This is a genomic window from Collinsella sp. CLA-ER-H7 (assembly GCF_040092345.1).
GTDB lineage: Bacteria > Actinomycetota > Coriobacteriia > Coriobacteriales > Coriobacteriaceae > Collinsella.
The window spans coordinates 173,015-215,887 of sequence record NZ_JBBNLT010000003.1; the positions used below are offsets into that span (position 1 = coordinate 173,015).

The following is a 42,873-nucleotide window of genomic DNA, read 5'->3' on the forward strand; positions in this document are numbered from 1 at the left end:
CGCGGGTCGCAGCCGCGCTCGCAAGGGCGGCGACCTGTCGCTGACCGTTGATGTGACGGCCGAGGACGCGTTTCGCGGCGTGACGCACAAGGTCACTTACCGTATTCCCTCGACGGGCGAGCAGCAGACCATTACGGTCTCGGTCCCCGCGGGCGCGGTCGACGGCGGCAAGCTGCGCTACAAGCGTCGCGGCGAGTATGGCGTTGCCGGCGGCGAGCGCGGCGACCTGGTCGTGACCACGCACGTGGAGGAGCATCCGCTGTTTAAGCGTAAAGGTGCCGACGTGACCATGGAGGTACCGGTCTCGGTCTATGAGGCGGCGCTCGGCTGCACGGTGGACGTGCCGACGCCCGGCGGTGCGACGGTTCGTCTGAAGGTGCCCGCGGGTACCCAGACGGGCAAAAAGTTCCGCTTTAAGGAAATGGGGGCGCCCGACGTTAAGCACCGTGGCCGCACAGGCGCGCTGCTCGTCGAGATCAAGGTGCAGGTCCCCACGAACCTATCCGATGACGAGCGCGATGCCATGACCAAGCTGCGCGAGACCGACACGCGCGACTATCGCGAGAAGGTCAACCGTTACAAGGCGACGTACTAGGGCGGTCGTGGCGCACGCCCGCGCCCGCGGGCTTATGATGGACGATAACGAGACGGAAAGGGGTCAGGTAGCATGGCCGAGGACAATAGGAACAAACCGCTGTACATGATCAGCGTGGCGGCCGAGCTGACCGGCATGCATCCGCAGACTCTGCGCGTCTACGAGTCCAAGGGACTGGTGAACCCCCAGCGCTCGGGCGGTAACACGCGTCTGTATTCGCGTGCCGATATCGAGCGCCTGGAACTCATCAACCAGCTGACCGACGAGGGCATCAACCTTGCCGGCGTGGTGCGCATCCTCGATATGAAGGAGCGTGCCGAGGAGCGCGAACGCGAGAACGAGAAGCTCCGCGCCCGCGTACGCCAGCTCGAGGACGAGCTGCACGAGTACAAGATGCAAAAGAAGATCACCGCCCTGGCCCCGCGCGACGGCTCGGTTAACCCCGAACAGGTCATGCGCAAGCTGCTGGGTGCCGGTGGGGATTTGTAGTTACGCGGGTTTACCAACCCGCGTAACCAGTTGACGCTGCAAGCCCGTCAGAGCGGCAATCTGCCTTTCAACTTCGGCGGCATGATCAAAAGATCAATGCCGCCTTGTTTCAAGGCACCTTGCTCGCTCTGGCGGGCTTTCGCTGTCCGTCCTCTATCTGCGGCGTTGCCTTGCTCCGGATGCGGTAGTCATGGGGGACGTTCTTAAATGACTAGTCGAAGGGACACTCTTACACCAAATCTGCCGGCCCTCGCCGGGCTCGTCCTTTGCTTTACCGAGATAAAGTGAACGTGTAGATTCGTAACCCACTCGCAACCGTTCTATGGCACGATATTGAACGAATGTATGCTATGCGCCCAAATCTTTTGGGCAGAGTGGGAGACAGTATGGTCAAGCTGTACGAGGACGGCATCTACCTGCGTAACGGCAGCGAGGTTGTGCCTGTGGCCGAGGCTGCCGAGCGCGGTATTACGCAGACGCCCGAGGATGCCAAGCGCGGCACCATCGCGTATTCGATTCTCCAGGCACACAATACGTCCGGCAATCCCGAGGCGCTCAAGATTCGCTTCGACGCCATGGCGAGCCACGACATCACCTTTGTCGGCATCATCCAGACGGCGCGTGCCTCGGGTATGGAGCAGTTCCCGCTGCCTTACGTGCTTACCAACTGCCATAACTCGCTGTGTGCCGTGGGCGGCACCATCAACGAGGACGACCACGTCTTTGGCCTCTCGGCTGCTAAGAAGTACGGCGGCATTTTCGTCCCGCCGCACATTGCCGTCATTCACTCCTTTATGCGCGAGAATTTCGCCGGCTGTGGCAAGATGATCCTGGGCTCCGACTCGCACACCCGCTATGGTGCCCTGGGCACCATGGCCGTGGGCGAGGGCGGTGGCGAGCTGGCAAAGCAGCTGCTGCGCGACACCTACGATGTCGCCTATCCCGGCGTCGTTGCCATCTACCTCACGGGCGCCCCGCGCCCCGGCGTTGGCCCGCACGACGTGGCGCTCGCCATCATCCGTGCCGTCTTTGCCAAGGGTTACGTTAAGAACAAGGTTATGGAGTTCGTGGGCCCCGGTATCGCGAGCATGACGACCGACTACCGCAACGGCGTCGACGTCATGACTACCGAGACCACCTGCCTGTCGAGCATCTGGGCCACCGACGAGGACACGCACGCGTTTTTGACCATGCACGGTCGCGGCGAGGACTACCGCGAGCTCAAGCCCGCCGATGTTGCCTACTACGACGGCTGCGTCGAAGTCGATCTGTCGAGTATCAAGCCCATGATCGCGCTGCCGTTCCATCCTTCTAACGGCTTTGAGATCGACGAGCTCAACGAGAACCTCGAGGACATCCTGCATGAGGTGGAGCTCGAGGCCGCCAAGATCGGCGAGGGCAAGACGCACTTTAGCCTGCTCGACAAGATCGTCGACGGCAAGCTGCACGTGCAGCAGGGCGTTATCGCCGGCTGCTCGGGCGGCAACTACGACTCCGTGGTCCAGGCTGCTCGCGTGCTCAAGGGCGCTAACACCGGCTGCGGCGAGTTCTCGCTGTCGGTCTATCCCACGAGCCAGCCCGTGGCACTCGAGCTTACACGCCGCGGCTACATCTACGACCTTATGGAGGCCGGCGCGATTGTGCGCACGGCATTCTGCGGCCCGTGCTTCGGCGCCGGCGACACGCCTGCCAACAACGGCCTTTCGATCCGCCACACCACGCGCAACTTCCCCAATCGCGAGGGTTCCAAGCCGGGCAACGGTCAGCTGAGCGCCGTGGCCCTGATGGACGCCCGCTCCATTGCGGCGACGGCTGCCAACGGCGGCGTCCTGACGCCGGCGACCGACCTGCCCGAGGAGACTTGGGACGAGGCCTGCGAGTACACCTTTGACGACGCGCCGTACAAGAAGCGCGTGTACTGGGGCTTTGGCAAGGCTGAGCCGGCCGACGAGCTGGTCGAGGGCCCCAACATCAAGCCGTGGCCCGCGATGGAGCCTCTCGGCGACGACATCCTGCTCAAGGTGTGCTCCAAGATCATGGACCCGGTCACTACGACCGACGAGCTCATTCCCTCGGGCGAGACGAGCTCCTTCCGCTCCAACCCGCTGGGTCTGGCCGAGTTTACGCTCAGCCGTCGCGACCCCGCCTACGTGGGCCGCTCCAAGGAGGTCGACGCGGTGGAAAAGCGCCGCGTTGCCGGCGAGGCAGCGGGCGACCTGGCGGCACTCGATGCCGAGCTTGCCAGCGTGTTTGAGGCGCTGACCGGCGCGGGTGTCGCGGCCGATGCCAAGGCGACTGAGTACGGCTCCATGCTCTATGCCAAGAAGCCCGGTGACGGTTCTGCCCGCGAGCAGGCCGCGAGCTGCCAGCGCGTAATTGGCGGCCTGGCCAACATCGTCCACGAGTACGCCACCAAGCGCTATCGCTCCAACGTGATGAACTGGGGTATGGTGCCCTTCCAGATGGAGGCCGAGCCCAGCTTTGAGGTGGGCGACTACGTCTTTGTGCCGGGTATCCGCGCCGCGCTCGACGGCGACCTGAAGGACATCGCCGCTTACGTGGTTCGCGCCGATGGTGCGGTCGAGCAGATTGAGCTCTACATTGCCGATATGACGGCAGAGGAGCGTGCCATCGTCAAGGCTGGCTGCCTGATCAACTACAACAAGTTCAAGGCCGCTGCCGAGTAACTCTGCTGTACGCCCCTGCCACACCTTTCCCTCGTGCTCACGCGCTTCGCGAGGGTCGCCCGAGGGAAAGGTGTGGCAGGGGCTACCGCGACGTTCTCGTTGGGTCTTGAGGGGCGCTAATAATTGACTGGGACCACCACAAAGGTGCCTGCCCGGCGGGACCTTATTTCGATGGGGTCCAGGTTATTTCATCGTCAAATAGCCAAGTGCGTGCCGAGCCACTGTTGCGCGCTGTCTGCGGATCGGGCTCGCAAGTTTGTTCGTAGGCATCCTCGGTACACCGATCCATAAAATCGACGACTGCCGTCTGGTCGCCTTCCATGACGTAGATCACGTTGCCATCCGAGATATAGACTCCCGGCCCTTCGTTGTCCACGTAGCCGGGGTCGTATGAAACGTTGCACAGTCTGCTCCCGTTTGCCGCATCGAGTTCAAGGGTCGAATAATACCCGCCATTCATTTGGCCTATCTTGGCTCGATATATTGCGGCGCCGTACCATCGCTTAAACGTCTTGCCTTTGAGTAAACTGGTTGCCTTGCCGATAAGCTGCTCATCTTGGGTATAGCGCGTGGCTCCAAGTTCGATTCGGGGATAGTTACTGACCCCAAGCGCTGCGGGCGTACCGTCGAAATCGACGGTGATTGAATCGGGTTTGACGATATCGGTGAGGATTTCGATGGGGTAGCTTACGGTTTCAACCGCCGCCTGCGTTGCCGAGGCAGGGAGAAATGCGAGATAGATAATGCCCACGCCGACTGCGGTAATTGCAAACGCTAAGACGAGCAGGCCGATATAGGTGGAGCGTTTTACGGTGGGGCACCTCTCATGCAATATGCAATCATTAAGATAAATGATACAAGCTTACGACAATATTCAAAAGAAAGCGACCGCCCGGAATGAGAGGGCTAAAAGGCCCTATTGGGCTTCGATTTGACCTCTAATAGAAATATTTGCCCCACTCATTCTGGGCGTGAGGTCAATAATTGAGTCCACGAGTTTTGAGCGATACTCTTCTCACTAAACTCACTATTTTCACTATAAGCACTATAAATACGATAGGGGGACGACGAGAACAATGTGACGTGCGATAGCTAAGCCGTTTAAGCCGGACTCTGACCTTGAATCTCTGCCTCTATCTGTGCGAACGGGCTATTGTCGGTTCTCGATTCCATCGCTGCGTTTTCGTTGGGTCTTGAGGGACGCTAAGAAATGGACTTGCTTGATGCCGCCTCTGTTATCGGGGCGGCTTCTTTTTGTCGAAAACCGCCACAAAGGGGACAGGCGCCTTTGTGGCGGCTCGATTTGTCTTAATCTGTAACATCTTGGCCGCTAAAAGTGGGCTTGGTGTTACAGATTTAGATTTTCGATTCGGGCGTCTTCTGTTCGTCTCGATTTGTAACAGATGGAGCTCTATTTGCCGAGTAGATGTTACAGATTGAGACAAACGGGCGCCGTTGGCCATTTCATCTTGATTTGTAACATCTGGAGCCATAAACAGTTGCTAGATGTTACAGATTGAGATAGTAAGGGGACGAGGCCGCAGCGGGCGAGCGTGCCTACTCCCTATCTCTCAATCACTCAGAAAATCTTATATATAGAGACTTAGATTTGTGTATAAGATCGTACAAAGCTGGCAACAATACTTCTCGAACAACGTGAAGCCGCCCCGTAGGGCGGCCGCCCCAAGAGAGGTGATTCCATGAGAATCGATAAGCTAGCAATGACGTCGCGCGAGGCGTTGCAGACCGCCATGAGCACGGCTGCCGACGCGCAGGCTGGCGCGGTGGAGCCGATTCACCTGCTGTCCGCCTTACTCGGTGCCGGCGAGCGCAATATCTCCGTGATCATCGAGCGCATCGGTGCCGACCCGGCCCAGCTCGCGCGTTCCACGCAGGATGCCATCGACCACGCGCCCAAGGTTTCGGGCGAGGGTCAGCAGATGGGCCTGTCCAATGAGCTCGTCCGCGTCATCGAAAAGGCCGAGAAGAAGGCCACCAAGATGGGCGATAGCTTTGTGGTGACCGAGCATCTGCTGATGGCACTTGCCGAGGACAAGGGCGAGGCCGGCCGCGTGTTGCGCGACGCCGGCGTGACCAAGGAGCGCATCGAGCAGGTCTACGAGGAGCTGCGTGGCGATGACCGCGTGACGTCTGCCGAGGACAAGACCCAGTTTGAGGCGCTGGAGCAGTACGGACGCAACATCTGCGACCTTGCCCGCGCCGGCAAGCTCGACCCTGTCATCGGCCGTACCGACGAGATCCGCCGTACCATCCAGGTCCTGTCCCGCCGGACCAAGAACAACCCCGTGCTCATTGGCGAGCCGGGCGTCGGCAAGACGGCCATCGTCGAGGGCATCGCCCAGCGTATCGTGGCCGGCGACGTACCGAGCACCCTGCGCGACCGCGACCTCATCGAGCTCGACATGAGCGCGCTGGTCGCCGGCGCCAAGTACCGCGGCGAGTTTGAGGACCGCTTGAAGGCCGTGCTCAAGGAAGTGCAAAAATCGGAAGGCAAGGTCATCCTGTTCATTGATGAGCTCCACACCATCGTGGGCGCGGGTGCCACCGAGGGCTCCATGGACGCCGGCAACATCCTCAAGCCGGCGCTCGCCCGTGGCGACCTGCACGCGATCGGCGCGACCACGCTCGACGAATACCGCAAGTACATCGAGAAGGACGCGGCGCTCGCCCGTCGTTTCCAGACCGTTATGGTGAGCGAGCCTACCGTCGAGGACACCATTTCGATCCTGCGTGGTCTGAAGGAGAAGTACGAGATCTTCCACGGTGTGCATATCACCGATAGCGCGCTCGTGGCAGCTGCCGACCTCTCCGATCGCTACATCGCCGACCGCTTCCTGCCCGACAAGGCCATCGATTTGGTCGATGAGGCGGCAAGCCGCCTGCGCATGGAACTCGACAGCATGCCGGTCGAGATCGACGCCACCACGCGTCAGCTCACTCAGCTGCAGATCGAGGAACAGGCGCTCATGAAAGAGACCGATGACGCCTCCAAGGAGCGTCTGGAGGCCCTGCGCCAGGAGATTGCCGAGGTCCAGGAAAAACTCAACGTGCAAAAGGCCGGCTGGCTCAACCAGAAGAACGCCATCGACCACGTGCAAGAGCTCAAGGGACAGCTCGACGAGGCCAAGAGCGAAGAGGAGCGCGCGACGCGCAATGGCGACCTGGGCCGTGCGTCCGAGCTGCGCTACTCCGTGATTCCGGGCCTGCAGCAGCAGATTCAGGATTCCGAGGCTGCGCTCGAGGCACAAAAGCAGCAGGACGGCGAGGGCCTCAACGAACAGGTGACCTCTGATGAGATCGCCGAGGTCGTGAGTGCCTGGACCGGCGTGCCCGTGTCCAAGATGATGCAGGGCGAGCTCGACAAGCTGAAGGGCTTGGAGGGCGAGCTGCATAAGCGCGTCATCGGTCAGGATGAGGCCGTCTCCGCCGTTGCCGCGGCCGTGCGCCGCAGCCGTGCGGGTCTCTCCGATCCGGACAAGCCCATCGGCAGCTTCTTCTTCCTGGGCCCCACCGGCGTGGGCAAGACCGAGCTCGCCAAGGCGCTGGCCGAGTGCCTGTTCGATGACGAGCGCGCGCTCGTGCGTATCGACATGTCCGAGTATATGGAGAAGTTCAGCGTCCAGCGTCTGATTGGTGCGCCCCCGGGATACGTGGGCTACGACGAGGGCGGTCAGCTCACCGAGGCCGTGCGCCGTCGTCCGTACTCTGTGATCTTGCTCGACGAGATGGAGAAGGCTCATCCGGATGTCTTTAACGTGCTGTTGCAGGTGCTTGATGACGGTCGTCTGACCGATGGCCAGGGTCGCCAGGTGTCCTTCAAGAACACGATTATCATCATGACGTCCAACGTGGGCTCCAAGGCCATCGCCGATCTGTCCGGTAAGGACGAGGAGGAGATGCGCCATCAGGTCGACGCTGCCATGGCTCAAACCTTCCGCCCCGAGTTCCTCAACCGTATCGACGATATCGTGGTGTTCCATCCGCTCGGTATGGCGCAGATCGAGAAGATCGTCGACATCCAGCTCGCCGACGTCCGCGCGCGTCTGGCCAAGGAGCGCATGACGCTTGCCATCACCCCGGCGGCCAAGCAGATGCTCGCCGTGGGCGGCCTGGACCCGGTCTTTGGCGCCCGTCCGCTCAAGCGTCTGGTTCAGCGCGAGGTCGTGGATGCCATCGCCGTCGCTATCATCGACGGCACGGTGCGCGAGGGCGATCAGGTGACGGTCGATGCCGACAAGGACGGCGGCTTTACCGTCGTGTGCGACAACACGCCGGCGGCCACCTACGAGGTCCCCGACGCCGAGTAGATTTATGGGACATGCCTTAAAATCTGCCAGCCGTCTCTAAACGCCAAGGGCGGCGGATCCAATTGGGTCCGCCGCCCTTTTTCGTGCGACAATCGATAATGTTGAACGGATGCGATGCAAGGAGCTATGCAGATGAAAGACGAAATCAAGACAAGTGCGCCGGCGACCGATGCCGCACCCGCCGCACCCAAGCCTGTGCCTAAGCCGGCACCCAAGCCGCGCGACCCCTACATCCGTGCCGAGAACGAGGACGACGACGGCTACGATCCCTACAGCGATCGCCGCCCCGAGCGCGAGCCGCTGTTCGAAGCCGATCCGTGGCGCTGAGTGCCACCCAAAAGGCCACCAATAAGTTGCGGTGAAATAGGGATTGTTTTGCGGTTTGACCAGCAAAAACAGTCCCTATTTCACCGCAACTGCGTTAGGGATGGGGTGTTGGGCGGCTGTCTTCGGGCCAGCTAGTCCTGGGCTTTGATGCTCGGCAGGAGAATCTGGGCGAGGTAGTCGGTCTCGAGTTTGGTCGCGGCGTCGGCCTTGCCGTCTTTACCGACCAGGTCGTTTTTGATCTGGCTGTATGTGTAGCGGTTGCCGGTCGTGAGCTCGACAAGCTCAATCGCCGTATCCATGGGGTAGGTCGACACGGGGTTCTGCGTGTGCCCATTAACGGTTTGCGGAATCACGTACGGATAGACAGGGCCGCTGGCGTAGACGGTGTAGCCGTTGCCTAGGCTGACCGTGCCCAAAACCGTATCGCCGTCGTCGGGCGTAAAGGTCTCGCCATCGCGCACCGCGACGAGCGTCACGAGCGGTGTGTTGGTGTCGCCGTCCAGATAAATGCACAGCGTGTTGCCGTTCTGCCAGGTTGCGACCTTGCCATACCACTCAACCGGAATATCGAGCTGATACAGGTTCGTCGCCTTGTGCCGAGCGTCGGCATCGCGGGCGGACTGAGCCTCGCTTGCGCTTACGGCGTTGGCGGCGGCATCGCGGCGCGTAATTGCCGCCTGCTGGAGTATCTTTGCCGCGGCGGCAGAGCTCGCGCCGCCTTCTTCGGCGTACTTGGCGGCGGCATCGATCTGGTCGTCGGTCACCGTGTCGGCTGAGGGCACCTTAAGCTTAAAGGTGGCTTGAGCGCGCAGATCCTGCCCGTCATTCTTGACCGTAACCTGGGCCTTGGTGGTCGGGACGGTGTAGATGGTGCCGTCGGCCGCGATGGGGGAGGCGGCGATGGAGAACGTGTAATCGCCGGGCAGCAGCTTAATGCCGCGACCGTGCTCGTCAACGTAGAGCGTTTCGCTCACGGAAGAACCGTCGGAATCCTGACCGCTCACCTGCACGGGAATCTTGGAGCCAGTTGAGCAGTCGAGCCCCGCGGCATGTACGCCAATTTGCACCGACATCATGGTATGGGCGTTTGCGGCAACCACGGCGGCCTGCTCTTGCCGGTATCCATTCCAAGCGGCATAGCCTGCGCCGCCGGCGACAAGCGCGACGGCTACGACGCCTGCCACCATCAGGTTGCGGCGCTTGGGCGACATCTTACGGTGACGAACCTCGGCTTCGCGTGCCGAAGGAACGGACGGTAGGGGAATATCGCCCATGGCGATGGTCTCGTCCACGGCAGGCGCAGAGCCTAAGCCAGGGAGCTCGCGGGTCAGCGAATCTTCGGCCGGCAAGTTGTCGAGCAAGATGGTTTCCTCGCTCGTGTCGGATCCGGGCTGGTCGTCGGCCTCGCTTTCGGTGTCTTCGTGATCTGCCTCATCCTCGGCAGGCTCAACGTCGCCTGTATCCTGATCATCGGGCTGCGCCTCGATTTCCGGCTCATCCTGCACATCAACGCTCGAATCGTCAAACGCAACATCATCAAGTGAAATCCGGTCTAGGCTCTCCAGGGCCTCGGCACACGCTTCTGCATCTTGGGCCGCATCCTCTTGGCCCATCGTCTCATCTTTCATATATCCCCCAAGCTCAATATCGGGACAACACTGTACCCAAAAACGGGACCCCATAGAGCCGCCGCATGATTTGAAATCCGATTTTATATATGCGTATGTTTTTGAATAGATGAATAGAGACGCAACGACAAAAGCCCCCGAAAAGCGAGCGAAACGCTTTCCGGGGGCTCTGCGAGACATTGGATGAAAATCCTGACGGGCGGGCCTATGCCCAACTGCCAACAGCGACCAACACGTTACTCGGCGTGCGCGTAATCCACCTTGGCGCGGCGAGCGGTAGCCTTCTCCCAATCGCTGGTGCCCTCAAAGACATCCTGCTTGTAGGGATTGCGGCCGAGCTTCTTGGCACGGTAGGCGATGTAGATGATCGCGGCGACGTTGGCGACCAGTGCGGCGATCGAGACCGCGGTAGCGGCGCCGGGGTCGAGCGTGGAGTGGGTCACAAAGATGGACTCCTCCTGGAAGTACGGGAACACTTGGGCAAACATGCACCAAATGGCCAGCGTAAAGGCGCGGTTCTGGATCCAGCCGCCCTTGTTCCAGATAAAGGCGGCGACGGTGGGCGCCAGCAGCAGCGCAAAGCCGCAGAACCAGGAGTGGGTGGGCAGGCAGTTGTAGGTGTAGCAGAAGTTCCAGATATCGTAGGCGATGATGTAGACCCAGGTCATGTCGGGCCACAGCATGTCGGTCTGATCCTCGGAGGCGTAGACGCTCCACCAACCGGTCATGCAGAAGATGTTGATGATACCGGCGATGCCGTTGAACACGTTGTTCCAGCCGGCCAGCTGCGTAGCACCTTCGGAGGTGACCCAGGTGGACTCGCCCAGGACAAAGAAGTGATAGGCGCTCTCGAAGTCGGATACGACGGCGATCATGATGTTGATGGCGACGATCACAAACGGCCATGCGCGGAACCAATGCGCCTTGCCGATCTTTCCCCACTGGTACTTAATGGCAATGAAGCCCCAGCAACCGGCGAGCGCCGCGTATACCTTGGCGTAGTGGAACCAGCTGTTCTGGTACACATGGGTGGGGTTGGTGAGCGCCCACTCGGCGCCCTGCGAAACGCCCACGGCGATGGCGACGCAGTAGATGGTCATGGCCAGCGGAGCCACGCCAAAGATGATTGCCGCGCCCAGCTTGGTGCGGCGGCCGACTTCGTTGAGCACGATCAGGCCAATAAAGACCATGGCCCAGCCAGCCCAGTGGATAAGGGTATCGCTACCCCAAACGTCGAACAGCATGCTGCTCTCCTTTCACACGCCCGCGGCCCCTCTTCTGATCGCGGGCAGTTTGGCCAAATGTCGTCAGTTCTGGGGCTTGCGCTCCGGATACTTGGCGGTATAGCCCTCGATGTGGAGTGTCGAGGCGATGATTTCCTTGACCGTTTCGTCGGGCACATCGGGGTGCGTGCGGATATACATCAAAAGGCCCATGATGAGGGTGTAGAACGTCTCGTAGACATGGTCGATGCGTAGCTCATGATGGGCGACAAAATCCACTACGGTGGTGTCGCAGATATACTGCGCCACGCGCTGGACCACGTTGTGCAAAAAGCCGCCGTAGAGCGCGCCGCTGCTCGAGGTAAGCGTGCTCGGCAGCTCGTGGCCGCTGGCGACCAGGCGCTTAAAGAGCGGGGCGACGGTGTCGAGCGCGCCCTCGATATCACCGACGGTGCGGTCGGCGTTCCACCGCTCGAGTTCGGAGATAAAGCCGTCGATCGCCTCGTCCATAACAGCGGTGACGGCGGCGTCCATGTCGGCGAAGTAGTGGTAGAACAATGAACGCGTGCAGCCGGCTCGCTTGGTCACGGCCGATACCGATAGGTGGGACACGCCCAGCTCGGAGCTTACGGTGCGCACGGCATCGAGGATCTCGCGACGGCGTTCGTCGCCCGTCAGGCGCTTTGCCGCGCTATCGGATGCGGGGACGGCATCGACCACAGAGGTACCTGCTGTGTTGTTGCCCATGTTTTGCCGCCTTTCATCCTCTTTTGCCTGACCGTTCGCCTAACAGTCTTGAATATTGTTGACGGTTCGTCAATACTATTTTTGACACAATGTCAACAATGGCGGGTGAACGGCATGGGGCATGCCCGGCCTGCAAAAAAAGAGGGGCGCTGCGTGCCTGCCAGGCTGCGGCAAGAGAAGGGACGACTATGATTCTCAACGGACCGGGGATTAGCTACACCGAGCCCGACATCGGTTCGGAGTTCGTGCCGCCGCTGCCGGAGCATCCGCGCGAGGCCATCGTCAAGCTGTGCGAGCACTGCACCAACCGTCTGCTGCATCGCGACGAGCTGTTGGGCTACGAGTACTGGTCGTTTGCCGAGGCCGCGACCGACGAGCAGGCCGAAGTGCTCTGCAAGATGAAGATGCGCCGTCCCTATACGCTGCCCGAGATGGCCAAGCTCACCGGCATGCCCGAGACCCAGATCGAGAAGATGCTCGACGACATGAGCTACACGGGTCTGCTCGAGTACAACTGGGAAAACCCCGAGCGCGCCAAGCAATGGGTGTTGCCCATGCTGGTGCCGGGTTCTGCCGAGTTCCTCAACATGCGCGTGAGCCAGCTCGAGGAGCACCCGGTCTATGCCAAGTTCTTTGAGCAGGCGTCCAAGGGACCGCTGTCCAAGGCCACGCCGATGGTGCCGCCCGGAGGCGCCGGCATCGGCATGCACGTCATTCCGGTCGAGAAGGCCATCGACGCCGCGAGCACCTCGGTGCCGATCGAGCATATCGAGCATTGGCTCGACAAATACGATGGCAAATATGCCGCCAGCACCTGCAGCTGCCGCGCGAGCCGTCGCGTGATGGGTGAGGGCTGCGCCGACGACCCGGCCGATTGGTGCATCGCCGTGGGCGATATGGCCGACTACGTGGTTGAGACCGATCGTGGCCATTACGTGACCCGCGACGAGGTTTACGACATCTTGCGCCAGGCCGAGGACAACGGCTTTGTGCACCAGATCACTAATATCGACGGCGAGAACAAGATCTTCGCCATCTGCAACTGTAACGTCAACGTGTGCTACGCCCTGCGCACCTCGCAGCTGTTCAACACGCCCAACCTGTCGCGCTCGGCCTATGTCGCCAAGGTCGAGAAGGACAAGTGCGTGGCCTGCGGTCGCTGCGTCGAGGTGTGTCCGGCCGGCGCCGCCAAGCTGGGCCAGAAGCTCTGCAGCAAAAAGGCCGGCGGACAGGTGCCCGAGTATCCGCGCCAGGAGCTGCCCGATGCCACCAAGTGGGACCACACCAAGTGGTCGCCCAACTACCGCAACGACAACCGCATCGAGACGCATGAGTCCGGCACCGCTCCCTGCAAGACGGCCTGCCCCGCGCACGTTGCCGTTCAGGGCTATTTGAAGCTCGCGGCTCAGGGTCGCTATGACGAGGCGCTGGCACTCATTAAGCGCGAGAACCCGCTGCCCGCTATCTGCGGCCGTGTGTGCAACCGCCGCTGCGAGGACGCCTGCACCCGCGGCCGTGTGGACGCCGCCGTGGCCATCGACGAGGTCAAGAAGTTCATCGCCCAGCGCGATCTGGATGCCGCGACCCGCTACGTCCCGCCCGTGGTGACGCCGACGCGCGCTGGCGGCTTTGATCAGAAGATCGCCATCATCGGTGCCGGTCCGGCCGGCCTGTCCTGCGCTTTCTATCTGGCCGAGAAGGGCTACAAGCCCATCGTCTTCGAGAAAAACGAGCGCCCGGGCGGCATGCTCACCTATGGCATTCCCAGCTTTAAGCTGCAGAAGGACGTCATTGAGGCCGAGGTCGAGATCATTCGCCTGATGGGTGCCGAGTTTCGCTATGGCGTGGAGGTCGGTCGTGACGTGACGCTCGACGAGCTGCGCGCGCAGGGCTTTAAGGCCTTCTACGTTGCCATTGGCTGCCAGGGCGGCCGCCTTGCCGGCATTCCGGGCGAGGATGCCGAGGACGTGACCGTGGCCGTCGACTTCCTTCGCGAGGTTAACAGCGGCAAGATCGATACCCTGTCCGGCAGCACCATTGTGGTGGGCGGCGGCAACGTGGCCATCGACGTTGCCCGCAACGCCTGCCGTCTGGGCTCTGAGCACGTTGAGATGTTCTGCCTGGAGAGCGAGGCCCAGATGCCCGCCAGCGAGGAAGAACGTCGCGAGGCCGTTGAGGACGGCGCGCACATCAGCTGCGGCTGGGGCCCCAAGGAGATTCACCTGGACGAGGCCGGTCGTGTGTGCGGTGTCACCTTCAAGCGCTGCACGCGTGTCTTTGACGACGAGGGCCGTTTTGCGCCCGAGTACGACGAGAACGACCTGCGCCGTGTCGATGCCGACCGTGTCGTCATGTCGATTGGCCAGTCCATTGTGTGGGGCGACCTGCTGGCTGGCTCCAAAGTGGAGCTCGGCCGCGGCCAGGGTGCCCTTGCCGATCCCCAGACCTACCAGACCGCCGAGCCAGACATCTTTGTGGGCGGCGACGTCTACACCGGCCCCAGCTTTGCCATCGACGCTATCGCCGCCGGCCACGAGGCCGCCGTGTCCATCCATCGCTTTGTGCAGCCGGGATCCACGCTCACTATCGGCCGCAATCAGCGCCGCTACACCGCGCTCGACCGCGACGACGTTGTGCTCGAGAGCTACGACAACGCGAGCCGCGAGGTTGCGCATGTGGACCGCGAACGCGAGAAGGCTGCGCCGTTTAGCGAGTATGTTGAGACCTTTACCGAGGAGCAGGTGCGCGCCGAGACCGCCCGCTGCCTGGGCTGCGGCGCCTCGATCGTCGACCCCAACAAGTGCATCGGCTGCGGCCTGTGCACCACCAAGTGCGCGTTTGACGCTATCCATCTGGATCGCGACCGCCCCGAGTGCTCAACGATGGTCAAATACGAGCAAAAGCTCCCAAGCCTGGGCAAGTATGCTTTAAAGCGCGCCATCAAGATCAAATTTGGTCGCAAGTAAGTAGCCATAACGGGAACGGCGGAAGAAAAAGTGCATGAATTGGGGATCGTTTACCACATCATTCGCGATGTTGAGAACGTGGCGCGCGCCAATGGCGTGAGTCGCGTTTCGAGCGTGACGTTGCTGTTGGGCGAGGTCTCGGGCGTCGTTCCCGACTTGCTGCTCGACGCTTGGCGCTGGGCTGCAGATAAAAAGCCCATCACCGAGGGCGCGGAGCTTATCGTGGAGCCCGTCGAGGCCGTGACGCATTGCGAGGTATGCGGCCGCGACTACGCGACGGTCGAGCATGGCAAGACCTGCCCCCATTGCGGTAGCGGCGAGACATACCTGCTGCAGGGCCAAGAGGTCATGATCAAGCAGATCGAGACCCCCGACGAGGATCCGGCAGACGCTGCTCCTGACGGCCTCTCCGACGCCCCCGACGCCGTCGACGCCGCCAACCCCCTCCACATCGTCTAGGATCCCCTATAAGTTGCGGTGAAATAGTTCCTAAATCCAGCCTTCTGGCTCTTAAACAAGAACTATTCCACCGCAACTATTTTGAGTGGTTTCATAGACCATAAGTCACGAAAATAGTCAAGCCATGTCTGTTTAAACAAAATAGCGGCAGTACAAGCGCATTCGCGCTTGCCTAAAATCAATATTAATGAACAGCCTGCTTGTATCTGTAAAATGCATGGCTTGATGAGCGACGCCTTGTCGTGTAATGAGTCAAAAAGCAGTAACGTAATCAACTTGTAACAAACCTAGACGTTTAAACAAATAATCCAACCTTTTGCGGATTTAGCTATAATTCCACAAACCAAACAGCTATACTCCTTTCATGTCGTGTAGGAAATACGTAGACAAAAAGGAGGTTATGTGATGGTAAGTATTGTTCTTGCTAGCCACGGGGACTTGGCAGCTGGAATCAAGCAGACGGGCTCGATGGTCTTTGGCGATCAGCCGTCTGTTGCCGTGGTCTCGCTCGAGCCGAGCATGGGCCCCGACGACTTCCGTGCCAAGGTCGAGGAAGCAGTCGCTTCCTTCGAGGACCAGGAGCAGGTGCTCTTCCTCGTTGATCTGTGGGGCGGCACGCCGTTCAACCAGATCAGCGGGCTCATCGAGGGCCACGATTCCTGGGCTATCGTCACCGGTGTCAACCTGCCTATGCTCATCGAGGCATATTCGCAGCGCTTTGACGCAAAGAACACTGCACATGCGATCGCAAAACATCTCGTGACTGAGGCTAAGGCTGGCGTGCGCGTCAAGCCCGAGTCTCTGGAGCCCGAGGAGAAGAAGCCGGCTGCAGCCGCCGCTGCTCCTGCAGGTGCCATCCCTCCGGGAACGGTCATCGGCGATGGGCACATCAAGATCGCCCACGTCCGTATCGACACCCGTCTGCTTCATGGTCAGGTGGCCACCACGTGGACCAAGCAGATCAACCCCAACCGCATCATCGTGGTTTCCGACGGCGTTGCTCACGACGAGCTCCGCAAGACCATGATCGAGCAGGCTGCCCCTCCGGGAGTCCATGCCAACGTCGTTCCCATCAAGAAGATGGCCGAGGTCGTCAAGGACACGCGTTTTGGTGACACCAAGGCCATGCTGCTCTTCGAGAACCCGCAGGATCTGCTCAAGGCCATCGAGGCCGGCGTCGACATCAAGGAAGTCAACATCGGTTCCATGGCTCACTCCAAGGGCAAGGTCGTCGTCACCAACGCCGTCGCTATGGGCGATGACGACGTTAAGACCCTCGAGGCCCTCAAGGCCAAGGGCGTCAAGTTCGAGGTCCGCAAGGTTCCTTCGGATGCCTCCGAGGATCTCGACGCCATGTTGAAGAAAGCTAAGGCCGAACTGGCCGCTCAAGCATAGTAAAGGAGGGTCCGATACATGTCTGCAATCACTATTCTGCTTGTTGCGATTGTCGCGTTGCTTGCCGGTATGGAAGGCATTCTGGATGAGTTCCAGTTCCATCAGCCGCTCGTGGCATGCACGCTTATCGGTCTCGTAACCGGTCACCTTCAGGAGGGCATCCTCCTGGGCGGTTCGCTCCAGATGATGGCCCTTGGCTGGGCTAACGTCGGCGCCGCCGTCGCGCCTGACGCCGCTCTGGCCTCGGTCGCTTCTTCGATCATCATGGTGCTCGCCCTCAACGGCGGCGCCACTGATTCGGCCAAGGCCGTTACCGCGGCCATCGCCGTCGCCGTCCCGCTGTCGGTCGCTGGTCTGTTCCTGACCATGATCTGCCGTACCATTGCTACCGCTATCGCTCACGCCATGGATGGTTGCGCCGAGAAGGGCGACTTCTCCGGCATCGAGCGCTGGCAGTATGCTGCCATCCTCATGCAGGGCCTTCGTATCGCCATCCCGGCAGTGCTTCTGTGCGTCATCCCGGCCGAGGCCGTTACCAACGCGCTTAACGCTATGCCCGACTGGCTGTCCGGCGGCATGGCTGTCGGCGGCGGCATGGTCGCTTCCGTCGGTTACGCCATGGTCATCAACATGATGGCCACCAAGGAGACCTGGCCGTTCTTCGTCCTCGGCTTCGTCCTTGCTGCCATCCCTCAGCTCACGCTGATCGCCCTTGGTCTCATTGGCATCTCCCTTGCCCTCATCTACCTTGGCCTTAAGGATCTGGCCAAGCAGGGTGGCGGCATGGGCGGTGGCTCCGGCGACCCGCTCGGCGACATTCTGAACGATTACGAGTAGGAGGGGAGTGATACATATGGCAGAGAACAAGATTCAGCTCACCAAGGCTGACCGCAAGAAGGTTTGCTTCCGTCATCAGTTCCTTCAGGGCTCGTGGAACTACGAGCGTATGCAGAACGGCGGCTGGTGCTTCGCAATGATCCCTGCGATCAAGAAGCTCTACACCAGCAAGGATGACCAGATTGCCGCTCTTAAGCGCCACCTGGAGTTCTATAACACCCACCCCTATGTTTCCGCCCCCGTCATTGGCGTTACCCTCGCCCTCGAGGAGGAGCGCGCCAACGGTGCTCCGATCGATGATGTCGCCATCCAGGGCGTCAAGGTCGGTATGATGGGCCCGCTCGCCGGCGTCGGTGACCCCGTCTTCTGGTTCACCCTTCGCCCGATTCTGGGCGCTCTGGGCGCTTCCCTGGCCATGTCCGGCAGCATCGTCGGTCCGCTGCTGTTCTTCTTCGCGTGGAACATCATCCGTTACGCTTTCCTGTGGTACACGCAGGAGTTTGGCTACAAGGTCGGCTCCTCCATCGCCAAGGACCTCTCCGGTGGTCTGATGGGCAAGGTCACCGAGGGCGCTTCCATCCTGGGTATGTTCATCATCGGCGCCCTGGTCGAGCGCTGGGTGTCCATTTCCTTCACCCCGATCGTCTCCACGGTCAAGCAGTCTGCTGGCGCCTTTATCGACTGGGCTAGCCTGCCCTCCGGTTCCGAGGGTATCAAGGAAGCGCTGACGATGTACAACTCCGTCGGTGCTACCGCCCTTGATCAGATGAAGGTCACCACGCTTCAGGCCAACCTCGATCAGCTCATCCCCGGCCTTGCCGCCGTGTGCCTGACCCTGCTGGTCTGCAAGCTCCTCAAGAAGAAGGTCAGCCCGATCGTCATCATCCTGGCTCTCTTCGCCGTCGGCATCATCGGTCGCTTCTGCGGCTTCATGTAAGCACGCTTCGGCTTAAGACCGAGAGTTGCTAGGTAAGGGCTTTTGAGCCATTGAAACGGACCGCACCCGGTGGGTACACTGGATGCGGTCCGATTGTTTTTATTGGAGGGCGAGGCGCGTATGGCGCAATCTCAGAACAGCACGGTCGATCTGGCAACGCCGGCAACCTGCCTGATGGGGCTTACCAGCCACGGTAACGTGATGGTGGGCAATAAGGCGTTCGAGTATTACAACGAGCGCAATCCCGAGGATTATATTCAAATCCCGTGGGACGAGGTCGACTATATTGCCGCCGAGGTTTTACGCGGCACCAAGAAGATCACGCGTTTTGCCATCTTCACCAAGGACAACGGTCACTTTACGTTTTCGACGCGCGACGACAAAGAGACGCTTCGTGCTGTCCGCAAGTACGTCGACGAGGATAAGCTCGTGCGTTCGCCCGACTTTATCGATGTGACGGCCAAGGGCGCCAAGAGCATCCCCTCCGTTATCAAAAACCTCTTCCACAAAGGTAACTAGTCATTAAAGAGCGCCCCCCAAAGTGGGACGCAGTTTCCCATGGGGCTCGATTGGGAAAGTGCATCCCAGTTTGAGCGCCTATTCTGGGATGCAGTTTCCGGAACAGGCTCAATTGGGAAACCATATCCCGTTTCGAGCTCAAATTCCGGGTCGTAGTTTCCTAGAGAGGCCCCATCCGGAAAGCCCGTCCCAGATTTCGTCTGGATAGTGGGACACGCTTTCCGGAAGGCTGTTCCACCGTAACTTCGAAGAGTGGCTATGCGCTGCATGGCAGTGGCGCAAATCTGCTACACTAGTACAACATGCCTCCGTAGCTCAGGGGATAGAGCACCGCTCTCCTAAAGCGGGTGTCGACGGTTCGAATCCGCCCGGGGGCACCAGAGGAATATCGAGCCCGGTACCGTTACGGTGCCGGGCTCTTCTGGTCTAAGGGCAGGATTCGAGCCGTCGACACCCGCGTCACCAATTTCCCCGCGGGGGGGGGAGTTTTCGAATCCGCCCGGGGGCACCAGAGGAATATCGAGCCCGGTACCGCTATGGTGCCGGGCTCTTCTGGTTTAAGGCATGCCGTAGTATTCGCTGCTTCAGATAAAGAAGGCGCCCGTTTGCTGGGAAGCAAGCGGGCGCCTGTGAGCGAATATGTTTGCGGCGAGAGCCGTGATGAGCGGTGGGGTGGCGACTAGTTGGTCGTACCGGAATCGTCACCCGTGCCCGAGCCAGAGCCCGAACCCGAGCCAGAAAGTGCGACCGTCAGCGTAATCGTGCTGTCGGTGGACTGCTTGCCGGTGGGGGAGACGCCCGTAACGGTGGCATCCTCGTTACCGCTCACGGGATTGCCGTTCTGGTCACAGAAGCCAATGTTATAGAAACCGGCGTTGTTGAGCGCGGTAACGGCAGCGGAAATGCTCTTGCCGTACAGGTTGCCCGGGACGGTGGCCTTGCCGGATTTCTTGGCAATGACGACGGTAATCGTGGCGCCGGGCTTCTGCTTACCGCTGGGGTTCCAGCTGATCACGGTGCCCTCGGTAACCGAGTCGTTCTCCTGGTAGCTCACGTCGACGCCAAAGCCTGCCATATCGAGGGCGTTGCGCGCCTGGGCCTCGGTCATGTCGGTCAGGTCGGGGACGGACGTGGTATCCGGGCCGCTCGAGACCTTGTACGAGATGGTCGTGCCCTTCGCGACTTCCTTACCGGCTTCGGTGGTCTGCTCAAAGACCTGGCCCTCATCGGCCTCGTTGGCCTCCTCGGAGGCGTTGCCCTTCAGGCCAACGCTTGCCAGTGCGGCTTCTGCCTGGTCCTTGGTCAGGCCGACAAGCTGGGGAACCTCAACCTTCTCGGAGGGCTTGGGGCCCTTGGAGATTACCAGGTTCACCTTGGTGCCCTTGGCCTTCTTGGTGTTGCCGTTGGGCGTCTGCTCGGCGACCTTGCCCTCGTCGACATCGTCGTTGTAGCTTTGGTCGATGGTGCCGACCTCGAGGCCGGCTTCCTTGATCAGCTCGACGGCAGTCTGCTGGTCCTTGCCCAGTACATCGGGAACGGTGACCTGCTCGCCGCCAAAGAGTCCTGTGGCAAAGGCCACCACGATGCCGATGACGGCAACCGCTGCCACCACGGCGGCGATGATCTTGTTTTTGTTGGATTTGGGCTCTTCGACCTCGTAGGAGCCGGTGGAGCCCGAAACCGAGCTACGGGTGGTATTCTGCCCGCTCACGCCCGAGACGGGACGCACCATGGCGCGCGTCTGATCGGAAAGCTCGCGAGTCTTGGTGGCGCCCAGCTCGCCGGGGGCACCGATGATGCGCGTGGGCTCCGAGACGTTGACGGCACGGCCCGACAGGTAGCTGTTGAGCACCTGACGCAGCTCGTCGGCGGTCTGGAAGCGGTTTGCCGGGTCCTTCTCCATGCACTTGAGGATGATGCGCTCAAGGTCGGCGTCGACACCGGAGTTGATCTGGCTCGGCGGAATAGGCAGCTCGTTGACCTGCTTGAGTGCGACCGAGATAGCGTCGTCACCGTCAAAGGGCACGCGGCCGGTGGCGCATTCATACATCACGACGCCCAGCGAGTAGATATCCGAGGTGGGGCCGAGGTCCTGACCACGGGTCTGCTCGGGGCTGACGTAGTGGGCGGTTCCCAGCACGTTGTTGTCTTGCGTGAGGTGGCTGTTCTTGGCGCGCGCGATGCCAAAGTCCATCACCTTGATGTTGCCGTCGGGCAGCACCATGATGTTCTGCGGCTTAATGTCGCGGTGGATGATCTCGTGCTTGTGGGCGACCGAAAGCGCGGAGCTGATCTGCGAGCCGATCTGGGCGACCTTCTTGGGGTCGAGGGCGCCGTGGCTCTTGATGCCGCTCTTAAGGTCGGTACCGCGCAGGTACTCCATGACGATGTAATAGGTGTCGCCGTCCTTGCCCCAATCGTAGACGCCCACGATATAAGGGGAGGAGAGACCGGCTGCTGCCTGGGCCTCCTGCTTAAAGCGTGCGGCGAAGGTTGCGTCGCCAGCATACTGCGGCAGCATGATCTTGACGGCTACCGTGCGGTCGAGGACCTGGTCCTGTGCGCGGTAGACGGTCGCCATGCCGCCTGTTCCCACCTTATCCTTGAGGAGGTATCTTCCCCCGAGGACCCTCTGTTCCATTCCTGCTCCTAACATAACTATTCGCTCAACGATGTGTGTAGTACCTACGATGTGGCCGCTGGGGCCGTGTGGCGCGTTGCCGCTAACTCTTCGGCCGCGGCGCGCCTCGGGTGTCCGATTCGATCATGGGCATCACGCTCCCTGTGCGGCAAGCGCCGCGGTCAGGACGATACCGGCGATCTTGGCGGCCTTGACGTCATGCTTGTCGAAATCCTCCAAGGCCACCGAGATGGCGACCGTGGGTGAATCGTAAGGTGCAAAGCCAACGAACATAGAGTTGACGTTGGTGCCGCCGGTCTCGGCCGAGCCGGTCTTGCCGGCGACCTTGACGCCGGGGATCTGGGCATCGGTGCCGGTGCCGGACTGGACGACGGCAAGCATGGCCTGCTTGACCTGGTCGGCCGTGGCGGAGCTGACGGCCTGCCCCAGCGAGCGGGACTGCGTGGTCTTGACCACGGTTCCGTCCGGGGCAAGTACCTGGGCTACAAAGTACGGGTCCATGACCACGCCACTGTTGGCGATGGCGGCGGCAATCACGGCGTTTTGCATGACGGTGGTCTGCGGGCCGGGCGTGTGGTCCATGCCGACAGGCTGGCCGGCGCCGGCCCAGGCGGTCTCCCACTCGGTCATGAGCGACGGGTCGGCCATGATGGAGGCCGCGGAGGTCAGGTCCTGGCCGAGCTTTTGGCCGTAGCCAAAGGCGTTGGCAAACTGTACGAGCGTGTTTGCGCCAACTTCGTTTGCCACCTGGCCGAAGACGACGTTGGAGGACACGGCAAAGGCCTGCTGCAGGCTGATGGTGCCGTAGCTCTCGTTGGCATAGTTGGTGACCGGTGCGTTGCCGATGTCCATGGAGCCGGGCGCCTGGTAGGTGCTGGTAAGGCTGGCGGTACCGGTCTCGAGTGCCGCGGAAAGCGTAACGACCTTAAACGTTGAGCCCGGCGTGTACAGCGCGTCCATGGCGCGATTGTACATGGAGCCGTCCTCGCCGCCGCCCGTCTGCAGCAGGGCATCGATGTTGGTGTTGTCGTAGGTGGGCGAGCTGGCACATGCGAGCACCGCGCCGGTACGCGGGTCGATGACCACTACAGCGCCCTTAAAGCCCTTGAGCGCCTGCTCAGCAGCCGTCTGGATGCGCGAGTCGATGGTGAGCTTGGCGGTGTTGCCCGGCTGGGTCTGGCCCGCGAGCGACGCGATGGCGTTGTTCCAGCTGGAGTAATCCTTAGAGCCGGTGAGCGTGTCGTTCATGACGCTCTCGATGGCGGTGGTGCCATACTGCTGGCTCACGTAGCCAACCACGTGCGCTGCCAGGTTACCGTTGGGGTAGGAGCGTACGTAGGTGCCGTCCTCCTGCTGCAGCGACTCGGCCAGCGTCACGCCGTCGGACGTGATGATGGAGCCGCGCTGGATGTACTTGGAGCGGGCGATGGTGTGGTTGTTGGTCGGCATGTCCTGATAGTCCTTGGCCTTGATGACCTGGACATAGGTGAGGTTGCCGATAAGGATGGCGAACAGCGCCGTAAAGGCGAGCACCGCGCGGGTTAGACGGTTGGCGAGCGCAACGCGGCCGAGCACACCGGATTCAGGCGTGTCGAGCAGGCGACGGCGCATGCGCGAGCCGACGGAATGGCTGCCGCTGCCGTAGGAAGACGAGGTGGCAAAGCGCGTGCCCGTCGGGGCGGCGGCAGATGCGGCCTGATCATCGGTGATGGCGGCCATGGTGCCGGTGCCGGTAAGCTCGGCCTCGCGTCCGGTCGCCTCGTCACCGGCGCGCAGCAGGAGCGCGACGATGATAAAGCTCGCCAGCAGCGAGGAGCCGCCCTGGCTCATAAAGGGCAGGGTGACGCCGGTCAGCGGGATCAGGCGGGTAACGCCGCCAACGATCAAAAAGGCCTGGAAGCTGATGGCTGCCGTAAGACCGGTGGCGCTAAAGGCGGCAAGGTCGGACTTTGCGCGGGCAGCTGTGGTGAGGCCACGCACGGCAAAGAGCATAAACAGGATGAGCACGGCGCCGCCGCCCAAAAGACCCATCTCCTCGCCGATGGCCGAGAAGATAAAATCGGACTCGACGACGGGGATGTTGTTGGCCATGCCGTTGCCGATGCCAACACCGACCAGACCGCCATCGGCAAGCGAGAAGAGCGACTGGACGATCTGGTAGCCCTGGCCCTGAGCGTCCTTAAACGGATCGACCCAAACCTGGAAACGCACCTGAACGTGCGACAGGAACTTGTAGGCGCCCACGGCTCCGACGGCTAAGAGCGCAAGGCCGATAACGACATACGAAAAGCGCCCCGTGGCAACGTAGAGCATCAGCAAGAAGATGGTGTAGAACAGCACGGCCGAACCCAGGTCGCGTTCGAAGACGACGACGAGCAGGCACACACCCCACACGGCAAACAGCGGCAGCAGCAGTCGCAGACGAGGGATCTTAAAGCCCAGGATCTTGCGGTTGGAGATGGAGAGCAGCTCGCGGTTCTCGGCTAGGTAGCCGGCCAGGAACAGGACGATAAAGACCTTGGCGAACTCGCCGGGCTGGATGGTAAAGCCCGCGATGCGAATCCACAGCTTGGAGCCCGAGATCGTGGTGCCGATAAAGATGGGCAGCATCAGCAGGATGATGCCGATAATGCCAAAGGTGTACTTGTAGCGCATGACCACGTCGAGGTTTTTGACCAGTGCAAGCGTTCCCACCATGAGCGCCACCGAGACAAACAGGATGATGAGCTGTGAGATGGCGAGAGCGGGGGCGAGACGCGTCACGAACGTGATGCCGATGCCCGAAAGTATAAATACGATGGGTAGGATGGCGGGGTCGGCGCCGGGCGCCAAGATGCGCACGGCGATATGTGCCGCGGCGAAGGCGGCAAAGAGGCCGATCGGTACGGCGAGCGTCTCAAAGGAGATGGCAGCGCCCGCGGTGAGGACGTACATCGCATACAGCAGGATGACGGGGAACGCCGAGGCGATGAGCAAGAGCAGCTCGGTGTTGCGGCGACTCATAAGCGGCACTCCCTTTCTAATTCTTATCGGAGGCTTCGGCCTCGGCGGACTGTTCGGCGGTTTTCTCGGAATCTGATTCGGAGGTCGATCCCTGATTGGTGTTGTCGCGAATCGTTTGCGCGTCGATCACCTGGCGGGTCTGCTCCTCGTCGATCTGGTGGCGGTACTTGGATATCGTGTCCTGCGCATCGTCGATACTTGTTTGCGGAATGCCCGCCTTGAGGCGGTTTTGCGTGTCTTCGGGCAGGTCGGACAGCTTGATGCTGGTTTCGCTTTCGAGCCAGTGGAGCTTGAGTCCGAGTGGCTTGCCGGGCAGGCCGCGCCAGACGGCGACATTGCCCTGGTAGGTACCCAGGTAGTACGAGCCGGTGACACCCGTGTAGGCCCAGATGCCAGCTGCCAGCACAAAGACGAGGGCCAGGATGGCGGCGATAGTAACGTTGCGGCGACGCACGCGTTGCGCCTCGCGCATGACGCCATCGTCAACCAGGTCAACGACTACTACGGTCACGTTGTCGTGGCCGCCGGCGGCAAGTGCCGCGTCCACTAGGTTGTCGACGCAGATTTGCGCGGTTGAGGATTGCGTGGCGATGTTCTCGATATCGCTATCGGGAATCATGCTCGAAAGGCCGTCAGAGCACAGGATCAGGCGGTCGCCTTCCTCGATATGCAGAGTGAAGTGGTCGGCATACATGGCGGGGTCCGAGCCCAGCGCACGGGTGATGACCGAACGGTTGGGGTGGACGCGAGCCTCGTCTGCCGTGATCTCGCCGGCGTCCACGAGCTCCTCCACGTAGGAGTGGTCGCGGGTCACGCGGATGAGCGTGCCCTCGTGGAGCAGATAGGCGCGAGAGTCGCCCACGTGGGCGATGGCGAGCGTGTCGTTTTCGATATAGGCGCAAGTGGCTGTGCAGCCCATGCCGGGCTTGCCCAGGCCGTTCAAGGCGGCCTCGATTACGGCGGCGTTAGCGGCCTCGACGGCTGCGGCCAAGCGTGCTGCGTCGGCGGACTGCGGGGCCGTTTTGGCAATAGTCTCGACGGCGATAGAAGAGGCTACCTCGCCGGCGGCGTGACCGCCCATGCCGTCGCATACGCAAAAGAGCGGCGACTGCACCAGGTAGGAATCCTCATTATGCGGGCGCACGCAGCCAACGTCGGAGCGGGCGCCCCACATGAGTTGCGTGGTGGTGCCGGCATCATAGGTCGAGTCGGTCTCGATGCGTTCCTCGGTCAGGGGCTCAAAGCTCATGGTCGAGCCGGGGTCTTTGAGCTTGGCCTCAACGGCGGCAACGTCGATTTCGGCGGTGTCACCGGGAGAGACGGTGTCGGTCTCGGCGTTTGATTCGGAATCGCCGGTGTCCGGGGAGTCGGGCTCCTCGGACATGCGGGCGGTCGACTCGTCGTCTTGCGGGCTGACGTCTATAGGCTCGGGCGTCGAAAAGTGCGACGGCGCGGGCGTGCTTTGCGACTGGGCGGCGGGCTCGGCCACGGCATCGGACTCGCTTGCGGGTGCAGGGCCGTCCTCGGGGGATGGCCCTGCCTCGGGTGCCGGCGTAGACGCGGGCGCAACCTCGGATGCCGGGGCTATGGGAAACGCCGGCGCGGCGGGCTCGGGTGCCGCAAACACCGCAGCGCTCTCGTTGATTGCCGCGGCGACGGGCTCTGCAAAGTGAGCCGGCGCCGGGGTTGCTTCGGGCGCTGTGGGCTGTTCCGCAGCATGTGCGCCGATGGGCGCCGCTACGGCATCCTCTTCGTCCTCGTTATCGGCGAGATCCGAAATATCATGCGTTACATGCGAAAGAGGCAGGGAGAACACGGTGTCCTCGGGCTCCACGGGTGCGGAGCCCGCCGGAGCGGCGTGGGCCGGCGCAGCTGTGGCGGCGGCCGGTGCCTCGGTCATAGTTGCGGACTTGTTCTCCTCGTCGATCATCGACGGTTCACCTTCATGACCACGTCGCCAATCTGGACTTCGTCGCCCTCACGCAGCGTCGCGGGCTCCACGAGCTGGCGGCCGTTGACGAGCGTGCCGTTAAGCGAGTTGAGGTCCTCGATGATGAGCGCCGGGCCCTGCAGCGAAAAGCGCGCATGCGAGGCCGAGACGAACGGTTCGTTGATGCAGATGTCCGAAGACGGCGAGCGACCGACGATGACGGGGCCGAGCATGTCTACGTGGATGCCGCGGATACCGCGCGGACCCTTGTCCACATCAATCGTCCAGATAGCCGAGTCGCGGCGCTGTCCACGCACAAGTCCCACGCCGGTCTTCATGACGGCGAACAAGAAGATATAGAGCAGGGCGACCAGGACGATGCGGCCTGCAAAAAGGACGATATCGATGTTCATAAGCGACTATCCCCTAAATTCAAAGGTGCTCAGGCCAAACGTCAGCAGATCGCCGTTGCGCAGCGGGCAGCGCGTAATGCGGCGGTTGTTGACGAGCGTGCCGTTGGTGGAATTGAGGTCCTCGATCGACCAATCCGAGCCCGTAAAGGTGAGCTGGGCGTGGCGGCGCGACACGTTGGGGTCGCGCAGGGCAATGTCGGAAACTGAGCGCTCGCGACCGATGGTCACCTGTGCGGAGGTGATGCTATGGCTCTCGCCGCTCACGACGTCGACGAGCTGGGCGAGCGGGCGCTGCGGGGCGCGAGTGCTCGCCATGTTGGAGGCGATGCCGGCTGCGGCGCCTAGGCCCACGGCGGCACCGGTCGCGGCGGCTCCGCCCATGCCGGCAAGCGCGTCGCGCGAGACGGTCTGAGGCACCGGGATGGGTGCGGCGGCGGGGTCGGGGACGCTAGGCGCGAAGGGGTCTGCCACGGCAAGCGGGTCGGGAGCGGCGGCGCGAGGCGTCGGCTGCTGCTGGGGCATGGCGGCGGGGCGCTGCTGCTGCGGGGCAGCAAACTGCTGCTGGCCGGCGCGCGGGGCGCTGGCGGCACGGCTTGCCGCGGAGTTGTTCTGGCCCAGGCCGTTTTGATAGGCGCGCTCTTCTTCGTACAGGCGGCCGAGCGTGGGGGCATCGACGTTCTCGGCAAAGACCGAGAACTTGCCGGCGCGCAGCTGCGGATCGATCATAAAGCGCACGAGGGGCTCGCCGACAAACACATAGCGGCGCTTTTCGGCCTGCGCCTTCACAAACTCGCGGACCTCGCGCGAAAGCTCGGGGTAGAACGGGGCGAGCATGGGATCGTCGTCGGCGGCGATCAGGATGGTATAGAGTGCCGGCGCCGTGTTGACGCCGTTGATCACCAGAGTCTGATCCTCCATGTCGCGAGCGGCCTGCTTGGCAAGCTTCTTAAAGGAGAACGGGGCACGGGTGGCACCGAAGATGCCGGCCACGTGGTCCTCGAAGATGTTCAGGAAGTTCACGAAAGATCACTCTCCGTATAGGTTCTTTGGTATCCGAGCAAATATAGGCATATCCCAACGATTATAGAGGATAGGGTTCCCGCAACCGCCGCCTTGGCGATGACCGCGGCTGCAAGGCTGGCAATTTCCATATGGTGTGCAAGACAGGACGCCGCTGCGCAGCCGATGCCGGTGACAGCGATGGCGGCGATTGCGGCAAGGTTTGAGCCCTGATTGGCACGCTTGGCATGGGCATTGAGCAGCGCGGATGACGCTGCGGCAGTTGCCGCGGCCAGCCCAAAGGCAGCCCAAAGGAGTGGGTCTCCCAGCGCTGCGGCAACGTTACCGAGCCCCAGCACGCCTCCGGCTGAAAGCGCGACTGTCGCCAGGCGGGCAAAAAGCGCGCCCATGCCCGTTGCCGCGGCGGCGCTTGCCGGGCCGAGCCAAAATGACGCGACGCCGGCGGCGACCCCAGCTGCCAGGAAGGTATTGCCGGTCAGACAGCCAAGCGCGAGTGCACAGGTGAGTGCGGCGCTCGCGGCAGCCTCGGTGCGACCCCAGGCGATCCACCAACCGGACATGGCGGCGGCAAAGATCACCGCGACGGGCAACATCGACAGGATGCCCTGCGCCTGCATGGTGGCGTTGGCCATGAGCACCAAAAAGCCCACAGCCGAGATGGCCGAGCCAATCTGGGGGGCCAGGCCAGCCGCCGCTCCGATCGCGATAGCCGCAATGACCAGGCTGGGAAGCGCCGCGACCCCGGCCGTTTGCATCAGCAAAAAGCTAAAGGTGCCGCACGTTAGCGTCGAGATAATGCGCATGGTGTAGTCGCGCGCATGGCTCCAGCGCGTGCCCGCCCAGCCGAGTGCGGGGTCGACCTCGATGGCGTCGTCCTCGTAGTGCGACGGCTCGATACCGTCGAGCTCCTGCTCGTCATCCGAAAGCTCGCCAATCATTTGCTCCAGGCTGCGACGGCCCTCGCGCACGCTGCCCAGACCGGCAAGGAGCTGGTCGCAAAATGCCTCGATGCTGTTGGGGCGGTCCTGCGGCATGGGGGAGAGCGCGCTCATGAGCGCGCTCTCGGCTCCCGGGGGAAAGTGTGGTATCAGCTCGCTGGGATAGGTGGCGCCGCCGATGATGCGGTCGAGCGAGTCGGCGGGCGTGGCCGCCATAAAGGGAGCGCTGCCGCACAGGCCCTCGTAGATCACACAGGCGAGGGCAAAGACATCGGCGCGCTCGTCGACCGTGCCGGTCTCGATATCGAGCTGCTCGGGCGGCATGTAGCCGATGGTGCCGCCGCGCGAGCCGCCAAAGCCACCGGCGGACGACAGCCGCGCCATGCCAAAGTCGGTGAGCTTTACATTGCCCGAGTGGTCGATGAGCACGTTGGCGGGCTTAATGTCCAGGTGGAGTACGCCATTACTATGGGCGAAGGTGAGCGCCTGGCCCAGGGCATCGGCAATGGCTGCGGCCTCGTCAAAGGTAAGTGAGTGGCCGTCCACGCGATGTAAAAACTCGGCCAGCGACATGCCATCGACATATTCCATAACCAGGTAGGCATAGGCTGTGTCGTGCGTAAAGTCGATGACCTGCACGATATTGGGATGTTGAAGCATGGCGGCAGTGTGCGCCTCGCGCAGGACATCCATGATGTCGCTGGCGGGCATGCCGGCACCGTTGATAAGGGGGATGCGCTTAATGGCGACGCGGCGGCGCAGGTGCGTGTCGCGGCAGATCTCGATGGAGCCAAAACCGCCGGTCGCGAGCGTCTCGAGCGGCTGGTACCGCTTGAGCAGCTCGCGAGAGCTGGTGCCCTCCAAGGGAACGTCCGGCGAGAACCGGGCGGTATGTTGCGAGAAAAGCGGCATGGCCAACCCTCGTGCGTTTAAAGTTCGTTTGCGAGCGGCGGGCGCGGGGCCGAGCCGTTCGCGGTGGCATAGATGCTGCTAGTGTAGCACGCTCGGGCGGATGGCGAGGATAACGGGATGCGAGGCTGCCTGTCTGGCTTGCCCTTAGCGCTTCTTCTTGTTCTTCTTCTGCTTGCGCTGCTTGCCCTTGGTCTCCTGGGGCTTGTCGCCCTGTTTGGCCTCGGCGGCGGCCTTCTCGGCCTTCATTTTCTTCTTCTTGGTCTCGATGCGGAGTTTTTTGTTGATACGGGCCTTGAGGAAGGAGCCAAACTGTTCGGCATCGCCACGGACGAAGGTGTCCTTGGGGATCGTCACGCCCTGGTCGGCGAACATGGCCACAAAGATGCGCTCGCCGTCGAGTACGTGGTCGAGCTTGTCAAACGGGAAGAACTGCGACTTGCCGCTCTTGCCCCAAACCATCAGGCCGTCCTCGTTGGCGGCGACGCGGCGATAGCGGCCACCCATGGACTCGTCGGCCTCGACGGCGTCGATAAAGTCGCGGGCTAGCGTGTGGTGCAGGTTCTTGCTCCACCAGGCCAAAAAGGCGCCGAACACGATCAGCACGACGCCGAACTTGATCCAGCTGCCGCCGGCCACCAACATGCCGACGCCGATGAGCGCGGCAATCGCGGCGGCGACGTACAGGGAGCCACGGCGCCTGGGCGAGGCGACCAGGCGCGCAAAGTCGGTGACCAGGTCGTTTTCGTACTGGTACTCGTTGAGGTACAGGATGCCGTCGTCGGCCGCGGCCTGCTCCTCGAGCGCGACCTCGACCTGGTCGGCTGCTTCGGAGGGAACGAGGTTGCTCTCTGCGTCTGCCATGCTCTTTAGACTCCTATCGCGGCGGGCTCGCCGTACGGGTTATTATGAATGCAGTATGCCGTGCGACCGCATGGCCGTCGCGGCAACAAATCTCAGTATACCCGGGGGAGCACCCATGGAATCGTTGTACCGAAAGTATCGCCCGCTCACCTTTGACTCCGTGGTGGGCCAGCAGCATATCGTCTCGACGCTCGAGCACGCCATCACCGAGGGGCGCCTGTCCCACGCGTACCTGTTCTGCGGACCGCGCGGCACGGGCAAGACCACCATGGCGCGCATTCTGGCCAAGGCGCTGCTGTGCCGCAATGCCGAGGCGGCGCGCGCCGAGGGTGCAAGCGGCTGCATGCCCGACGGTACTTGCGAGGAGTGCGAGCTCATTGCCGAGGGTAACCACCCCGATGTCTACGAGCTCGATGCCGCCTCCCGCACGGGCGTGGACAATGTGCGCGAGGAGATCATCAACTCCGTCAACTTTGCCCCGGTGCGCGGCAAGTACAAGATCTATATCATCGACGAGGTCCACATGCTCACGACGGCGGCGTTCAACGCGCTGCTCAAGACGCTTGAGGAGCCGCCGGCGCACGTGATCTTTGTGCTGTGCACCACCGACCCGCAAAAGATTCTGGAGACCATCCTCTCGCGCTGCCAGCGCTTCGATTTCCACCGTATCGGCAACGAGGATATCGAGCATCGCCTGGCATACGTGTGCGAGCAGGAGGGCTTCGATTACGACGACGAGGCGCTGGCTATCGTGGCGCGCCATGCAAAGGGCGGCATGCGCGACGCGTTGTCCACGCTGGAGCAGCTGAGCGTCTTTGGCAACGGTTCTGTGCATGCGGACGACGCCCGCTCGCTTTTAGGCGAGGTTTCGGACCAGATTCTGGGCGAGTTTTCCCGCGCCATTGCCGATCGCGATGTTGCCGAGCTGTATGGGCTTATTCGCGCGCAGGTCGAGGAAGGTAACGATCTGCTGGAACTGACGCGCGACCTGGTGGCGCACGTGCGCGACGTGTATGTTGCCTGCGTTGCCGGTGCCCGTGCCGAGTTGTTTGAGGGCGGCTCCGAGCAGGCCGAGGCGCTTGCTGCCGAGGCCGCTGCCTTTGGCGAGCATCCTGCCGACCGCCTGGCTCGTGTGCTGACAGTGCTCGACGATGCCGCACTGGAGATGAGGGGCGCGAGCGACGTGCGCCTGGTGCTCGAGATTGCCTGCACGCGTCTGGCTCGTCCCGAGGCTGATTTAACGATTGAGGCATTGGCCGAGCGCGTGGCACGCCTGGAGGCCATGGTTGCCAACGCCGCCGTGCCGGCGAGCGTGGCTGCTGCTCAGGCCGCCGCGCCTGCAGCATCCGTACCCGCTGCTGCCCAACAGCCGACGCTCATTTCGGGCGCCCGCGCTGCCGCCCCGGCGGCATCCGCTGCCCCCGCTGTTACGTCCGCGCGCCAGGGCGGTATGCCTTGGGACCGTGGTGCTGCCGCTCCGACGGCTCAGCCTGCGCCCCGTTCTGCGTCCATGTCAGCTTCCAAGCCTGCAGCGCCTGCACCTCAGCCTGCGCCGGCTCCGACGCCTCAGCCCGTTGCGGCCCCCGCGCCTGCCACCGCTCCGGCACCTAAGCCCCAGTCCAACAACGCCGCCCAGGTTGCCGCCGCCGGTGCCGCCGAGACGCCCGCGGTCGAGGATGCCGGAGAGCTGCAGCGCAAATGGGCCGAGGTTGTCGAGCGTGTCAAGGCGCGTCAGGCTTCCTACGCAGGGCTTTTGCTCAACGCCCGCGCCACGGCCGACGACGGCTCCAAGCTCACGGTCTCGTTCCCCGCGGGTTCGACTTTTGCCATTAAGATGCTCGGTCGCGCTGATACGCAGTCGGTGGTCCTACCGACGGTCTGCGCGGTCTTCGGTCGTCGTACCGTCGACTATGTCCTGGATGGGGGTGGCACGCCGGCTCCTCAACATGAGGAGCATTCTCCATCTGCACGGGCTGCGGCATCTGCGGACCCGCAACCCGTGTCCTCGGCGGCCCCTGTATCCTCGAGCGCCAGCGCGTCGCAGCAGCAAACGGCACCGGTAGCGGCATCGACCCCGTCGGCGCCTAAGCCCGCGGCGCCCAAACCGGCTGCTCCGACACCCGCGCCCAAGCCCGTCTCGCCTGCGCCCAAGTCGTCTGACCTGGGCAAAGCCCCCTGGCTACGCTCCGACAACCCCGCCGGTGCTCCTGCCACGGGTAAGCTCCCGACCGAGCCCGCACCCCGTGCGCCCGAGCGCGCGTCCGCTCCCAAGACTCAGCCTGCCGCGCCGTGGGAATCCGAGCAGGTACCCTACGACGACGCCATGGTCGGCGGCTTTGCTGCCGATGCTGGCGGGGACGATCTGCCTCCGTTCGACGTGCCGGGTGCGGCGTCCGCGCCCAAGTCCGCTGTAGCTGCCCCCAAAGAGGAGGACGCTCCTGCGGCTCCCTGGGAGTCCAACCCCGGTGCGGGCAGCCCCTTCGGCCATCAGGGTGCAGCCCCGAGCATCCCGCAGACCGAGGACGAGGCCAAAGACCTCATCCGCAGCGTCTTCGGTCAGGCCACCATCTTCAAACCGGTGGAGTAACCGTGCGGGCGGGTATGCTGCTCAAGAAGAGATCTCTTTGCCCGGGCGCATCTGTATTTCGGACATGTGCAACGCGGTGCCGCGTATCTCGCATTCGAGCAGACAGGTACGTGACGGTCGGCCTAGGATGCTGAGGTCGATACGATACGTCGCATGGCTGTCCGTGTGCTCGACTTGCTCGGCGTTGAGGGTTGCTCCGATTGTCAAGAAAGCGCCTGGTTCGGCATCGACAATCTTGGAGTCCTTTATCTTGACCTTGAACTCTTGGTAGAGGGACGGGCTGTTGTAGTAAATGGTTCGAGTTCCGTCGGTGCACTCATCGGTCGCTTCCCATTTGACGACGGGCTGGTCCGAGCTGGCTATCAGCAGTTCTGCTCCAAAAGCTATGGCATGGGTGATGACAACCAGCAATGTCCAGCCGACAAAGAGATAGAGAACCAAATATGCAACGGGGTGTTTTGAGCGGATGTTTTGGAGCACGTCGTGGGCATTCATGGGGCACCTCCAAATTGCTATCTATGGCAATCAAATTATACCTCGCCGTCATGAGCGCCGCCTCGAGTAGTGGCTCGGCATTTAGCCATTTAGTGGTACGCATTAAATGTCGGATTCCGGCTCTACAAGATTTAGCTTTCAATATTATGCAGATGCGAATTATTCAACTTTGCATAATTTTTGGGTGCGGCTTGCACTCCAGGACATGTATATCGACTGAGGTAGCGTGTCCGCCCCGTTCGCTGGCCTCGCGCCGTGGTACGATTTTCGAGTTTGAAAGTCCCGCCGTGCTCCGGCTGCCCTTGCAGCTCGGCGTGCGGCCGCACGTAAAGGAGCCATCATGGCCGGTATGAACATGCAGCAGATGATGAAGCAGGCTCGCAAGATGCAGGAGCAGCTTGCCGCCGCGCAGGAGAACCTCAAGTCCCAGACCGTCGACGCCTCTGCCGGCGGCGGCATGGTCAAGGTGACCGTTAACGGCGAGATGGAGCTCGTCAACCTCACCATCGATCCCGATGCCCTCGATCCCGAGGACGTCGATATGCTGCAGGACATGATCATGGCTGCCGTCAACGAGGCCGTCCGCGGCGTCAACGAGCTCGCCAACAAGCAGATGGGCGCCATCACCGGCGGCCTCAACATCCCGGGCATGCCGTTCTAAGACACACATATAAATGAGTGCGAATCACAGTCTGCAAAAACTGCTCGATGAGCTGGGCCGTCTGCCGGGCATTGGTCCCAAGTCGGCCCAGCGCATCGCCTATTACCTGCTCGAGGCCGATGCCGAGGAGGCCCGCCGCCTGGCCGAGGCCATCCTGGAGGTCAAGCAGGAGGTCCACTTTTGCAGCCGTTGCTTTAACTACGCCACGGCCGACGAGTGCTCCATCTGCCAGGACCCGATGCGCGATACCACTCGTATTTGCGTGGTGGGCGAGCCGCGCGACGTCCAGGCAATCGAGCGCACGGGCAGCTACCACGGTCTCTACCACGTATTGGGCGGCGTAATCAGCCCCATGGACAAGATTGGCCCCGAGCAGCTGCACATTCGCGAGCTGCTGGCACGCTTGGGCCACGAGGATATCCATGAGGTCATCATCGCCACCAACCCCAACATCGAGGGCGAGACCACGGCGAGCTATCTGGCCCGTACCATCAAGCCGTTGGGCGTCGAGGTGTCGCGTCTGGCAAGCGGCCTTCCCGTGGGCGGCGACTTGGAGTATGCCGACGAGCTTACGCTTGGCCGCGCCATCGAGGCCCGTCGCGCGATTTAGGTGGCGAGCCTGCTCCTGCCGTACGTTATCTTCGCGGTCGCACGGGGTAGTCATAATTTCCCCGTGCGACTGTGAGTTTGTTGTGCAACAAAGATACTTCGTATCCGCTTATCGCATGGATGCTTCCGCTCGCATCCTTAATTTGCCCATTCGTTGCGCAACCTTTTGGGTTCGCTGATACACTCAAATATGGATTCGAATGAATGCGCCGCTTCTGAGCGGCGTGTTTTTGTTGGAGGAGAACGCATGCGGCCCGGTGGCACTCAGACAAAGCGCGGCGCCGCGGTGCGCATGCGACGCCGACTGGGCTTGGCGCCTCGGGCGTACGCACTGCTATCGTGCTCGTTGGTGCTGGTCATAGCTGGCGTTTCTGCCTATGGCATGACCGTGCCGTCCATGATGCAGGCGCATGCCGCACGCGAACCGCGCGTGGGGCATGAGGTCAAAAGTGATCTGGGTACCACGACTGGATATGCTTGGGCAAGCGTGGTCGCGCATATTGTGTTTGGCACCGACGATGCGGACGGCGCCGAGGCCCCGGACAACGAAGTCACGCTTGCCAATGGCAAAACCATCGTGCTCACCAACACCAAGATCATCGATCGGTTGTCCAACAATAACGTGGCGGCAACGGTGAATAAGGTCGAGCAGCAGAAGGAGCAGGACGCCCAGCAGTCCGGAAAGCCCGGTAGCTCGGATACTTCTGGCTCCGGCTCGAATTCGTCGAGTTCGAGCGGCGGCTCTGGGTCGGGCTCCTCTACCGGAGGGTCTGGAAACGGCGGCTCGACGGGCGGCAACACTGACAACGATGCAAACTCCGGTGGCCTTTCCGCTGCTGATGAAGAGGGCATTCACAGTTGGCTTGTGACCAAGTACAACATGCTCGACGGCTATGTTTCTCGTGCCAATGACGTGGTCTCGACCTATAACTCTACGGGAGATCCCAGGCCGTGCGACAGCCTGGTCGGGGAGATGTTTGTTATTCGAGCTGAGTTCGGTCGTCAGACATTCTCGCCCCGGTCAAAGTGGTATCAGCAGTATGCCAATCTGTGGGGCTGTTACACCAACCTATGTCAATGGGTCGGCCATTACGGCGATGATGACGTCGCGCTCGGTAACTTCAACAATAACGTGGCGGCGCTTGCCCTATGATGATCGATCTTGCATCCACCACACCACAATCGCTCGGTCGCGATCCCATGGTCGGTCTGCGCCTGGCGCGTGTCGACGGGTTTGAGCCGGCCATTGCGCTCGGTCAGGACGAACTGCCTGCCTATCTGCGTCGTTTTACGATGCTGTTTGCCGACGATGCCACCATGCGCCGTGGCGGTATCGGCCGCGTGACGCGTGCCGTCAACGCCCAAGGCGAGGCCGTGGCACTCAAGCAGCTCATCTTGCCGACGCGCGATGAGTTTGACGACGATGCCGCTCACGAGGCGCTGGTCGCCAAGTTCAAGGCGGCGTTTCGCGAGGAATACGAATGCCATCGCGCCCTTTCGGGCCTTAAGGGCTTTCCCCGCCTCTATGGCTGGGGCGAGGTCGACGGTGTGCCTGCAATTGTCATGGAATGGGTCGAGGGCGAGACGCTTGCCCGCTTGCGTTCGCGACTCGCCGTGGACGATGCCGGACGCCTGTCGCCGCTTGTGGCGGCGCGTCTGGGTCGCGACCTGTTCGATCTGCTCTGCCGTATGAGCCTGGTGGGTGAGGGCTTTGTCCATCGCGATATCTCGCCCGCTAATATTATGGTGCGTACGGCGCGTCTACCGCTTGACCGGCAGCTTGCCGAGGGCACCTTTGACCTGTGCCTGATCGACTTTGGCTCGTCGCTGGCGCTCGAGCCTGCGTCGGCCGTGGCCGGTACCGGCGGCAAGGCGTCGTTTACGGAGCGCTATGCCACGCTGCGTCGCGCGACGGTTGCCTATGCCCCACCCGAGATGCTCACCGACGATATTCCCGATCTGCGCGCTTTGCGTATGTCGCCGGCGATCGACGTCTACGCCGCGGCAAGCACGGTTTACGAGCTCATTGCCGGCGTCGCGCCATACGAAGCCGCGCCGAGCACTTCGGGCACCTCGGGTTCGCGCAAAAAGACGCGCGACATCGCCAGCCCCTACCGTCTCAAGATGGACACGCGGCCCGACTATCCCATTGGTGCCCATGCGCCCGGTTGTGATTTGACTCAGCTGCTTCGTCGTGAGCCCGATGTGGCGCTCGCCGCGGCCGAGCAGGCCCAGCAGCTAGGGCTTGAGCCGGATTCCGAAGAGCTACGCGATGCGCTGACGTTTGTCGATTCCCAGCTGTTCGACGTGGTGATGGCCTGTCTGTCCAGCCATCAAAAAGATCGTCCCGAGCCGGCGGCGGTCGAGGCGGCGCTCTCGGCGTTTTGTGACCACTATGCGCAAAATGTCGGTCGTTCGCTCCGCGGCGAGCCGCTCACGCCGTGCCCCATGGATGCGTCTGGCCGCGCGGTTCGTCGCGCGCTGATGGTCGGCGCGACGGTCGTCTGTGGCGTGGTTTGGGCTGTGGTCGTGGTTTCGGCCGCGCTGCTGGCGTCGGGCGCTCGCGTGACGGCGACTTTGGGATCGCTCGTGTGGTCTGGGTCGCTACCGGGTATTATTGCCGCGCTGGCGTTGGCGCTGCCAGGCATAGCCGGCGTTGCCACGGGGGCACTTGCGCGCAATCGGCGCTCGGGGTTCCTGCAGGGTGTGCTTGCGCTTTCTGCCTGCGAGGTTCCGGTGCTGGTTGTGGCTGCATGTATCGTATTTTCCCAACGCGCCGTGACGGGCGGCCTTGTTGCCGCTCTGGTTGCAACCTATACGCTTACGTGGTTTTTGCTTGCGATGGGCTTTGCCTTTGAACTTCCCGTTTCGGCACCGCGACGCACAAAAGCCCAGATGGCGACTCCGCTTGCCGGTGGAGCCGCAGCTGCCCGTACTTTTGGCGGACCTGTCGAAGTATCGTCCGATTCTATTTCTACGACCAAGGAGGCTTAGGTCATGGCATCTCAAGTTGAGCTCACCCCATGCGGGGCCATGTTTGACATCTTTAAGCGCGCGGCGCATCTGAGCCATATCGAGCTGTGCGGCTCGGTGCTTTCGTCCCGTCCGCTCGCCGACGGCCGCAGCCCGCAGAGCCGGGCCGCCGATCGCTCTTGGGTTTCCCGCTTTATCGTTCGCGCGCCGGTCGGCACGCTTCAGCAGCACTACTTTGCCGAATACGGTACCTCGGCTGCGCGTATTATGTCGCAACTGGCCCTGCGCCAGCGAAATCCCATGGACTCCACGGCTGTGATCAATATGGTGTGCGGTCCCGCAGGTGAACCGATGGTACGCGCGCTCGAAGAGTGCCACCAGGACACGAATCTCTATCGCAACGCGCTCGATCGCCTGTCCCAGGCGGCGGAACTCATGCCCGCCGAGCGCGCCGAGGCCGTGCTGGTGCTGTTTGTCGCCGTCGGTTGTTCGGCGGATGTGCGGTCCTCGGTGAACTATGCCATCGACTACGCGCACGCGACCTGTGGCGGAGGCACCTCCACGCCGCGTTCGCTTGGCATGTCGATGACCGCAGGCGAGCGCGAACCCGCCCCGGCGCACCCCTTGGGCTTGCTGCGCGTGCAAAACAGTTTTGTCGTGAGCGCCCCGCGCTGGATTCAGCCGAGTGAGCAGGGTGTTGAGATTGGCGCGCTGGCCACTGGTGAGGGCGATATTACCGACGTCGGCGATGATGTCTCGGCCCGCCATGCCCATATCTGGTGCGATGCTCAAAATATCTGGCACGTCGAGGACTTGTCGTCCACCAACGGAACCGTGGTGGTAAACGGGGCCACGCGCGTCTGCATTCAGGTCGAGCCCGGCCGTTCCGCCCAACTCAATCCCGGCGACGAGCTCAAGCTCGGCGAATCCACTACCTACGCCATTCTCTTCGGTGCCCTCTAGCCGGCAGATAGGGCCGTTCCTTTTCTGCCGGCACTTGGGGACACTCCTCGGCGCGCCAGAGCCGGTCGCCCGGGGATGGAGGGGCCATTTCGCCCCTTGGCGGTCAGTCGGGGCGAAACTAGAAGATCTTTCCGATTCGCGGCTGTTCATGCTTGTAGAGCATCTAAAACAATAGGATGTTATTCTGGAATATGCCGGGTGCGTGAACTTGCCTGTCTTAGCCTTAATAAGGTATAGGGGAGTTTGGCTCAGGGGTTCCGTCTTGTTCTTCAGCGCAGTATTGTGGGACAGATTTGCTGAGATTGGCGCCTTACACCGCAGAGCGCACGGAAGGCTCTCGATTTGTGTTCTGGCCCCAGAATACAGGGCCTGATACTTACCAACTGTGGCATGGATGTAACATCTGTAGAAATCAACCCTTTTGTTGTCGACCTTTGTAAGAAAAACACTGCCATCAACTCTTTGGATGACGAAACTAGGGTGCGTGAGGGGAGCCTTTACTCCCCTCTGAGAGATGACTCATGTTTTTCGCTTGTCGTTGTGAATCCTCCGTTACTGCCGATTCCGGATGAGATTCCTTATCCCTTCGTTTGAGATGGAGGACAATCGGGTCTGGATAAAACACTTCGTATTCTTAAGGGTGGCGATACGCATTTAGAGAAAAACGGTAAATACTGCTAATAGGGGTGACGACGATGGTGCAGGGGCGACCCGCGATGCTCTCATCAATACGTCGGATACTTGGGAAATCAGGTCTAGATGCATGTATGATGATGCTGTGTGGCTATTCAATTAATCCGCGTTCCGAATGGGTGCAGGGTATAGCTGCGACATCGTATGCTTTTGACCCGGCGCGATACTCAGATATTTCTGAGGCGGTTGACGAAGTTTATACGCACTATGCCGCGCAAGGCGTTTCGGAAGTTTGCACATCTACGTTACGGGCTTAGGTTTCTTCAAGCGAGCAGGCCGGTTGCGTTATTTCGAGCGATTTTTCTAGTCTAGACGACAAAAGGCAAAGGATTTGATGGGTATAAAACGCGGACGTTTGTGGGCGGATGCTCAAATCTATTGTGGCAATCGGGCGGTTGAAAAAGATATTTCAACCGCCCGATTGCCAGGTTCGTCGGAGGAGATGTCCGATTCCGACTCTCTTGTAGGAAGAGCTTGAGATCGTATTGGCCCAAGGCAATCTTAAAGCAGTCTCATTGGCAAATCTTCGCTCCTGTTGTGTTGAGGTGTAAGGTATCAGTGATTGATGTTTTGTGGCGGGTAGATTGGGGCCTTCCTTGATTCGATGCGTTCTCTCGAGGTTCATCAGAGCAAAAGGGGCTTTCGTCTTCATTGCTATCACGGTGATTGGAACCGCTCTCTCCTATGCCATGCCATACGTGAACGGGAAATTCTTAGATTTTCTTCTCGGTAACCGCAGCGAAAGAGACGCCGTACTCTTCGCGCTCCTGGTTGCGTCAATAGGAGTTTTCTCCACCCTCTTTACTTATTTTGCAGGAACACTTTCCATTCGCATAACCACGAGACTTTCCTTTGATCTTCTCAGGGAGGCCGTCTTGCGTTTTGAAAGAGACGATTACTTGGTGAGTCGGACCATCGATCCAGCCTATACAACGCAACGGATTATTTCCGACTCCAGCGTGGTCTCATCCTTCGTTTTGGCGAATTTTATCAGTGCGCCGCTGTCCATTGTAGCCATTCCCATCGTATTGCTTATCATATGGTCAATTGATTCAACTCTCGCGGTGTTTTCCATCATTCTCCTCATCGTGTATTTCTGTGTAATTACTGGGTTGAGGAAACTTTTGTATAGGGTCACGTATGAGAAGAAAGAGGCGGACAGCGCCTTTTACGCCGCAATTGCATCGCAGCTTAATCAGATTCTCAACATTCAACTGACATCTTCGTACGGCAAGAGCGAACAAGCGCTCGACGCTGGGTTTAAGAGCTATTTTCCCAAAGTTTTGCGCTCCGGAAAGCTATCATATTCTCTGACATCGCTCGATGGTCTTTTCGCAGCGTTGTTTCAAGCGGTGATACTTGTTGTTTCCGGAGTACGAATCATTAACGGAACTATGTCAATAGGCGAGTACACTATCATCGGTACATACTTCGCGGTTCTCTTTAAGACTTTGAAAAGTATGATGTCATTGTTCAAATCCTATCAAGATGCCAAAGCATCATGGGATAGGACGGCTATCGCGACGAGAGAAAAGGAGAGATCGGGGTGGAATCGGACCGATTTAGCTAAACTCGATGAAATAAATGACATTTCGGTATCTGATTTGGAATTCTCGGTTGCCCTTCCAGACGGATCTGTCCGAGAGGTCCTCGGCGGGTTTTCTTTCAAGTTTTCCGGTCCTGGTACATATTGCATAGTTGGGGAAAACGGAAGAGGCAAGACGTCACTTCTTTACTTGATGCTCGGGCTATACTCATCGAAAGGCAAAGTAAAATACAACGGCGTGCCAATCGAAGAATGCGACTTGGATTACATACGTGCGAGAGAGATATCGTGCTGCCCACAGTCGTGCTTCGCGCCGGACGAAACGGTGAAAGAGCTGTTAGAGTATTTCGACACGCCCTTTTCTTCCTATCACCGGGGTGTAGATGGCCTACTTTCGCTGGAAAACAGCGTGAAGGAGTTGCTCGGGAAACGTTGCTCCGCGCTTTCGGGCGGTGAGCTGCGCCGAGTGTACTTATGGTCGGCGATTTCACGCAAGTCGTCAGTTTTGGTACTCGACGAGCCCACGACTGGGTTAGACGCTGTAAGCCGCGCCGAGCTTGCGGCCTATGTTAAGCGCAACAAGCAAAGCCAGCTGATCATCGTTGTCTCTCACGATGACGAGATGGTCGGCGCGGTAGAAGGGGTAGTGGATTTAGGCAGCATGTACCAGGGTAAATGATGACAAGTGTAGTGCTGCCCAACTGGCAGAGATAACAAAAAGGCGATGCAGATGCACGTAGCATTCAGGCGGTTCGGACTCGGTGCCTTCACGCCATCGCAACGCTTTCAGATATAGTTCTCGTTCTCTTACTAAAGGAAACTTTAGTCTACGTCATCTTGTCGAGACAGAGGTGAAGCGAAGTGTTGTCGCGACGTATCTTATTCCAGGTGGCTCAGTATCAGCGTGAGAATCGCACCAAAGTGTACTTACGATTCTCGTGTCCCACGGACAACATGAGCTGAGCATTGAGGTTCCACCCTTTGCTGCAACTACACGGGGTTGGACGGCAATGAATATGCCGGGCCGCATACCACGCGCAGCGGGGGTCCATGTCCCAGTATGTTGCCTACAGCAGCCTCGATGTCCACGCACACATCATCTCTGCCTTCGCGTTCAATCCATTTGCCGGAGAGTGCGAGGGTTGCCAGGCCGTAGAATTCGAGCCGAACAAATGAAATGCGGTATCAGCGCATAGGATTAAACTGACGATTGCTTTGCACTGAGAATACGCTTGGAAAGCCGCCATGGGTGGCGGCCCGGGTTAAATAGAGAAGCCCGTCCGATCACTTTGAACTGCCTCCCATTTCTTGGACATGAGAAATGGGAGGCTTTCTGGAGTGGGTATGATGAATTGGACACCTAGTTAAGAGCGAAAGGTGTTCAAGATGACCCAAAGAAGAAAGCGATACGACAGGCAGTTCAAGGTCTCGGCGGCAAAGGTGGTCCTGTCCGGGGAAATGACGGTCAAAGGCCTATCGGAGGAACTCGGC

Annotated in this window: 30 protein-coding genes and 1 tRNA gene (1 of these 31 running past the window's edge); 19 read left to right on the forward strand and 12 right to left on the reverse strand. The window is 61.0% G+C overall.

Features of this window, described 5'->3' with window-relative positions; translation table 11 throughout:
• The 3 genes from AAAX75_RS03135 to AAAX75_RS03145 form a co-directional block, all read left to right on the forward strand.
• Positions 1-595, forward strand: partial view of a DnaJ C-terminal domain-containing protein gene (locus AAAX75_RS03135; RefSeq protein ID WP_117876925.1) — the 3' portion only. It extends 371 nt beyond the left edge of the window; the window shows 595 of its 966 coding nt (coding positions 372-966); the start codon falls outside the window, past its left edge; its stop codon occupies positions 593-595.
• A 72-nt stretch (positions 596-667) separates the two neighbouring features.
• Complete coding sequence (locus AAAX75_RS03140) at positions 668-1,084, forward strand: helix-turn-helix transcriptional regulator (RefSeq protein WP_006235210.1); 417 nt, start codon at positions 668-670, stop codon at positions 1,082-1,084.
• Positions 1,085-1,470: 386 nt separating this feature from the next.
• Positions 1,471-3,771, forward strand: coding sequence for a hydratase (locus tag AAAX75_RS03145; protein ID WP_349091063.1), 2,301 nt, complete (start codon positions 1,471-1,473; stop codon positions 3,769-3,771).
• A gap of 163 nt (positions 3,772-3,934) precedes the next feature.
• Here AAAX75_RS03145 and AAAX75_RS03150 read toward each other — a convergent pair whose 3' ends face one another.
• Positions 3,935-4,603 (reverse strand): hypothetical protein, encoded by a 669-nt coding sequence (locus tag AAAX75_RS03150; protein WP_349091064.1) that lies wholly within the window; start codon positions 4,601-4,603, stop codon positions 3,935-3,937.
• 868 nt (positions 4,604-5,471) lie between these two features.
• Between AAAX75_RS03150 and clpB the strand changes: the two genes are divergently transcribed.
• Both clpB and AAAX75_RS03160 read left to right on the forward strand, forming a co-directional pair.
• A complete protein-coding gene (gene clpB / locus AAAX75_RS03155; RefSeq protein ID WP_349091066.1) occupies positions 5,472-8,099 on the forward strand; it encodes an ATP-dependent chaperone ClpB in 2,628 nt (875 codons plus the stop codon).
• 132 nt (positions 8,100-8,231) lie between these two features.
• On the forward strand, positions 8,232-8,426 hold the full coding sequence (locus AAAX75_RS03160) for a hypothetical protein (protein ID WP_226790497.1): 195 nt from the start codon (positions 8,232-8,234) through the stop codon (positions 8,424-8,426).
• Between the two features lie 131 nt (positions 8,427-8,557).
• On the opposite strand, the gene AAAX75_RS03165 is transcribed toward AAAX75_RS03160, so the two are convergent.
• The 3 genes from AAAX75_RS03165 to AAAX75_RS03175 all read right to left on the reverse strand — a co-directional run bounded on the left by AAAX75_RS03165 (position 8,558) and on the right by AAAX75_RS03175 (position 12,024).
• Positions 8,558-10,054: a hypothetical protein gene (locus AAAX75_RS03165; protein WP_349091068.1), complete on the reverse strand. Its 1,497-nt coding sequence runs from the start codon at positions 10,052-10,054 to the stop codon at positions 8,558-8,560.
• A 236-nt stretch (positions 10,055-10,290) separates the two neighbouring features.
• Entirely contained in the window at positions 10,291-11,298 is a 1,008-nt protein-coding gene (locus AAAX75_RS03170) for a DUF5692 family protein (RefSeq protein WP_118205874.1), read from the reverse strand.
• Between the two features lie 63 nt (positions 11,299-11,361).
• The gene (locus AAAX75_RS03175) at positions 11,362-12,024 is read right to left on the reverse strand and encodes a TetR/AcrR family transcriptional regulator (RefSeq protein WP_138340865.1); all 663 of its coding nucleotides are present in this window, start codon (positions 12,022-12,024) and stop codon (positions 11,362-11,364) included.
• A gap of 188 nt (positions 12,025-12,212) precedes the next feature.
• Between AAAX75_RS03175 and AAAX75_RS03180 the strand changes: the two genes are divergently transcribed.
• The 7 genes from AAAX75_RS03180 (at position 12,213) to AAAX75_RS03210 (ending at position 19,517) form a co-directional block, all read left to right on the forward strand.
• The gene (locus AAAX75_RS03180; RefSeq protein ID WP_349091070.1) at positions 12,213-14,990 is read left to right on the forward strand and encodes an FAD-dependent oxidoreductase; all 2,778 of its coding nucleotides are present in this window, start codon (positions 12,213-12,215) and stop codon (positions 14,988-14,990) included.
• A 30-nt stretch (positions 14,991-15,020) separates the two neighbouring features.
• Positions 15,021-15,449 carry a hydrogenase maturation nickel metallochaperone HypA gene (locus AAAX75_RS03185; RefSeq protein ID WP_349091071.1) on the forward strand — a complete coding sequence of 143 codons (429 nt, stop codon included), beginning with the start codon at positions 15,021-15,023 and terminating at the stop codon, positions 15,447-15,449.
• A gap of 405 nt (positions 15,450-15,854) precedes the next feature.
• A complete protein-coding gene (locus AAAX75_RS03190; protein ID WP_195246705.1) occupies positions 15,855-16,844 on the forward strand; it encodes a PTS sugar transporter subunit IIB in 990 nt (329 codons plus the stop codon).
• Positions 16,845-16,862: 18 nt separating this feature from the next.
• On the forward strand, positions 16,863-17,681 hold the full coding sequence (locus tag AAAX75_RS03195) for a PTS mannose/fructose/sorbose transporter subunit IIC (RefSeq protein ID WP_148332484.1): 819 nt from the start codon (positions 16,863-16,865) through the stop codon (positions 17,679-17,681).
• Between the two features lie 16 nt (positions 17,682-17,697).
• Positions 17,698-18,618: a PTS system mannose/fructose/sorbose family transporter subunit IID gene (locus AAAX75_RS03200; protein WP_055310058.1), complete on the forward strand. Its 921-nt coding sequence runs from the start codon at positions 17,698-17,700 to the stop codon at positions 18,616-18,618.
• A 120-nt stretch (positions 18,619-18,738) separates the two neighbouring features.
• The gene (locus AAAX75_RS03205; protein ID WP_006235193.1) at positions 18,739-19,137 is read left to right on the forward strand and encodes a DUF956 family protein; all 399 of its coding nucleotides are present in this window, start codon (positions 18,739-18,741) and stop codon (positions 19,135-19,137) included.
• Between the two features lie 304 nt (positions 19,138-19,441).
• Positions 19,442-19,517 (forward strand) — tRNA-Arg (locus AAAX75_RS03210).
• A gap of 299 nt (positions 19,518-19,816) precedes the next feature.
• Here the strand turns inward: AAAX75_RS03210 and pknB are convergent.
• From pknB to AAAX75_RS03245, 7 genes are all read right to left on the reverse strand, one after another.
• Positions 19,817-21,778, reverse strand: a complete 1,962-nt coding sequence (gene pknB / locus AAAX75_RS03215; protein ID WP_349091072.1) for a Stk1 family PASTA domain-containing Ser/Thr kinase — start codon at positions 21,776-21,778, stop codon at positions 19,817-19,819.
• Between the two features lie 132 nt (positions 21,779-21,910).
• Positions 21,911-24,781, reverse strand: a complete 2,871-nt coding sequence (locus AAAX75_RS03220) for an FtsW/RodA/SpoVE family cell cycle protein (RefSeq protein WP_349091073.1) — start codon at positions 24,779-24,781, stop codon at positions 21,911-21,913.
• A 16-nt stretch (positions 24,782-24,797) separates the two neighbouring features.
• Positions 24,798-26,711 carry a Stp1/IreP family PP2C-type Ser/Thr phosphatase gene (locus AAAX75_RS03225; RefSeq protein ID WP_349091074.1) on the reverse strand — a complete coding sequence of 638 codons (1,914 nt, stop codon included), beginning with the start codon at positions 26,709-26,711 and terminating at the stop codon, positions 24,798-24,800.
• Complete coding sequence (locus AAAX75_RS03230; RefSeq protein ID WP_006235180.1) at positions 26,708-27,124, reverse strand: FHA domain-containing protein; 417 nt, start codon at positions 27,122-27,124, stop codon at positions 26,708-26,710. Before AAAX75_RS03230 ends, AAAX75_RS03225 begins: the two co-directional genes overlap by 4 nt.
• A 6-nt stretch (positions 27,125-27,130) precedes the next feature.
• Positions 27,131-28,144 carry an FhaA domain-containing protein gene (locus AAAX75_RS03235; protein ID WP_035136732.1) on the reverse strand — a complete coding sequence of 338 codons (1,014 nt, stop codon included), beginning with the start codon at positions 28,142-28,144 and terminating at the stop codon, positions 27,131-27,133.
• The gene (locus tag AAAX75_RS03240; RefSeq protein WP_349091075.1) at positions 28,141-29,994 is read right to left on the reverse strand and encodes a serine/threonine-protein kinase; all 1,854 of its coding nucleotides are present in this window, start codon (positions 29,992-29,994) and stop codon (positions 28,141-28,143) included. The genes AAAX75_RS03235 and AAAX75_RS03240 overlap by 4 nt, the downstream gene beginning before the upstream one ends.
• Before the next feature lie 144 nt (positions 29,995-30,138).
• Positions 30,139-30,855 carry a hypothetical protein gene (locus AAAX75_RS03245; protein ID WP_349091076.1) on the reverse strand — a complete coding sequence of 239 codons (717 nt, stop codon included), beginning with the start codon at positions 30,853-30,855 and terminating at the stop codon, positions 30,139-30,141.
• Positions 30,856-30,970: 115 nt separating this feature from the next.
• Between AAAX75_RS03245 and dnaX the strand changes: the two genes are divergently transcribed.
• The gene (gene dnaX, locus AAAX75_RS03250; RefSeq protein ID WP_349091077.1) at positions 30,971-33,442 is read left to right on the forward strand and encodes a DNA polymerase III subunit gamma/tau; all 2,472 of its coding nucleotides are present in this window, start codon (positions 30,971-30,973) and stop codon (positions 33,440-33,442) included.
• A 21-nt stretch (positions 33,443-33,463) separates the two neighbouring features.
• Here the strand turns inward: dnaX and AAAX75_RS03255 are convergent, their stop codons facing one another.
• On the reverse strand, positions 33,464-33,937 hold the full coding sequence (locus AAAX75_RS03255) for a hypothetical protein (protein ID WP_349091078.1): 474 nt from the start codon (positions 33,935-33,937) through the stop codon (positions 33,464-33,466).
• A gap of 340 nt (positions 33,938-34,277) precedes the next feature.
• Between AAAX75_RS03255 and AAAX75_RS03260 the strand changes: the two genes are divergently transcribed.
• From AAAX75_RS03260 to AAAX75_RS03285, 6 genes are all read left to right on the forward strand, one after another.
• Positions 34,278-34,598 (forward strand): YbaB/EbfC family nucleoid-associated protein, encoded by a 321-nt coding sequence (locus AAAX75_RS03260; protein WP_006235174.1) that lies wholly within the window; start codon positions 34,278-34,280, stop codon positions 34,596-34,598.
• Between the two features lie 13 nt (positions 34,599-34,611).
• Positions 34,612-35,208, forward strand: a complete 597-nt coding sequence (recR, locus tag AAAX75_RS03265; protein ID WP_006235173.1) for a recombination mediator RecR — start codon at positions 34,612-34,614, stop codon at positions 35,206-35,208.
• A gap of 246 nt (positions 35,209-35,454) precedes the next feature.
• Positions 35,455-36,360 (forward strand): hypothetical protein, encoded by a 906-nt coding sequence (locus AAAX75_RS03270; RefSeq protein ID WP_349091079.1) that lies wholly within the window; start codon positions 35,455-35,457, stop codon positions 36,358-36,360.
• A complete protein-coding gene (locus tag AAAX75_RS03275; RefSeq protein ID WP_349091080.1) occupies positions 36,357-38,201 on the forward strand; it encodes a hypothetical protein in 1,845 nt (614 codons plus the stop codon). Before AAAX75_RS03270 ends, AAAX75_RS03275 begins: the two co-directional genes overlap by 4 nt.
• 3 nt (positions 38,202-38,204) lie before the next feature.
• Positions 38,205-39,143, forward strand: a complete 939-nt coding sequence (locus AAAX75_RS03280; protein WP_349091081.1) for an FHA domain-containing protein — start codon at positions 38,205-38,207, stop codon at positions 39,141-39,143.
• Positions 39,144-40,432: 1,289 nt separating this feature from the next.
• The gene (locus AAAX75_RS03285) at positions 40,433-42,061 is read left to right on the forward strand and encodes an ABC transporter ATP-binding protein (protein ID WP_117564924.1); all 1,629 of its coding nucleotides are present in this window, start codon (positions 40,433-40,435) and stop codon (positions 42,059-42,061) included.
• The last annotated feature ends 812 nt before the right edge of the window (positions 42,062-42,873 follow it).

What these genes read in the sequence shown, in the direction of transcription:
- AAAX75_RS03140 (WP_006235210.1), top strand. Translation starts at nt 668, where the DNA reads ATGGCCGAGGACAATAGGAACAAACCGCTGTACATGATCAGCGTGGCG.
- AAAX75_RS03145 (WP_349091063.1), top strand. Translation starts at nt 1,471, where the DNA reads ATGGTCAAGCTGTACGAGGACGGCATCTACCTGCGTAACGGCAGCGAG.
- clpB (WP_349091066.1), top strand. Translation starts at nt 5,472, where the DNA reads ATGAGAATCGATAAGCTAGCAATGACGTCGCGCGAGGCGTTGCAGACC.
- AAAX75_RS03160 (WP_226790497.1), top strand. Translation starts at nt 8,232, where the DNA reads ATGAAAGACGAAATCAAGACAAGTGCGCCGGCGACCGATGCCGCACCC.
- AAAX75_RS03165 (WP_349091068.1), bottom strand. Translation starts at nt 10,054, where the DNA reads ATGAAAGATGAGACGATGGGCCAAGAGGATGCGGCCCAAGATGCAGAA.
- AAAX75_RS03170 (WP_118205874.1), bottom strand. Translation starts at nt 11,298, where the DNA reads ATGCTGTTCGACGTTTGGGGTAGCGATACCCTTATCCACTGGGCTGGC.
- AAAX75_RS03175 (WP_138340865.1), bottom strand. Translation starts at nt 12,024, where the DNA reads ATGGGCAACAACACAGCAGGTACCTCTGTGGTCGATGCCGTCCCCGCA.
- AAAX75_RS03180 (WP_349091070.1), top strand. Translation starts at nt 12,213, where the DNA reads ATGATTCTCAACGGACCGGGGATTAGCTACACCGAGCCCGACATCGGT.
- AAAX75_RS03190 (WP_195246705.1), top strand. Translation starts at nt 15,855, where the DNA reads ATGGTAAGTATTGTTCTTGCTAGCCACGGGGACTTGGCAGCTGGAATC.
- AAAX75_RS03195 (WP_148332484.1), top strand. Translation starts at nt 16,863, where the DNA reads ATGTCTGCAATCACTATTCTGCTTGTTGCGATTGTCGCGTTGCTTGCC.
- AAAX75_RS03200 (WP_055310058.1), top strand. Translation starts at nt 17,698, where the DNA reads ATGGCAGAGAACAAGATTCAGCTCACCAAGGCTGACCGCAAGAAGGTT.
- AAAX75_RS03205 (WP_006235193.1), top strand. Translation starts at nt 18,739, where the DNA reads ATGGCGCAATCTCAGAACAGCACGGTCGATCTGGCAACGCCGGCAACC.
- pknB (WP_349091072.1), bottom strand. Translation starts at nt 21,778, where the DNA reads ATGGAACAGAGGGTCCTCGGGGGAAGATACCTCCTCAAGGATAAGGTG.
- AAAX75_RS03220 (WP_349091073.1), bottom strand. Translation starts at nt 24,781, where the DNA reads ATGAGTCGCCGCAACACCGAGCTGCTCTTGCTCATCGCCTCGGCGTTC.
- AAAX75_RS03225 (WP_349091074.1), bottom strand. Translation starts at nt 26,711, where the DNA reads ATGATCGACGAGGAGAACAAGTCCGCAACTATGACCGAGGCACCGGCC.
- AAAX75_RS03230 (WP_006235180.1), bottom strand. Translation starts at nt 27,124, where the DNA reads ATGAACATCGATATCGTCCTTTTTGCAGGCCGCATCGTCCTGGTCGCC.
- AAAX75_RS03240 (WP_349091075.1), bottom strand. Translation starts at nt 29,994, where the DNA reads ATGCCGCTTTTCTCGCAACATACCGCCCGGTTCTCGCCGGACGTTCCC.
- AAAX75_RS03245 (WP_349091076.1), bottom strand. Translation starts at nt 30,855, where the DNA reads ATGGCAGACGCAGAGAGCAACCTCGTTCCCTCCGAAGCAGCCGACCAG.
- dnaX (WP_349091077.1), top strand. Translation starts at nt 30,971, where the DNA reads ATGGAATCGTTGTACCGAAAGTATCGCCCGCTCACCTTTGACTCCGTG.
- AAAX75_RS03255 (WP_349091078.1), bottom strand. Translation starts at nt 33,937, where the DNA reads ATGAATGCCCACGACGTGCTCCAAAACATCCGCTCAAAACACCCCGTT.
- AAAX75_RS03260 (WP_006235174.1), top strand. Translation starts at nt 34,278, where the DNA reads ATGGCCGGTATGAACATGCAGCAGATGATGAAGCAGGCTCGCAAGATG.
- recR (WP_006235173.1), top strand. Translation starts at nt 34,612, where the DNA reads ATGAGTGCGAATCACAGTCTGCAAAAACTGCTCGATGAGCTGGGCCGT.
- AAAX75_RS03270 (WP_349091079.1), top strand. Translation starts at nt 35,455, where the DNA reads ATGCGGCCCGGTGGCACTCAGACAAAGCGCGGCGCCGCGGTGCGCATG.
- AAAX75_RS03275 (WP_349091080.1), top strand. Translation starts at nt 36,357, where the DNA reads ATGATGATCGATCTTGCATCCACCACACCACAATCGCTCGGTCGCGAT.
- AAAX75_RS03280 (WP_349091081.1), top strand. Translation starts at nt 38,205, where the DNA reads ATGGCATCTCAAGTTGAGCTCACCCCATGCGGGGCCATGTTTGACATC.